The sequence below is a fragment of the Desulfamplus magnetovallimortis genome, assembly GCF_900170035.1.
In the GTDB taxonomy this organism is placed as follows: Bacteria; Desulfobacterota; Desulfobacteria; order Desulfobacterales; family Desulfobacteraceae; genus Desulfamplus; species Desulfamplus magnetovallimortis.
The window spans coordinates 111,898-169,568 of sequence record NZ_LT828548.1 but is presented as its reverse complement, the minus strand read 5'-3'; the positions used below and the strand labels follow the sequence as shown (position 1 = coordinate 169,568).

Annotated in this window: 43 protein-coding genes (1 of these 43 running past the window's edge); 13 read left to right on the top strand and 30 right to left on the bottom strand. The window is 40.6% G+C overall.

The genetic code is table 11. From position 1 onward, the window contains the following. On the bottom strand, positions 1-8 hold the 5' end (the start) of the coding sequence (locus MTBBW1_RS15700) for an ABC transporter ATP-binding protein (protein WP_080804711.1). Its footprint begins 1,096 nt before the window's first position; the window shows 8 of its 1,104 coding nt (coding positions 1-8); its start codon is at positions 6-8; the stop codon falls past the left edge of the window. A gap of 359 nt (positions 9-367) precedes the next feature. Here MTBBW1_RS15700 and ugpB point away from each other — a divergent pair, with 359 nt between their 5' ends. From ugpB to MTBBW1_RS15685, 3 genes are all read left to right on the top strand, one after another. After that, the gene (gene ugpB, locus MTBBW1_RS15695; RefSeq protein ID WP_080804710.1) at positions 368-1,696 is read left to right on the top strand and encodes a sn-glycerol-3-phosphate ABC transporter substrate-binding protein UgpB; all 1,329 of its coding nucleotides are present in this window, start codon (positions 368-370) and stop codon (positions 1,694-1,696) included. Between the two features lie 161 nt (positions 1,697-1,857). Then, a complete protein-coding gene (gene ugpA / locus MTBBW1_RS15690) occupies positions 1,858-2,748 on the top strand; it encodes a sn-glycerol-3-phosphate ABC transporter permease UgpA (protein ID WP_080804709.1) in 891 nt (296 codons plus the stop codon). A 77-nt stretch (positions 2,749-2,825) separates the two neighbouring features. Further along, positions 2,826-3,746, top strand: a complete 921-nt coding sequence (locus MTBBW1_RS15685; RefSeq protein WP_080804708.1) for an ABC transporter permease subunit — start codon at positions 2,826-2,828, stop codon at positions 3,744-3,746. A gap of 544 nt (positions 3,747-4,290) precedes the next feature. Here MTBBW1_RS15685 and MTBBW1_RS15670 read toward each other — a convergent pair. The 8 genes from MTBBW1_RS15670 to MTBBW1_RS15635 form a co-directional block, all read right to left on the bottom strand. After that, complete coding sequence (locus MTBBW1_RS15670; RefSeq protein ID WP_080804705.1) at positions 4,291-4,650, bottom strand: HigA family addiction module antitoxin; 360 nt, start codon at positions 4,648-4,650, stop codon at positions 4,291-4,293. Beyond that, positions 4,622-4,915: a type II toxin-antitoxin system RelE/ParE family toxin gene (locus MTBBW1_RS15665; protein ID WP_080804780.1), complete on the bottom strand. Its 294-nt coding sequence runs from the start codon at positions 4,913-4,915 to the stop codon at positions 4,622-4,624. The genes MTBBW1_RS15670 and MTBBW1_RS15665 overlap by 29 nt, the downstream gene beginning before the upstream one ends. A 420-nt stretch (positions 4,916-5,335) precedes the next feature. Continuing rightward, positions 5,336-7,285: an acetoacetate--CoA ligase gene (locus MTBBW1_RS15660; RefSeq protein WP_080804704.1), complete on the bottom strand. Its 1,950-nt coding sequence runs from the start codon at positions 7,283-7,285 to the stop codon at positions 5,336-5,338. Between the two features lie 124 nt (positions 7,286-7,409). Further along, positions 7,410-8,069 carry a helix-turn-helix domain-containing protein gene (locus tag MTBBW1_RS15655; RefSeq protein ID WP_080804703.1) on the bottom strand — a complete coding sequence of 220 codons (660 nt, stop codon included), beginning with the start codon at positions 8,067-8,069 and terminating at the stop codon, positions 7,410-7,412. 159 nt (positions 8,070-8,228) lie between these two features. Continuing rightward, on the bottom strand, positions 8,229-9,365 hold the full coding sequence (locus tag MTBBW1_RS15650; protein ID WP_245809422.1) for a beta/alpha barrel domain-containing protein: 1,137 nt from the start codon (positions 9,363-9,365) through the stop codon (positions 8,229-8,231). A gap of 66 nt (positions 9,366-9,431) precedes the next feature. Beyond that, positions 9,432-11,021, bottom strand: coding sequence for a carboxyl transferase domain-containing protein (locus MTBBW1_RS15645; protein WP_080804701.1), 1,590 nt, complete (start codon positions 11,019-11,021; stop codon positions 9,432-9,434). Position 11,022: 1 nt separating this feature from the next. Continuing rightward, positions 11,023-11,808, bottom strand: a complete 786-nt coding sequence (locus tag MTBBW1_RS15640; RefSeq protein ID WP_080804778.1) for an enoyl-CoA hydratase-related protein — start codon at positions 11,806-11,808, stop codon at positions 11,023-11,025. Positions 11,809-12,060: 252 nt separating this feature from the next. Further along, positions 12,061-13,209: an acyl-CoA dehydrogenase family protein gene (locus tag MTBBW1_RS15635; protein ID WP_080804776.1), complete on the bottom strand. Its 1,149-nt coding sequence runs from the start codon at positions 13,207-13,209 to the stop codon at positions 12,061-12,063. Positions 13,210-14,374: 1,165 nt separating this feature from the next. Here MTBBW1_RS15635 and MTBBW1_RS15630 point away from each other — a divergent pair. The 3 genes from MTBBW1_RS15630 (at position 14,375) to MTBBW1_RS28450 (ending at position 19,162) form a co-directional block, all read left to right on the top strand. Next, entirely contained in the window at positions 14,375-15,034 is a 660-nt protein-coding gene (locus MTBBW1_RS15630; RefSeq protein ID WP_080804700.1) for a TetR/AcrR family transcriptional regulator, read from the top strand. Positions 15,035-15,532: 498 nt separating this feature from the next. Further along, positions 15,533-18,868 (top strand): fused isobutyryl-CoA mutase/GTPase IcmF, encoded by a 3,336-nt coding sequence (gene icmF, locus MTBBW1_RS15625; protein WP_080804699.1) that lies wholly within the window; start codon positions 15,533-15,535, stop codon positions 18,866-18,868. A gap of 150 nt (positions 18,869-19,018) precedes the next feature. Beyond that, positions 19,019-19,162, top strand: coding sequence for a hypothetical protein (locus MTBBW1_RS28450; protein ID WP_186441361.1), 144 nt, complete (start codon positions 19,019-19,021; stop codon positions 19,160-19,162). Between the two features lie 194 nt (positions 19,163-19,356). Here the strand turns inward: MTBBW1_RS28450 and MTBBW1_RS15620 are convergent, their stop codons facing one another. Together MTBBW1_RS15620 and MTBBW1_RS15615 are read right to left on the bottom strand one after the other, a co-directional pair. After that, a complete protein-coding gene (locus MTBBW1_RS15620) occupies positions 19,357-20,070 on the bottom strand; it encodes a hypothetical protein (protein WP_080804698.1) in 714 nt (237 codons plus the stop codon). An 89-nt stretch (positions 20,071-20,159) separates the two neighbouring features. Next, positions 20,160-21,026 carry a class I SAM-dependent methyltransferase gene (locus MTBBW1_RS15615; RefSeq protein WP_080804697.1) on the bottom strand — a complete coding sequence of 289 codons (867 nt, stop codon included), beginning with the start codon at positions 21,024-21,026 and terminating at the stop codon, positions 20,160-20,162. 248 nt (positions 21,027-21,274) lie between these two features. On the opposite strand from MTBBW1_RS15615, the gene MTBBW1_RS15610 reads away from it, so the two are divergent. After that, positions 21,275-21,469: a hypothetical protein gene (locus MTBBW1_RS15610; protein WP_080804696.1), complete on the top strand. Its 195-nt coding sequence runs from the start codon at positions 21,275-21,277 to the stop codon at positions 21,467-21,469. 103 nt (positions 21,470-21,572) lie between these two features. On the opposite strand, the gene MTBBW1_RS15605 is transcribed toward MTBBW1_RS15610, so the two are convergent. The 6 genes from MTBBW1_RS15605 to MTBBW1_RS15585 form a co-directional block, all read right to left on the bottom strand. After that, positions 21,573-22,520 (bottom strand): BsuBI/PstI family type II restriction endonuclease, encoded by a 948-nt coding sequence (locus MTBBW1_RS15605; RefSeq protein ID WP_080804695.1) that lies wholly within the window; start codon positions 22,518-22,520, stop codon positions 21,573-21,575. Further along, positions 22,513-24,003 (bottom strand): Eco57I restriction-modification methylase domain-containing protein, encoded by a 1,491-nt coding sequence (locus tag MTBBW1_RS15600; RefSeq protein WP_222424073.1) that lies wholly within the window; start codon positions 24,001-24,003, stop codon positions 22,513-22,515. The genes MTBBW1_RS15605 and MTBBW1_RS15600 overlap by 8 nt, the downstream gene beginning before the upstream one ends. Before the next feature lie 346 nt (positions 24,004-24,349). Continuing rightward, on the bottom strand, positions 24,350-26,014 hold the full coding sequence (locus tag MTBBW1_RS15595; protein WP_080804694.1) for a TIGR04283 family arsenosugar biosynthesis glycosyltransferase: 1,665 nt from the start codon (positions 26,012-26,014) through the stop codon (positions 24,350-24,352). Positions 26,015-26,030: 16 nt separating this feature from the next. Then, the gene (locus MTBBW1_RS28445; protein ID WP_186441359.1) at positions 26,031-26,171 is read right to left on the bottom strand and encodes a hypothetical protein; all 141 of its coding nucleotides are present in this window, start codon (positions 26,169-26,171) and stop codon (positions 26,031-26,033) included. 326 nt (positions 26,172-26,497) lie between these two features. Continuing rightward, positions 26,498-27,955: a trimethylamine methyltransferase family protein gene (locus MTBBW1_RS15590; protein ID WP_080804693.1), complete on the bottom strand. Its 1,458-nt coding sequence runs from the start codon at positions 27,953-27,955 to the stop codon at positions 26,498-26,500. Between the two features lie 226 nt (positions 27,956-28,181). Continuing rightward, positions 28,182-29,336: a TraB/GumN family protein gene (locus MTBBW1_RS15585; protein WP_080804770.1), complete on the bottom strand. Its 1,155-nt coding sequence runs from the start codon at positions 29,334-29,336 to the stop codon at positions 28,182-28,184. A gap of 308 nt (positions 29,337-29,644) precedes the next feature. On the opposite strand from MTBBW1_RS15585, the gene MTBBW1_RS15580 reads away from it, so the two are divergent. After that, complete coding sequence (locus MTBBW1_RS15580; RefSeq protein WP_080804692.1) at positions 29,645-29,830, top strand: conjugal transfer protein TraB; 186 nt, start codon at positions 29,645-29,647, stop codon at positions 29,828-29,830. Between the two features lie 166 nt (positions 29,831-29,996). Here the strand turns inward: MTBBW1_RS15580 and polA are convergent, their stop codons facing one another. From polA to hisD, 6 genes are all read right to left on the bottom strand, one after another. Further along, positions 29,997-32,717 (bottom strand): DNA polymerase I, encoded by a 2,721-nt coding sequence (gene polA, locus MTBBW1_RS15575; protein WP_080804691.1) that lies wholly within the window; start codon positions 32,715-32,717, stop codon positions 29,997-29,999. An 89-nt stretch (positions 32,718-32,806) separates the two neighbouring features. Continuing rightward, on the bottom strand, positions 32,807-32,938 hold the full coding sequence (locus MTBBW1_RS29995; RefSeq protein ID WP_281255649.1) for a hypothetical protein: 132 nt from the start codon (positions 32,936-32,938) through the stop codon (positions 32,807-32,809). 136 nt (positions 32,939-33,074) lie between these two features. Then, positions 33,075-33,989, bottom strand: coding sequence for a DNA-methyltransferase (locus MTBBW1_RS15570; protein WP_080804690.1), 915 nt, complete (start codon positions 33,987-33,989; stop codon positions 33,075-33,077). A gap of 6 nt (positions 33,990-33,995) precedes the next feature. Continuing rightward, positions 33,996-34,862, bottom strand: coding sequence for a hypothetical protein (locus MTBBW1_RS15565; RefSeq protein ID WP_080804689.1), 867 nt, complete (start codon positions 34,860-34,862; stop codon positions 33,996-33,998). 238 nt (positions 34,863-35,100) lie between these two features. After that, the gene (locus MTBBW1_RS15560) at positions 35,101-35,325 is read right to left on the bottom strand and encodes a hypothetical protein (protein ID WP_080804688.1); all 225 of its coding nucleotides are present in this window, start codon (positions 35,323-35,325) and stop codon (positions 35,101-35,103) included. A 12-nt stretch (positions 35,326-35,337) separates the two neighbouring features. Next, positions 35,338-36,651: a histidinol dehydrogenase gene (gene hisD, locus MTBBW1_RS15555; protein ID WP_080804687.1), complete on the bottom strand. Its 1,314-nt coding sequence runs from the start codon at positions 36,649-36,651 to the stop codon at positions 35,338-35,340. Between the two features lie 141 nt (positions 36,652-36,792). Between hisD and MTBBW1_RS15550 the strand changes: the two genes are divergently transcribed. Further along, positions 36,793-37,644: a substrate-binding domain-containing protein gene (locus tag MTBBW1_RS15550; protein WP_080804686.1), complete on the top strand. Its 852-nt coding sequence runs from the start codon at positions 36,793-36,795 to the stop codon at positions 37,642-37,644. Positions 37,645-37,787: 143 nt separating this feature from the next. Beyond that, positions 37,788-41,795 (top strand): response regulator, encoded by a 4,008-nt coding sequence (locus MTBBW1_RS15545; RefSeq protein WP_080804685.1) that lies wholly within the window; start codon positions 37,788-37,790, stop codon positions 41,793-41,795. A gap of 114 nt (positions 41,796-41,909) precedes the next feature. On the opposite strand, the gene MTBBW1_RS15540 is transcribed toward MTBBW1_RS15545, so the two are convergent. From MTBBW1_RS15540 to MTBBW1_RS15510, 7 genes are all read right to left on the bottom strand, one after another. Next, on the bottom strand, positions 41,910-42,887 hold the full coding sequence (locus MTBBW1_RS15540) for a response regulator (RefSeq protein WP_080804684.1): 978 nt from the start codon (positions 42,885-42,887) through the stop codon (positions 41,910-41,912). Between the two features lie 351 nt (positions 42,888-43,238). After that, positions 43,239-46,469: a response regulator gene (locus MTBBW1_RS15535; protein ID WP_080804683.1), complete on the bottom strand. Its 3,231-nt coding sequence runs from the start codon at positions 46,467-46,469 to the stop codon at positions 43,239-43,241. A 156-nt stretch (positions 46,470-46,625) separates the two neighbouring features. Continuing rightward, the gene (locus MTBBW1_RS15530; protein WP_080804682.1) at positions 46,626-47,006 is read right to left on the bottom strand and encodes a response regulator; all 381 of its coding nucleotides are present in this window, start codon (positions 47,004-47,006) and stop codon (positions 46,626-46,628) included. After that, on the bottom strand, positions 47,006-47,539 hold the full coding sequence (locus MTBBW1_RS15525; protein WP_080804681.1) for a chemotaxis protein CheX: 534 nt from the start codon (positions 47,537-47,539) through the stop codon (positions 47,006-47,008). The genes MTBBW1_RS15530 and MTBBW1_RS15525 overlap by 1 nt, the downstream gene beginning before the upstream one ends. A gap of 115 nt (positions 47,540-47,654) precedes the next feature. Continuing rightward, positions 47,655-50,276 (bottom strand): transporter substrate-binding domain-containing protein, encoded by a 2,622-nt coding sequence (locus tag MTBBW1_RS15520; RefSeq protein WP_080804680.1) that lies wholly within the window; start codon positions 50,274-50,276, stop codon positions 47,655-47,657. Positions 50,277-50,699: 423 nt separating this feature from the next. Then, the gene (alr, locus tag MTBBW1_RS29630) at positions 50,700-52,031 is read right to left on the bottom strand and encodes an alanine racemase (RefSeq protein WP_080804679.1); all 1,332 of its coding nucleotides are present in this window, start codon (positions 52,029-52,031) and stop codon (positions 50,700-50,702) included. Next, positions 52,031-52,879: an aminotransferase class IV gene (locus MTBBW1_RS15510; RefSeq protein ID WP_080804678.1), complete on the bottom strand. Its 849-nt coding sequence runs from the start codon at positions 52,877-52,879 to the stop codon at positions 52,031-52,033. The genes alr and MTBBW1_RS15510 overlap by 1 nt, the downstream gene beginning before the upstream one ends. Before the next feature lie 727 nt (positions 52,880-53,606). Here MTBBW1_RS15510 and MTBBW1_RS15500 point away from each other — a divergent pair. The 3 genes from MTBBW1_RS15500 to MTBBW1_RS15490 all read left to right on the top strand — a co-directional run bounded on the left by MTBBW1_RS15500 (position 53,607) and on the right by MTBBW1_RS15490 (position 57,444). Then, positions 53,607-55,973, top strand: a complete 2,367-nt coding sequence (locus MTBBW1_RS15500) for a CHASE2 domain-containing protein (protein ID WP_080804676.1) — start codon at positions 53,607-53,609, stop codon at positions 55,971-55,973. Between the two features lie 277 nt (positions 55,974-56,250). Next, positions 56,251-56,790, top strand: coding sequence for a FecR family protein (locus tag MTBBW1_RS15495; RefSeq protein ID WP_080804675.1), 540 nt, complete (start codon positions 56,251-56,253; stop codon positions 56,788-56,790). Positions 56,791-56,805: 15 nt separating this feature from the next. Beyond that, positions 56,806-57,444, top strand: a complete 639-nt coding sequence (locus tag MTBBW1_RS15490) for an OmpA family protein (protein WP_080804674.1) — start codon at positions 56,806-56,808, stop codon at positions 57,442-57,444. The last annotated feature ends 227 nt before the right edge of the window (positions 57,445-57,671 follow it).

Below are 57,671 nucleotides of genomic sequence, written 5' to 3'. Positions count from 1 at the left end.
TCTGTCATTTTTTATCTTGTTCCTGAATTTTACAAATAATAATGGGAATATCTTCAGAATATCCCCTTGTTTTAAATTTGCAGCAGATAACATTAAGGAATGAGTCCGAAATAACTGTCCCATTTCCCCCCTCTCCAGTCATGGATAGGGGGTGAGGTAAGTGGGGAAGTTATTTAAATCCGATTCCTAAAAACACTTCACAAAACAATAAATCAGACAAATGTGCAACTGTTTTTTTGAGAATTGCATATTAATCTTGACTCTGTTTCTGTTTATTAATAAACCTTCATCAGAACTATACACTGCTTTTTAATGGAAGGTGTATGCAGATTTTTTTAATCTTTTATTATGATAGGGGGAATCTTAAATGAAATTGAAAAAGATGTTTTTCATAACTGTTATAGTGGTCGGTATGGCACTGCCGGCTTCAATATTTGCAAAACCTGTTACCATAAACTGGTGGCATGCCATGAGAAGTGCCAGGGGTAAAGTTGTTGACACAATGATTGAAAAGTTCAATGCATCCCAGTCAGATTATGTTGTTGTGGGAACAAACAAGGGCAATTATGATGAAACAATGAATGCGGGTGTTGCTGCTTTCAGGGCACACAAACAGCCACATATTCTTCAGGTGTTTGAAGTCGGTACCCAGACAATGATGCTCTCCGGTGCTGTTTATCCTGTATTCAAGCTGATGGAAGATGCGGGAATGAATATTGACTGGTCAAGTTATCTTCAGGCTGTACTTTCATACTACATGAACTCTGATGGTAAACTTATGTCAATGCCCTTTAACTCATCAACTCCCATCATGTTCTATAATGTGGATATGCTGGAAAAGGCGGGGATTGCCCCTCTGTCAAAAACAGAGCCTGTTACATGGGATAAACTTGGTGAAATCTGCAAAACCCTTGTTGATCAAGGGATCGCTCCTGCAGGAATGGTTACAGCCTGGCAGTCATGGACACAGATTGAAAATTACAGTGCCATCCATAATCTTGAGTTTGCAAGTAAAGCCAATGGCTATGAGGGACTTGACTGCGAACTTATGATCAACAATCCAAAGGTGGTTGCCCATATTACCCGCCTTAAAGATTGGATAGCTGATAAACGCTTTATGTATGGCGGACAGAAATATCAGGGACCAAAAGCAGAGTTTTTAGCACAGAATGCAGCTTTTTATATTGATTCCATAAGTGGTATTGCAAAACTTAAAGAGTCTGCCAAGGATTTTAAATGGGACGCAGCTCCACTTCCTGTTGAAGCATGGATGGAAAAACCCCAGAACAGCATCATAGGCGGCGCTTCTCTGTGGGTACTTCAAGGCCACACAAAGGAAGAGTACAAGGGCGTTGCAACATTTCTGAAATTTCTTGCCACAAACGAAATGCAAGAGTACTGGCACATGGAAACCGGATACTTCCCAATTACCCTCAATGCATATAATGACCTGAAATCCAAAGGCTACTACGATGAGAATCCACTTCAGGAGGTAGGTATAAGTCAGCTTAACCGTGCCATACCAACAACAATTTCAAGGGGCTTGAGACTTGGATATTTCGTACAGATCAGAAATATCATAAATGAAGAGCTGGAACTTGTGTGGAACGGCAGCAAAACTCCCCAGGAAGCCTTAGACAATGCCGCAAAACGTAGCAATGAACAGTTGAGAACCTTTGAAAAGACCTATAAATAAATTTAATACTCCTGTAAAAAGTCGGAAATTCCAAAATCGCTATTAACAATTTCAACAGATCATTGTTAGAAAGTCTTGAGAGCCAACTTTTTACAAGTTCTATCAATTTTCAAGGATAAAAGAACATCAGGTGCCAGCCACCTGATGTTTTTATTGATGACATGATTAAACGATCCTTTTTTAAATCCAGATATCTGCCTTATTTTCTTATCCTGCCGCAGGTGATAGTAACCCTCACCTTTTTTTACTGGCCGGCATTTCAGGGATTGATGCAGTCATTTCTTTTAAGCGACCCGTTTGGAAGACAGAGCAAATTTGTCTGGTTCTATAATTATATTGAGCTGTTTTCAGATCCGCTCTATCTTAAGTCAATACTTATTACCTTTGTGTTCAGCCTTTCTGTGGCCATTGTATCGTTGTCTCTTGGGCTTTTTATTGCAACCATGGCCAACCGTGCCCTCAGAGCAACAGCACTTGTAAGAACCCTTCTTATCTGGCCATATGCAGTTGCTCCTGCAATATCAGGTATTCTGTGGCTCTTTCTGCTTCATCCATCCTACGGTATTGTAGCCCTTGGAATAAAAAATGTATTTGGTATGAACTGGAACCCGGTTCTCAACGGCACAGATGCAATGGTAATGATAACAATGGCAAGTGCCTGGAAACAGATAAGCTATAACTTTGTTTTCTTTATGGCCGGAATGCAGGCCATTCCAAAATCCCTTATTGAGGCTGCTGCCATTGACGGAGCAAGCCCTTTGAGACGTTTCTGGAGCATAACATTTCCGCTCCTCTCTCCAACTTTCTTTTTTCTTTCGGTGATGAACATCATCTACTCTTTTTTTGAAACCTTTGGTGTTATCCACACAGTGACACAGGGCGGACCTGGGGGTTCCACAAATATTCTGGTGTACAAGGTTTATCAGGATGGCTTTGTAGGACTTAATATGGGCTCTTCATCAGCACAGTCTGTTATCCTCATGTCCCTGATCATTTTAATCACTGTAATCCAGTTCAGGTTTGTTGAGAAAAAAGTACAATATACGGGGTAAATTAAAAAGAGAACTGTCTCCGACTATGTATCGTGAGAAGAACAAAGTACAATATACGGGATAAATGGTTAAACGTTATGGTTGAAAAAACACCGATATTAGATTTTTTTACATATATATTTTTGATTACAGGTATCCTGATTGTAGGATTCCCCATTATATACAGTCTTATAGCAGCAACCCAGACACTTGAGGATGTTTCAAGGGTTCCCATGCCTCTTGTTCCTGGTGACCAGTTTTTTGTCAACATGAAACAGGCATGGTCAAGGGGGGATCTTGGCACCCAGATCATGAACTCCTTTTTAATGGCAACAGGCATAACAGTGGGCAAAATTGCTGTTTCCATTCTTGGAGCATTTTCAATTGTATATTTTGACTATCGTTTTCGGGCAGTGGCATTTGCCTCTGTATTTTGTACCCTTATGCTGCCTGTGGAAGTTAGAATAATGCCAACCTATGAGGTTGCAGCTAATGTACTTGGGCCTGTGCAGTCAATATGGGAATTTTGTCATCTAAACGATATAGTATCGTGGTTCACGGGGAATGATTTTGAAATAAGCCTTAACTGGAGTCTTCTTGACAGCTACACAGGTTTGATATTACCGCTTGTTGCCTCTGCCACATGTACATTTTTGTTCCGCCAGTTTTTTCTTACAGTACCTGAAGAGCTTTGCGAGGCAGCCAAGATGGACGGTGCATCTCCTATGACATTTTTCAGGAAAATTCTGCTGCCCCTTTCAAGGACAAATATTGCTGCCCTTGTGGTTATTGAGTTTGTCTATGGCTATAACCAGTATCTGTGGCCTCTTCTGATTACAACAAACCCCAAGATGACAACGGCTGTAATAGGGCTTCAGAACCTCATTCCCCAGGCAGATGATCTTCCCGAGTGGAACCTTGCCCTTGGGGCTGCGGTTCTTGTAATGCTTCCGCCTGTGCTTGTGGTGCTTTTTATGCAGAGATGGTTTGTGAAGGGATTGATTGAAAGGGAAAAATAGATAATCTTTGACCAGACGCCATACGATTCGGATTTATGCTCAAATTCGACACCTATGATCTTCAGAGCCTTATTAAAACTGTCTGAATCATGATTACCAAGATTAACAGGATAAGGCAGGATTTTCTATCCTGAACATCCTTTTTATCCTGGTTATCCTGATTCAGACAAATTCCGCAATTGCAAAAAAGCAATAAGATGTCGATTTTGAGTTTATATATAGTATTCCAGATAATTAAATTGATAATGGAAAAGTCGGCATCCTTCATGACCACTTTACACTTTCTGAGGCCAAGCTCCGTTTTTCAGGGGCTTTCTCCAAAAAGTGTAAACTACTTTTGTGGAGATATGAAAGATGCCGAAAAGTCTATAGATTTCCAGAAAAATATTTTGGCATTCTCAATTCTGAAGGGCAACCACAAGGGATTGCCCCTACACTGCTTGCCAATTTAATTATCTGGAACAGTATAACTCTCTGTTATCTGGATTAATTTTTTACTGGTTTTTTTTATGAAGCCCTATGGCCTGATATAATGAACGAAATGTTATGCTAAATTTTCTGTGTCTATTAATATTGGTTGTAACTTTTTAATCTCGATAAATTTTGAGCTATTAATTGCATGCCACAAGTCCCAGTCTTGTTGTAACCCAAGCCAAAAGTCTGCCGACATTCCTACAACTTGAGATAACCTTAGTGCAGTGTCTGGTGTTACTGATCTATAACCTTTGATGATTTGGTTAAGACGAGGATAGGAGACACCTAACTTTTGAGCAAGTTCTGTCTGGGTAATTTTGAGTGGTTTCACAAACTCCTCCAAAAGCATTTCTCCTGGATGAGTTGGAGGACGATGTTTAGGGAGCTTCCTCGAGATATTATCAGTGGTAATCTGTGATTTCAACTTCATATGCCTGGCCTTCCTCCCAAATAAAGCAAACACGATATTGTTGATTTATTCGGATACTGAATTGATTATCTCTGTCACCTTTTAATTGTTCAAGTCTGTTTCCTGGGGGAATCATAAGCTCAGTGATATCTTGTACGCGGTTAATTTGGTCCAATTTGCGTTGAGCAACAGACCAAATAGATTTAGGACAGCACTTTCTGGCTGACTTTGAGACTGTTCCATCAAAAATATCCTTCGTTCCGCTATTTTTAAACGACTTTATCATGGATAGCATTATAATGGATGCCATTACAGTCGTCAATATACGACATCCTTCATTATGTCCTAAAAGTACTTTTCATAAAAAAGTCCGGCATGCTTCATTTCCCAGTTTACACTTTCCGGAGAGAAAACTCTGTGTGGCGGGAATCTCTCACAAAAAAGTGTAACCCGATAAATGAAACATGCCAAAAGTCCCCGTATTTTAATGTTTTTAAGGACTTTCATACTTCTTTATGACAGATGAGTCTGCCTGGACAGTTTATATGAAAGTCTCCGCAAGTGGCTGTTTTTATAAAGACTTTCAACCTTTCGATTGTGGCGGTAATCCGCCATGTACGTTTATAAGAAAGTCCCCGTGATTCAAGGCTTCTCAGGACTTTCATGCTTCGTTGTGGCGGTTAGCCGCCATGGCCGTTATATAAAATCACTCCTTCAATTCTTTGATATTGCTGAAAAAATCCAACGCTTCCGGATTTTTGAGAGCATCTTTATTTTTAACCTCTTGGCCGTGAATCATCTTTTTGACAGCAAGCTCAACCTTCTTCATATTCAATGTGTAGGGGATGTCAGGCACTTCTATGATTTTTGCTGGAACATGTCTTGGGGATGCATGGGTGCGAATATCATTTCTTATCTTTTCTCTTATCCCGTCTGTCAGTTTGACCCCTTCAGGCATGGTTACAAATAGAATTATCCTGACATCGTTATTCCAGTTCTGACCCACAACTACGCTGTCTGCTATCTCTTCCATCTGTTCAATACGGCGGTAGATTTCTGCCGTGCCGATTCTGACACCTCCGGGATTCAATGTAGCATCTGATCTGCCGTACATTATAACTCCACCGCGCTCAGTAACCTCAATGAAATCCCCATGTGCCCAGACACCAGGATAGTGGTCAAAATAGGCAGAGTGGTAGCGAGATCCATCTTCATCGTTCCAGAAATATATGGGCATGGAAGGAAATGGTGCTGTACAGACAAGTTCGCCCTGCTCTCCGACAACAGGTTTTCCATCTTCATCATAAGCAAACACCTTCATTGCAAGCCCTCTGCACTGAAGTTCACCGGAATAGACAGACCCCATGGGGTTACCAAGGGCAAAGCATCCGTTAAGATCTGAACCACCTGAAATTGATGCAAGCTGAAGGTCAGATTTGACCTCGTCATATATGAACTTAAAATCTTCCTTTGACAAAGGAGATCCAGTTGATAAAAGTGCCTTCAAGGGTGAAAGATCAAATTGCTGGGCTGGTTTTACACCGGCGTTTTTAAGAGCCGCAATATATCCGGCACTGGTTCCAAATACAGTTATTTTTTCATCCTGAGCCATCTGCCACAGAGCATCCGGGCCCGGATGAAATGGATTGCCGTCATAGAGTACAAGGGTTGCACCAACAGAAAGAGATGTCACAAGCCAGTTCCACATCATCCATCCGCATGTTGTGAAATAAAAAATTGTATCATTTTCCTTGAGATCAGTGTGGAGCATAAGCTCCTTTATCTGGTGCATCAAAACACCACCTGCACTTTGTACCATACATTTGGGAAGCCCTGTGGTACCTGATGAGTACATGATATATAGGGGATGATCAAATGGAAGCTGTTCAAATTCGATCTCTCCGGCCCTTGAGTTTTTGAACCTGTCCCATAAAATAGCACTGGGAAGGGTTTTTACAGGGGGATCTTCATCTGCATAGGGAATAACCACAATTTTTTCAATTGAGGGAAGCTCTTCAATAATGCCCTTAATTTTTTGCAGGCTGTCAATGGGTTTACCCTTAAAAAAATATCCATCTGCTGTAAAAAGAACTTTTGGACGTGTCTGCCCAAATCTGTCCAAAACCCCTTTTATACCGAAATCAGGGGAGCATGATGACCATACAGCACCAATGCTTGTGGCAGCAAGCATGGCAATAATGGACTCCGGCATGTTGGGTACAAAGCCCACAACCCTGTCTCCAGGCTTTATACCCAAGGATTTCAGTCCCTTTGCAACCCTTGAAGTCTCATCGTAAAGATCCTTGTATGTGAGGGTTCGTCTCACTTGATCTTCTCCCCTGAAAACAAGGGCAATCTTATCGTTTCTCAGGCGGAGAAGGTTTTCGGCAAAGTTTAGCTGTGCTCCCTGAAACCATTTTGCTCCTGGCATTTTGCATGGGTCATCAAGCACCTTGTCATAGGATCTGGAAAAACGGATCTCTGCAAAATCCCACATGAATGCCCAAAATTCCGAAAGATTTTCAATGGACCACTCATAAAGGGCGTCATAGTCTGTAAAATTTTTTCCATATTTTGCATTTACAGCCTGCATGAAGCGATACATATTGGTTTGCTTCACACGCTCATCTGTTGGTGTCCATAATGGTTTTGTCATATGTGTCTCCAGCTCCTTATTTAGATACTGTTCTTTCAAGGTTTGACTGGCGGGTGGAAAAAGCCTTGAGTCTTTGAGTTGTCTAAAAAAATACCCGACAGTTTAAACTTAAAGAAGCGCTACATTATTCATAAAGTACAGCCAGGATTGTTGCTCTCTCCTCTTTTGCCTTTATAAGATGGGGTGTTGTGGAGAGGTAGTAGGCACTGTCCCCAGGATTGAGCTCATGGGTCTCACCGTCAATTTCAAGTGAGGCAACACCTTCAAGTACATATATAAACTCCTCACCGTCATGTATTGATACATCTTTGGCAGGGTTCTCCTCAAGTTGCACAATAAGGGCCTCCATGTGGCGACCCTTAACTTCCGGAGCAAGGCTCATGTATGTGTATAATTTCTTCTCCCCTTCCGGTGAAGTTGAACGGGATATATATTTTCTTTCTGATTTTCTCGTAATTGAGTAGAGCTGTGAACCCACATCTGAAACAAGGCGACTCAGTGCGCTGTCAAGAGATCTTGAAAGTTTCATAACAGTACCAAGCTGGGGTTTCACCACTCCTTTTTCAATTTTTTCCAGTCTCTCCTTTTCAAATCCTGTAAGATTGGAAAGCTCTTCAATGGTGATCCCTTTTTTCTCTCTCAGTTTCCTGATCTTTGTACCGATATCTTCAGTTTCCCTCTTTTTTCCACTGAGATTGTCGATCTTCTCTCCGTCTTCAATATTGCCAGTTAGATCCTCAAAGTAGTCCACATTGATATGAGGTGTAATATCATCATTCTGCATATCTTTTTCCTTGGATTGGACGGCATTTTGCCGTCCCGTTGTTGGCATTAGGGACTCAAAAAAATCAATACCCACTCACATCATCTAAAACACTTCTGCATGAATAGCAAGAAGAGAATGGGACAATGATTTTTTACAAAGCCCCTTATCCCGAATCTGTTATTCCCAGCCTTCCGGCAGAAGCTGATCAGGTTTTTCACCCAGCTTTTCTTTAAGCTTCTTAAGGCCCGGACGTGCATAATGCATATGCCCCTCCTTAAGGGTTCTGCCGTTTATCATGGCTTCACTTCTGAGGCGTTTTCCCATGGTTCTTTCCATCTGTTTTCCCAGCCAGAGAACCCTGTCAACATCCCAGCCATGTTCAATGCCCATCTCATCAACCTGGACAAGGGTATCTTCAAGGCATATTAGACCTACATATCGGGGATCGTCGTAATAGTACTCTCCTGTACCCTTAATGGGTCTATCATCCATGAAGTTTGCAGGCTGCCCTCCAAGTCCGCCAAGGGTTGCCTCAAAATTTCTGATTCCTGCCTGAAGTGATGCCAGAACAGATGCAGAAGCCACACGTTTGGTCTCATGAAAATGCGCTATATGGAGATTTACATCCGGAAGCTCATCAAGCACCATTGAAAAGTAACGGTAAACATCAGCCGCCGATGCGCTGCCGTCGTGGTCTGCATGTTCAACATCATTAGCGCCTATATCTAACCATCTTTTTGTAAACTTAACAGCATCCTTCATATCAGTGGCACCACCTATGGGACTGCCCCATATTGTGCTTACTGTCCCGCACATTTTAATGCCTGCATCCGTACATTTTTTTATGCACCTTTCTGCCTCTTTCCAGTAGTTGGGAAGGGTTGTGCCGGAATTTGCAAAATGGTGCTCTTCTTCTGTGGACACCATCATAAGTACCCTGTCAGGACCTATCCCTTTCTGCTTTAATTCAATAGCTCTGTCAACAGAAGGTTCACGTATTGTTATGGCTGTAAAGCAGATATCATCAACATCAATACCTCTTTTTGCACATTTTTTCCTGAAAAGATCACCGCGCAGATAGGTGAAAAGCTCTTCAGCATCGCTGAACTGGGGCATACTGTAGGGATTTCCAAGATTTGTCACCTCAATATGACGGCAACCGGCAAAAATCAGCTCCTCAAGGTAAAACTTTTTGGCCTCAGTGGAAATGAATTTTTCAGCATGCTGGAATCCATCACGTACGGTTATATCACCTATTATTACTTTTTTGGGCATTCTTGGGAAAATTTTCCACATATCATATTCAGTCATCATACACCTCCAAATGGCTGTTTTAACGCTTTTTTTAATAACGTACATGGTGGTTAACCACGTCAGTTTCTAAAACCTGAAATTTCCAAAAGATGGTTCTTCAATTTTTTTGAGAAGACTAACCTCAAAGGCCATTCCAAGCCACTGCCTTATTTCCGAAAATTTAAGTACCCTGTCATTAAGAAGCCTTGCTCCACAGTAAAACGGATGGGCTTCGCCATCATAGCTTTCAATCATTTTCTGCTGGAATGCATCTTTTTCTTCCTGTGACATGGGCTTGCCGCTTTTTTTGCGCTTTGCCTCTTCAATGGAGAGCATAACGCCGCCGGCGCTTTTGCCGCTCATGACAGATGTTCTTGCTCTCATGGTGGAGAATAAAAAGTGTGGACGATATGCCCTGCCGCACATGCCGTAGTTTGCAGCACCATTGTCAGGTCCTATCACAAGCTGAATTTTTGGTACCTGGGCACATGATACAGCACGTACAAGATCAGCACCATATTTTCCGATACCGGCATGCTCTGATTCAGAACCCACCATAAAGCCAGGGGAATTCTGAATAAAAAGCAGCGGAATCTTTTCCTGGGAGCATCTAACAATCCATTCAGTTGCCTTTTTGGCAGCTTCATGAAATATGATTCCCACCCTGTTGGATGCAATGACACCTACGGGAAATCCCTTGATGCGCATTTTCCCCACCACAATGTTATCACCCCTTCCCCGGGCATAATTTTGCTTTGATTCATCAAAAACGCTTCCATCAGCAATGCATTCAATGATGGATCTTACATCAATGCCCTGGTGAACCGACATGGGAATCCTGTCATATATGGTATCAGCAGGTATTGCAGGCTCCTGTTCCTGATAACGGTGCAGGTGGATTGACTGGGGTCTGTCAAGTGATAAAATCGCTCTTACCCTTGCCACAGCATCTGCCTGATCCTCGCATAAATGGTCGGCTCCACCAGATGTCGCAGTATGAACTTCTGCTCCTCCCAAGTTTTCAGCGGAAATGGTCTCTCCTGTTGCCATCTTCACAAGGGGGGGGCCGCCCAGAAATGAAAATGACTGCTGGTCAATCATGATGGATTGACATGCCATGAATACTATATAAGCACCACCTGCGGTATTGCCACCGGTACTCATTGTAATCTGTTTCAAGCCTTTGGCAGACATTCTTGCCATATTATAAAAGATAGTTCCAAAATGCTGGTCATCCGGAAAAACTTCTGCCTGCATGGGAAGAAACACCCCACCTGAATCGGCAATATAGACAGAGTTGATTCCGCATTGGTCAGCAATGGCCTGAGCCCTCATATGTTTTTTTAGTGTAATGGGAAAATAGGTACCAGCCTTGACCCTTGAGTCATGACCTACAATCATTGTCCAGTTACCATGGATTTTCCCAAGACCTGTGACAATACCCCCGCAAGGGACATCATCAACACCCGGGTAACCCATGCCAAAACCAGCAAGCAGTGAAAGTTCAAAAAAATATGTCCCGGGATCTATCATATCCTGTATAAGTTCCCGCACAGGCCTTTTGTTTTTTGCAGCAAGGCGATCAACAGCCTTTTGGCCCCCTGGCCAGATTGCCATCTGCTGACGCTCTTCAAGCAGTGACTCTTCGTGTTCCCAGAAAGATCTGTTTTCAGTCATGTTATTTTCCTTTATACACAGGTTTTCGTTTTTCCCTGAAAGCGGTGAGACCTTCAATCCTGTCTTCGGTGGGAATGGTAACACGATAGGCATTGGATTCAATGGCAAGACCGGTCGTAAGATTGGTATCAATTCCCTGGTTAATGGCATATTTTGCCATTTCAACTGCAATGGGGCCTGTCTCATTTATCATATCTGCAATTGCCATGCATTCACTCATAAGAGCTTCAGGGGCACATATCCTGTTTACAAGCCCAATGGAAAGGGCTTCATCTGCATCAACCCTGCGCCCTGTAAAGATAAGCTCCTTGGCTTTTGCAACCCCAATTATCCTGGGAAGGCGCTGGGTACCTCCGGCTCCTGGTATGATGGCAAGGCGCGTCTCTGTAAGCCCCATGACAGCCCTGTATGATGCCACCCTGATATCAGATGCCAGCGCAAGTTCTGTTCCCCCGCCAAGTGCAATTCCGTTAACCGCGGCAATGACAGGTTTGTTAAGATTCTGAATTGATGTCATAAGATTTCTGATTGTAAATATAAATTTTTTGACATCTTCCTCTTTAAGTGTTGCCCGCTCCTTGAGATCCGCTCCGGCGCAGAATGCTTTTTCTCCGGCTCCTGTTATAATTACGCTTCTGATATCTGTTCGATACTGAAGATTCTCTATCTCATCTTTTATTGCATGGAGCATTTCAAAATTAAGGGAGTTCATGGCTTTAGGGCGGTTAAGGGTCAAAACAGCAGTTGTGCCTTCTTCTTTTTTTATCAGAACTGGTTCATCAGCCATTGTGGTTCTCCATTTTGATATTTCTGTTTTTAAAAAATAGTGAGGGAGATTTTGGCACCCTTCATATCGCATCAAAAAAATTATTTTACACTTTTTTTGGGGAAAGACCCTTTCACGGTAAACAGGCATGATTGATTGCGTATCAATCATCCCTAAATATAAAAATGATAGTCATTTTCACAGTAAACGGTCATGGCTACCATCCAGCCACCCCCGAATATGAAAAATTGTATCCATTTCCACGGTCAAAGTCTAACAACCAATATATCTCGAAATGACGATCCTTTGCACCTCAGATGTGCCTTCTCCAATATCAAGAAGTTTCTGATCTCGGTAGAATCGCTCAACATTGTACTCCTTCATCAGGCCATAACCACCATGAATCTGAACCGCATGATTGGCAACACGCCCCATTAGTTCAGAGCAGTAGAGTTTTGCCATGGCAGCTTCCTTTTCAAATGGACGCTTTTCATTTCTGAGCCAGCATGCTTTATAGAGAAGATTTCTGGCACATTCTATTTCCATTGCACAATCCGCAAGTTTGAATGCAACAGCCTGAAATTTTGAGATGGGTTGGCCAAACTGCTTGCGCTCCTTTGCATATTTTAGTGCAAGATCATAAGCACCCTGGGCACCGCCAAGGCCCATGGAGCCTATGGAGAGCCTTCCGCCGTCAAGTGTTTTAAGCATCTGGTGAAATCCGTCACCCTGTTTTCCAAGGATATTCTCCTTTGGAACCCGTACATTGTCAAAATATAGCTCGGCTGTATTGGATGCCCGCCACATCATCTTTTTATGCATGGGAACAGCTTTAAATCCAGGGGTTCCCTTTTCAACAATAAAACAGGTATATTCAGGTTTTCCATTTGCACGGGTTCCTGTAATTGCCTGAACTGTTACTCCAAGTGTCATTTCGCATGCTGCATTTGTGATGAAAATCTTGGAGCCATTAATTATCCAATCATCTCCGTCAGGAACTGCTGTTGTCTTGCTTCCACCTGCATCTGAACCTGCTGTCGGTTCTGTAAGTCCAAATCCCCACAAGGCCTCCCCACGACAAAGTGGAGGCAGATATTTTTTCTTCTGCTCTTCAGAGCCAAAATAGTACAAAGGCCCAATGCCAAGTGAGTTTCCTGCGGCGATTGTTGCAGCCTGGGAACCGTCAATCCGCGCTATTTCTTCAACCGCGATAATATAGGAAAGGTAATCCATGGCCTGACCATCATACTTTTCAGAGACAAACATGCCAAAAAGACCAATATCACCCATTTTACGGGTTAAATCAGACGAAAATTGTTCATTTTCGTCCAATTCTCCTGCAATGGGTTCAATCTCTTTCAAGGCAAACTTTCTTACCTCCCTGCGGATCATCTCCTGCTCTTTTGTAAGGTCGAAATTCACCCTTTTCCTCCTCTGCTTATAGTGTGACAGGTTGCGGGGGGATATCCGTAAAATCACAACTATTCTTTCAAAGTTGATACCCCCATAATGGTTCTTCAAGTTTAAGCTGTCGTATGATCTTTTGAGCTTTGTCAATACTGTCTGAATCAGGATATCCAAGATTAAACGGTCATGGCCGGCATTCAGCCACCCCCGAATATGGAAAATTGTATCCATTTCCACGGTAAAAAGATAAGGAATTGATGGCATCCTTCATTTGCCGGCTTACACGTTTTAAATGCCAAAATAACCCAACCGTAGAGAGGCAATGCATTGCGTCTCTACTCCAGACAATAAGTGTAAACTACTTTACCGTGAAAATGACTATCATTTTGATAGTTGGGGATGATTGATACACAATCATGCCCGTTTAATCTGATATGAAGGATGGCGAATTGATTTTTAATAAGTTGCCCATTCATCTCACCCCCAGCCATCTCTTACAGGGTTGCGATGGGGAGCTTGGGTAAGTTAATTAAACCCAATTACTAAGGCAGGACTGTATATCCTGAACATCTTTATCCATCCTGGTTATCCTGATTCAGACAAATGCAATATCTGCTGAAAAAGCAATAAGATGTCGATTTTGAATTTTTTTATGAAATATGAACTTTTTGGGGAAATACAGGTATCCTTCATGCACTTCAGAAAAAACTTTACACTTTTCTCATGAAGATTTTTCCACTATTTGCTGATTGTATTTTGATTGTAATTTTTAAAAGCATAAAGAGAAAAATAAAGGGTGCCTGCAATACAAACCATTTTCCGAACGAGCGCTCAGTCTATTATTTTGGATACTATATTCTATAAAACTATTTTGTCAAATGTTTTTTTGTTTTCTATAAAAAAAGGGCATCATTCATTTCCCAAGAAACTACTTACCAGCTCCCTTTTTCTTAAATATGAGGAAGCCGATTTCGTAATCGGGGTAAGCTGAGGTCGTAATCGGGGGAAGCTGAAGTATCATCAGGGCATGTCAGTTTACTCATAATGCCTTGACAAAGGAATTATATTAGGTGTAAATGTCTATTTGACTGAGCGCTCGTTCAACATTGATAACCATATGAATGAATTTAAATTTCAGTTATGGCGACTGGAATAAAAGTGCACTGGAAACGAGGAGCCTGTGAAAAAAAAGACTGCTGAGTTAAAAAGTGAATTCAATTCTGAAGGAGTTCCCACCCAGATAAAGAATCCTGATCTTGTGAGGGAGAGACGCAGACAGATCGTGGATGCCACTGTTCATCTGTTTGTGGAGCATGGATATCATAAAACAACAACACGTATGATCGCTAAAGCTTCCGGATTCTCAATAGGTTCTCTTTATGAGTATGTCGGTTCCAAGGAAGATGTGCTCTATCTTGTCTGCGAAGCTATCCATTCCGAGGTGGAGAGTGCCGTGGAAGATGCCCTTGACGCATCTGAAAATGGCAAGGCCACCATTGCAGGCATAATACGCGAGTATTTTCATGTCTGTGATAAAATGAATGATCACGTTCTTCTCATGTATCAGGTTACCCAGTTTTTGCCGCTTCAGTGGAAAAGCAAAGTTCTTGAAAACGAGCTTCGCATTACCGATATATTTATACAGACCCTTTTGAAACTTTCCGGCAGGGGGGAATTTCCTGAATTTGATAAGAGAACCGCTTCTCTTGTGGGCCATAACATCTCTGTTCTTGGTCAGATGTGGGCATTCAGACGCTGGTACCTTGCAAGTCAATTTACCATTGATGAATATATTGAATATCAGACCCGTTTCATACTGGGACTTGTTTTTGAAAGTTGAATTTTGAAGACACTTCTCAACAAATCAATGTGATTTTTTTTATAACGGACATGGCGGATTACCGCCACAATCGAAGGGATGAAAGTCATTTTTAAAACAGTCTGTTAAGGAGACTTTCATATAAAACGGCCATGGCAGATCCATCTGTCACAACGAAGCATGAAAGTCCTATAGCTCCTTAAAAGACGGGGACTTTCTTATAAAAGATCATAGCGCTTCTTCAAGTTTAAACTGTCGGGTGACTTTTCAGGAATTTCAAAGGCTCAAGGCATTTTCCACCCGACAATCAAACCTTAAAAAAATAATAGTATAGGATTTTCCATTTTATCTTCTGCAAAAGCAGAGGGTTATGGGGAAACCCGCCCCAAGGGCGCTAAGTTCTTAATAAATATGGGTAAAATTTGAAAAATTTTTAGGTAAAGGCTTGTTTTTAAAAGACTTTCGCCTCTATGTGGATTATGGCGGTGATCCGCCATGTTATAATAAGGAGATATTTTCATGACGATGCCTGTACAGATTTACAAACCTCAAAACCGTATAAGGGTGGTTACTGCCACCTCTCTTTTTGACGGCCATGATGCATCCATTAATATTATGCGCAGAATCCTTCAGGATACCGGCGCTGAAGTGATTCACATAGGCCATAACCGTTCTGCCGGTGAAATTGTGGATGCAGCCATTGAAGAGGATGCCCAGGGAATTGCCGTATCAAGCTACCAGGGCGGTCATATGGAGTTCTTTAAATATATTGTGGATCTGCTCAGGGAGAAAAATGCTCCTGAAATAAGGGTTTTTGGCGGTGGTGGTGGGGTTATTATCCCTACTGAAATAAAAGAGCTTCATGAGTATGGCGTTGCCCGCATCTACTCCCCTGAAGATGGCGCCTCCATGGGGCTTCAGGGTATGATAAACGATATGATGGAGAGAATGGATTTTTCCACTGTGGAAAAGAGAGGCGCTGATTTTTCCAACTTAAGTATTGAGGATAAATACATAACAGCAAACTGCATCACAGCAGTACTTGAGGCAAAGGAGAGAAATGATTCATCACTGTCATCCATTATGGATATGCTTTCCGGCAAAAAAGGAGATCGGAAAATTCCGGTTATCGGCCTTACAGGAACAGGAGGAGCTGGTAAATCATCATTGACAGATGAACTTATCCTGAGATTTTTAAGGGATTTTCCCGATATTCACATTGCAATCATAAGCTGTGACCCTTCCCGCCGAAAGACAGGAGGAGCTCTTCTTGGTGACCGCATCAGGATGAACTCCATTGAGACTGGCCGTGTTTACATGCGCTCCCTTGCCACAAGGGAATCTCAATCAGAGCTTCCTGCATCTCTGCCAGAAGCCATTGATGTTGTCAAGGCTGCCGGTTATGATCTTGTAATTGCAGAGACAGCAGGTATTGGCCAGGGTGATTCCCGTATCATTGATCTTGTGGATCTTTCAATATATGTTATGACAGCAGAATTTGGTGCTCCATCCCAGCTTGAAAAGATTGATATGCTTGATTATGCCGATATTGTGGTGCTAAACAAGTTTGAAAAACGAGGCAGTGAAGATGCTTTAAGGGATGTCAGAAAACAGGTGCAGCGTAACCGCAAAGCATGGGATACCCCACCTGACAAAATGCCGGTTTATGGAACAATTGCATCAAAATTCAATGATGACGGTGTAACAGCTTTTTATCACGGCCTAATAGATATGCTCAACAGCAATGCAGGGTGCGCTTTTGAAACCGCCATTCCAAGATCTGACATAAGAGCATCAAGTTCAAAGACCATAATCATTCCACCGGAGCGAGTCCGTTATCTTGCAGAAATTGCTGATACTGTACGCAATTATCACCAGACCACCCAGGCACAAGCCGAGGCATTAAGACAACTTTGGCACCTTGAGGTCTCAAGGGATATTATTGAACACTCATCAGGCGATAGAGATAGCCAATCCTGCGAAACTGCATCCACATCAGCATCATCCTCCTCTGCTTCTGTTTCATCCCACAATATCCTTGACCGGCTCAAAGATGCCATTGCAGAAGCACAGAAGAGTATTGACAAAGAGACAAGGGAGACAATTGATCAGTGGGAAAATCTGAAATCCTCGTATTCCGGTGACGAACTTGTCTATAATGTAAGGGACAAAGAGATTCGGGTGCCTCTTCACACTAAATCCTTAAGCCATTCAAAGATTCCCAAAGTTTGTATTCCAGGATACAGTGATCCCGGAGAACTCTACAAATGGATGAGAAAAGAGAATGTTCCAGGGCGTTTCCCATACACTGCAGGAGTTTTTCCACTTAAACGAACCGATGAGGATCCCACAAGAATGTTTGCCGGAGAAGGCGGTCCTGCTGATACCAACAAGCGTTTTAAAATGCTCTCTGGTTCATATCCGGCCAAGCGCCTTTCAACTGCATTTGACTCTGTGACACTTTATGGATGCGATCCTGATATCCGGCCTGACATCTATGGAAAAATCGGCAATTCAGGAGTCAGCATCTGTACCCTTGATGACGTAAAGGTTCTTTACGGCGGCTTTGATCTTTGTGCTTCCAACACATCGGTATCCATGACCATAAACGGGCCTGCACCCATAATGCTTGCCATGTTCATGAATACAGCAATATCCCAGCAGGTGGAGCGTTTCAAAGATGAACATGGAAAAGAGCCACGGGAAGATGAACTTGCCACCATAAGGCAAAAGGCACTGTCAAGTGTCAGGGGTACTGTACAGGCAGATATTTTAAAAGAGGATCAGGGTCAGAACACCTGTATCTTCTCCATAGAGTTTGCCCTGAAAATGATGGGAGACATTCAGCAGTTTTTCATCAATAACGCCATCCGCAATTTTTATTCAGTATCTATTTCTGGCTATCATATTGCCGAGGCCGGTGCAAATCCAATAACCCAGCTTGCGTTGACACTGGCCAATGGTTTTACCTATGTGGAGTATTATCTTTCACGGGGAATGGATATTGACAGCTTTGCTCCTTCTCTCTCCTTTTTCTTCTCAAACGGAATGGATCCGGAATACACCGTAATAGGAAGGGTTGCCAGAAGAATATGGGCTGTGGCCATGAAGTACCTCTACAAGGGAAATGGACAATCCCAGAGACTTAAATATCATATACAAACTTCGGGCAGATCCCTTCACAGCAGGGAGATACAGTTCAATGATATCCGCACAACCCTCCAGGCTCTCTGTGCTGTGTATGACAATTGCAACAGTCTTCATACAAATGCATTTGATGAAGCCATCACAACTCCATCTGAAGAGTCTGTAAGACGAGCCCTTGCAATTCAGCTTATTATCAATAGAGAGTGGGGCCTTGCCAAAAATGAAAATACCCTTCAGGGAAGTTTCATTGTGGATGAACTAACAGACCTTGTTGAGGAGGCAGTGCTTGTGGAGTTTGAAAGAATCACCGAAAGGGGCGGTGTTCTGGGCGCCATGGAGTCAGGATACCAGAGAAGCAGAATACAAGAAGAGTCAATGTATTATGAACACCTGAAGCACTCCGGCCAATATCCCATAATAGGAGTCAACACCTTTGAGGATCCAAATGCAGACTATGAGGAGATGATGTCCTGCCTTGAGCTTTCCCGCTCAACCGAGGAGCAGAAAAACGAGCAGCTCAGAAGGCTTTCAAATTTTAATGAAAAACATGAAACCGTTTCAGAAAAGGCATTGAGAAAGCTTCAGGAGACAGCGTTACAAGGTGGCAACATGTTTGAAGAGCTTATGAGTACAGTTCAACACTGCTCCCTTGGAAGCATTACCCAGGCTCTTTATGATGTGGGTGGGCGTTATCGAAGGAATATGTGATGGAGACAATGCTGCTTGAGAGTTGAGTTATTTTTTTTGTGTATTGCCATTGACAAAAGTTTGATGTGCCTTACTTTGTTTTCAAATGGCCAGTAGTTAAAGGCAAAATAAATAATAACACTTTTTAGTGAAAAACATATGAGGTGAACTATGAGCGAGAACAGAATTGAAAATCACATTGAGTCAGAGCTTGAGAGAGAAGAAGGTCATGTAGATACCAGACACCACAATTTTGAATGTGAAAACCCGGATAAAAATCTTGGATGCGATCTTGGTATTGATGTTGCAGGATAAAACAAGTTAAACGCACATGGCAGACACAGTGCTTCTTCAAGTTTAAACTGTCGGGAGACTTTTAAGGCTTTTCAAAGGTTAAAGGCATTTTCTACCCCACAATCAAACCTTGAAAGAACACTCAGATACCATAACAAAAAAGTAATTTTAATACCATAAGGGGAGAAGCATGATTTACTGCTTCTCCCCTGTTTTTATTTTTTAAGACCTGTCAATACCCCATGACACCGGCATGCAGTAGTAATAACAAGTTTCCCCTTAACGTTCTGAACCTTTTTCAAAAGTTCAAAAAGGGTTTTAGGACGAAAACCTCCGATCCCCGGGCCAAGTTGCCTGCTTTGAATTACAAAATTATGGAACCCTTCAATTTTTGTCTCTGCAATTAGGTTATGCATATCCTGTTTTCGTGGTTTTCCTGTTACGGTACAAAATTTATCAGGCTCATTACAACTGGAAGGACAATAAAAATCGGCATGACTGACATACATATCCCCATTTGCACCCCGCATGGTGTTTGGCAGCATGCAGTCCACTTCCGAAGGCAGCTCACAGGAAGATATGGTATTTGGTTCAATCATAGCCTGACACCATCTTGCAGCAAGATGGACAGGCAGAGCAGGTATAATCCAGTCAGGGGCATAATCTTCATAAACTTTACGACCATTGATAGTATCATCAGAATCTATCCTGGCAGGGGGTTGACCATCAGGTTTAAGATACTCCTTTAAAAAAGTGACCCCATCCATACGGATAAACTCAACTTTTTTTTCTATACCTTCTGCATGAAGAAAAGAGCCTGGTTCAACCATATCGACCATAACAAGCTTTTTAACAGCCGAATTACCTGAAAGTCCCTGTAAAGCGTGCTTTCCAAATTTTCCTGCACCAATTATCCATATGATTTCCATGATTTGAGCCAACCTTTACCGTAAAAATCCCTTATCATTTTCATGATCAGGTGTTGCCGGAGTCTGTCCATGAAGGTTTAACTCAATAATCAAGCCACCTGCCACAACATCACCCCCTGGCATATGGTCTGCTTCTGCCTGAACATGCCATCAACTGAATGGCTCTGAACATAATCAGCCAAATTTTCACGCGCCTCCGTAGTTATCTCTGTTGCACCTTCCACAAAAAAAAGAATATTCTGGATTGCATCCTCTATGGACTCTTCCCTGTCATGTGACCAGACATTAAATGCCACCCGTGGGCGATATCCAAGTGAATAGACATATGTAAAAGGATAGATAAAATCCCATGAAGATGATTCAAGCTCTTCCCCTGTTATCTCTTTCCACATATCATTGTAACAGCTTCGCCATCCTCCACCGGAAAAGGTACTCAGATAACAAAACCCCCTTGAAGCTTTCATAGCCTTATCCAGGGTTTCAGGATCTCTCACCCCGGGACTCATGGAGGCAAACACAAGATCAAAGTGCCCAATCATATCCTCTTTTTCCACATTAACATCCTGCCAGGCTCTCTGGTCGATCTTGATCTGAACCGGTGAAATATTCTTTGCAGCCATCTTTTTTTTCAACACATCAACCATACCGGCAGAAGGCTCAAGTGCTGTGACATAAGCACCTGCTTCCACCATTGGAATTGCCCAGTTACCAGGCCCTGCACCAATATCAAGAACCCTGCTTCCGGATTTCAAGGCACCTGCACTGAAAAGCATAGAAAAGATATCTTCCTTACGACGGATGGCCTCTGGAGATGATGTACGTTTCGCAAAACTGTCAGCACGTTTGTCCCAGCGTTTTACATTTTCTGTGCAGCTCTTTTCTTCAGAGGCATTGTCAATTGCATTGTGCCACAAGTCTTTCCAAAATTTCTGGTTTTTCAATGGAAACAATTTCATACTTTCTCCTGATATATTTAAATCCGACACCTATTACATTTGATTTGGTTGTTTTTTTTATACTCAAAGCCGACACCTATGATCTTTTGAGCCTTGTCAAAATTGTCTGAATCAGGATGTCCAAGATTAACAAGATAAGGCAGGATTATTTATCCTGAGCATCCTTTTCATCCTGGTTATCCTGATTCAGACAAATTCAATAATTGATCAAAAAGCAATAAGGTGTCGATTTTGAGTTTATAACGTACATGGCGAATTCTCGCCACAATCTAAATGATGAAAGTCTTTATAACGGCCATGGCGGCATTACCGCCACAATCGAATGGATGAAAATCCCCAAACTACGGGGACTTTCATATAAAATGTACATGGCGGATACCTGCCACAATCTAAGGAGTGAAAGTCGTTTTTTAAAACAGGCTGTTACAGAGACTTTCATATAACGTACATGGCGGATAGCCGCCACAATCGAAGAGATGAAAGTCGTTTTAAAAACAGCCACTTACTGAGACTTTCATATAAAAAAACAAGCGATTGTGGAGATTTTCACATAAAAGGTCCGAGAAATCGTTCTCCATCAAAGTGAATTAAATGAGATGGTGCATCAGCAACCCACACTTCAGTTTCCCATGCAATATCTGTAAGGTAGCGAGCCATTACCCTACGGTTAGGAAAAGCCGTTACATAAACGAGCCCAATTTTTGCACCCGAAAACAGTTGTGTCAGCTCTGAATGCCTTTTCCCGTCAACCGGCCCATGACTTGTTACAGATTCGATTAAGAGCAGCCAGTTTTTTTTAGTGTAGTGTAATACAACATCTGGCATTTTACCATGGGAATCAATATCTACACCTAACCCAGAAAGTAGCGCAGCATCAAAATAAGCCCATTTATCTCCTGTGTCACCTACATAAAGCAATAGACACCCAGGTGCAAAACGCGGTGAGAATTCTTCTATAATGGCTCGTATCAGTTCACTATGTTCACCAGGGCTAAGAGTAATTTTTTCTCCATGTCTGATTTGAACAGGAACACGGTTTTTTTCTCGCTCCTTAGCATAGCGAGAAGCAATCGTTTCGCGTTGGGATAAATAATTCGTCAAATTATCATGCCATTCATTTGTATAAAAACTACGTAATAATGTTAATGCAGCAGGTTCAATTTGATAGACTGCCTTGGGACTGTTAACTGATCGATCAGGTTGATCTGGATTGTATAGAACAATTCCTGCATCCATAAATTGGTGCATTGTTTGGCGCCGTATTGTCTCCCGTGTGTTAGGTGCATAATCTTTTTGATAATGTTGACGTATCCAATCCATGATTGGGGTGATGCCAATTAAGTGATTATCAGCCTCTGCCCATGTTTTGTCTGGTGTAAGATTAAGCAAAGCCAACAAAGACAAAGCGGAACGCTCATTCTGCTGTGCCCGAGGGAGTCCAAGCGAAATGATAATTTTAAGTGCTGATTTTACGTGATCATTTATTTCACTCATTAAATAATATCTCCAATTTATCATCAATCATCTTTTGAGTGAGTTCGCCCTTAGCTATTGCCCACTCTCCAAAATTGATTAAAGTAGCACGATCAGGATATTTCATTCGCTTAAGATCTGTCGCATTAACTTGAGTATGCCCGTTAAATGTTCGGAAATAGTCATCAACAGCGGTTGTGTTTAAAAACAAAGCTATTCCAAAGGCTAACTCTTTTGGTAAGCTTTTTTTGCCGGCATGAAAAACATTGAGGTGATTCTCGAATCCCAGTGCAGATGCATCAGGAAATTTAGAAGGGTCAACAACTTTTGCGACAACACGACGTTTTTCTTCTTTTGATGAAAAACGGCGCACAACACAGTAAAAACCATTTGGATATAGCCATTTTTCTGTATCTTGATTGCGTTTAATAGCATTTGGTTTTTTGATATCCTGTTTAGGCCATTCACAACCATTATTTATGAAATGAATTGGATATAGTAGAGGAACACTACTTGATTCAGGCATCTTACATAGATGCTCTTTGACTCGAAAATCTACCACCGGACCAGTGGAAACATTGATTTTTATATCCGATAATGTATTGCTGATTGAAGGAGATAGATCAAGAGCATTTATTTCGGACGATGTTGGAACATGGATATATTGTTCTTTATCTTCTGGAAATACTATACGCTCAAATGGATATTCCTGGATGCTCAAATCCTTAAAACTATCATCTGTTGATGTTGAAATAATAACTGTTCCCTGCTTACCAGCACGTTCAAGGCGAATTATAATATTTTCCTGTAGCACGTCATCATCCTTGAATGCTTTATTCCGTGACTTAAACAAATGTATGTGTTTAATGGCAGCATGCCTCATCATGAATTTACGAAATGGACGGTAATATAATCCATTACAAAAGCTTCTCGGTATAATTCCAACAAGTTGCCCTTGATCATCAAGTAATGACAATGACAAAGCAACAAAAGCAGAATACAAATTTACTGTTTCAATACCGACTTCCCTTAATGCAGCACGATGTACAGATTTGCTTTGTATTTTCTTATAAGGAGGATTTAAAATGGCATGGGTATATTTTGGTATTTTATCAGCAAAAAGACCTCCAGAAAGATAATCTGAGGCAACTTGAATAAAATCAGTACTTCGGATAATCAGATCAAAACCAGGGCATTCATTATACCTACTTAACGTTTGAGCCAAATGAGATTTCAAAGAGGTATCTATTTCATAAGCATCAAGTTTTACACATTGAAAATTTAAACCACCAGATACCCATCGCTCAAGAAAAGCATCCGAAAGCGAGCCAATACCTGCACCAGCATCTAACAGATGACAAATACTTTTTTCATTATTAGCAAACATCTCTGCCATGAATTTAGATATTGATGCTGATGTAAAAAATTGACCAAGCTGCGACTTTTTTTTAGCACCTATATTTCTTGATACAGCCAATCTTATTTGTTCAATTTCTGATGCCAAATATATAGTCCTCCTCTACTATTGTTTCTTCAAGTTTAAATCATCGGGTGATTATTTAAGACATTTCAAATCTTCAAAGCTTTTTATACCCGTCAATCAAACCTTGCAAAAACACTATGTCCTAATAGTGTTTGAGTGTAACCAAAATCAAGCGGCTATCTTTTACTCTTTTACCGTGAAAATGGCTATTATTTTTATATTTGGGGGTGATTGATACGCAATCAATCATGCCTGTTTACTATGTATTCAGTGTAGGGTAATCATCAGCAGACAAAATATTTAATCAAATACTTATTTTATCTGTAATTACAAAACATTTTTAAAATGATCGAAAAGTAGATATTACTTACCGTGTGTACAGTTTAGCAAAACGATCAGGGGAGAAACCCATTAATATTCCTGCAACTATCACAAGGTTAACAACTGTTGTACGCAAAATACCAATCCGGTTCCATCGCCTTGCTGAGGTAGTGACAGACTCTCTGAGAATAGCAAATCTTCCTCTCTTTTTAATCTTTTGAACCATAATTAAATCCTCGGCAATGGGAGTTAGAGGAAAACCATCTTCTTTTCTGAAACAAGAGCTTCTGAAAAAAAGAGCCTGATCACCATAGGGAAGCTTAAATAAACGGCTTCGCAGATTAACACCAAATTCAACAATGTTCATAACTTTATGGCTGGAGCTTGTCTTAAAAGAAAAAGCCCCTGCCACACATTTTTTATCAAGAAATGCAGCAAAAAGAGGCACAACATAGTCGGAGGGAAGCTGTGTGTCCGCGTGTAGAAAAACAAGAATTTTTCCACGTGCAACATCAGCTCCCCTATTTTGCTGGTTTGCCCTTCCCCCTGAAGCTGTTAAAACCTTGGCGCCACATTTTTTTGCAACTTCCACAGTGTCATCAAAGCTTCCGCCATCAACTACTATGATCTCGGTGTTGATATTTTTTGCAGACTCAATGGCAGAGGCAATTCGGGATTCTTCGTTAAGAGCAGGAATAATAACTGAAATCAATGGTTTTTGCCAGTTTTGATTACATTTTAAACCCATGGTAATAATATTATCTTTTTTAAAAGCGTATTTTTTATCCCAACTTTTTTGTTGAAAGAGTTCTTGTTGCGAGACATCATGCTGCAAAACATCCTGCTGCAAAACATCCTGCTGTAAGACATCCTGCTGTGAAACATCCTGCTGTGAAACATCCTGCTGTAAGACATCCTGCTGTGAAACATCCTGCTGAAAGCCTTCCTTTTGTAAAGTCTCCTGTTGCAAGCCTTCAGGCTCCTTCTTTAAGTCTTCAACTTCTTTATTAGCAGTTAAAAAAAGATCACAAGGGCGATCAATATCCCTAAGAGTCTCAAGAAAAAATAGATTGAGGTTCAATTTGTAGGCAACCTCAAGGGTTCTGGAAAAAACGGTATCTTCTCCCCATGGGATATTGCTGAATAGATTATATGGCCGGGACATACCCACAAGCCAGTAGCCGCCATCTTGGGCAGGCCCAAGAACAATATCATACTGCTTAAGTGCATCAAAAGCTTCACAAAGGTGGTGAACCGATAGATCCGGCAAATCAGTTCCTATAAGGACAACTCTTTGAGCTCCGAGTTTGAAAGCTTCGGAAAAAGCACTGAACATTTTAGCCCCAAGATCTCCGAAAGCCTGTTGGTGAAAGTCAATCCCCTCACCAAGCCATTGTCTGTATTGCAAAGAAGTTCCACCAAAATGGTAAAACTTAATGCCTAAAGATTGACGTTGGCCATCAAATTGCGTTTGACGATTGTACTTATTCTCAAACATGCGAACAGTAGCAACTGTTTTTTCTGTAAGGATTCGGTGGCACTCTGCTGCGCCTGTACTTCCCAGGGCAGGAATCAGGCGGGTTTTGGTTTTTCCAGGAATGGGATAACGACCAAAAATAACAAGATAGTCCTGACGACGAGGTTCACAATGAAAAATCTTTCGGATATTCCAGCAAAAATTTTTGTTTTTATGAATTTTTTGAAAGAGCATCAATCTTCGTACATTTCTATATCAGGATAAAGTTTTTTTGCACAATCAGGACAAATGCCATGTTTCCGCTTTCTTTCTCATCTTCAAGGGTAATATAAAGCGATGAAGCAAGAGTTATAAGCCATATCAAAGCGGTAATTCGTGCTATTTTTGACATCCTTCATATCATCCCAAAAGTAGTTTACACTTTTTTGATGGAAATTCCCGATAAATGGACATGTATCCCAGAAAGTGTAAACCTGTAAATGAAGCATGCCCTATTTTTTTTATTTTCATTGGTTCCTTGCCAATTTCTGAAAAATTTGAACCATGATTAAAGGATTTAACAGACATGATTGACTACGTATCAATCATCCCCAAATACAAAAATGATAGTCATTTTCAAGGTAAAGGATTAACATGTTGAAAAATCAGGATAATCCCTTAATCATGAAAATCATGGTTCAAAAAATGTAATTGATAAATGAAATATGGCAAGAAATCTTATTTATCCTTCATGAGGGCTTTTTCTCCCTCTGATCTTATTCTTTCAATCTCTGATATTTCATGATCTCCAAGGGGAACCGGTTTATGGTTTGCCATAAGGTGATTAATTTTTTCCCTGACCCTGTGGTTGATGTCTGGTTTTCCCTTGCTTACCCAGTTATGAAGATGACTTCGATCCATTATAGTGGGAAACCATGTCTCTTTACGGAAATGCCTGAAAGTATGAACTTCCGGAATAAAGTTACCACCAGGGCCTACTTTGTCTATTACTTCTGTGGCAAGTGTTTCAGCGTTAATTGTTATACCTTTGAGAAAATGACGAGTCATTCCGCAAATTTCGTCACCCATCACAAGCATTTCCGGAGAGCACACCATGCCGGCACCAAGATATCCAACATCATGAATGAGATTGAGTCCTGCAAGTCCCTGGGCAAGTATGCCAAATGCACTTTCAGCACCGGCCTGTCCATCAACTATCATGGAATCCGAAGCTCCTGCAAGTCCCCAGGTTGGAAGTCCAAGCCTTTGCCCCATCTGAGCCTGTGCTGCAAGGCACATGCTGACCTCCGGAGATGCCACTGCACTTACCGATGTTTTCATATCAAATGTTCCAAAATTACCACTCAGGAATGTGGGGGAACCAGGTTTATAAAGCTGGAGCACAACAAGACTCATCAATGCTTCGGAAAGCCACAGCACCACACCTCCTGCAAGGGTAACAGGACTTGTTGCCCCCATGAGCTGGGATGTACCTGGGCACTGTGGAAGCCCCCAGTCTGCTGCCAAAAGAGATCGGCTCACAACTTCATCAGGATAGAAAAGTGGGGTTATGGGTTCCGGGTATGCCATCAAAAAAGGCTTTTCTCTCAAAGCATCCTTTCCGCCCACACATGCTGCTGCCATGGACTGGATATAAAATGAATCCTTAACACTTTCGCTTAAAAACATAACAGGCATTGTTGTATTTTTAACACATGCTTCAAAATCATACAGAAAAGATGCATCCTGGGGGGTGTCCTGTGTTGTACCAAATGGCATTACCCAGTCAATGTTTGGAAGGGCATCTGAAAGGTGAGCACCGATTTCAAGATCTCTGTATGTAGTTGGTCTTATCTCACCGGTTTCATAATCTCTGGTGTGGGGAGAGCCTGTGGAACATCCATAATAGCTGTTCCGGCCACTCAGATCAAGGGCAGGATTACCAAGACGGTCATAAACTGTAAAACCTTTGGGTGCTGTTTCTATACACTGTTCAATTACTTCACGGGGGACACGAATCCGGTCTCCTTCGATTTTGCAACCGGATTTTTGGCATAGTGCAACAGCATCTTTATGTGTCATCTTGAAACCTGTTTTTTCAAGCACTGTAATTGCTGCCTCATAAACCTGATCCAGTTCATTTTCATTCAGAATTTTCAAGCAGACAGAGGGGTTGATAAGTTCCGGTCTTTCCATATTTTTTTCCTTTACCGTGAAAATGACTCCTGTTTTTTATATTTGTGGGGGTGAGTGATACGTAATCAATCATGCCCGTTTAGCATAAAAATTAATTTTGTTTTTACCGTGGGAATGGATACAAATTTCCATATTCGGGGGTGGCTGGATGGCAGCCATGACCGTTTACCGTGGAAATGGATACAATTTCCATGGTCGGGGGTGGCTGATCATCAGCCATGATCGTTTACTGCATAACCTTGAGCATCAAGGGAATAGCTGTCATTGTACCTATTGTGCTTCCAAGATTGGTAAATACCACAACCAGCAAAATTCTTGTTACATTATTACGCCAAAAGCCTCTGACAGAGAGAATATCCACTGGAATGGCCTCAAGATCTCTAACTTTTGGTTTTCTGAATATGGCCTCCACAAGCCCTGATACCCAGCCTGCTGCAATCATAGGATTCAGGGAGGTCAAAGGCGCTGCCACAATGGATGATATTATTGTATAGGGATGTGCCAAGGCAATCAAGGCTCCAAGGCCTGCAAAAAAGCCATTGGCCCCTATCCACAGCCAGATCATGTCAGCTCCGGCATCCTTTCCCTTCATGAAAAAACCTGCAACAAAAAGCACAAGAATCAATGTGGGTATTGCCCATTTCAGCATCTTTCCAAGATTCCCTCCTGGCGGAAGAGCATCAAGTTCCGAAGTAGATATCTCTTTTTCAGATGCCATGTATCTCTTTATTCCTGCAAGATGTCCTGCCCCAACAACTGCAACAATGGTATTGCCCGGGGCATTTCTTATCTTAGCGGAAAGATATTGATCCCGTTCATCTATAAGTACCTTCTCCATTATGGGATGGGATTTTTTCACATCTGCAAGAAGGGTCTGGAGTATATCCTCCTTCTTCATCTCCTCTATGTCCTCTTCTGTAATCTCTTCGGAACTTCCAACAGACATGAGCAACTGAAACATCAGTTTAAGCTTCTCCCAAAGCCCCATACTGCGCCAGACCCTTGCAAGTGTTGTCTGGATTTCACGATCTGCCGGCACAACTGCTGCCCCCTCCTCCTCGGCAGCCTCAATGGCATTGATCATCTCCTGGCCAGGCTTTATGTCAAACTTTTCTGCAATTTTTTTCTGAAAAGCAGCAAGCATGAGATTGATCAGAAGCAGCATTGCCTTTTTCTCTTTAATGATCTTTACAATATCCATATTACGCCAACTGTCGGTGTCTTTAATGGATTTCATGCGGGATGCGCAAAGCTCGACACATACGGTATCGGGCTTCTGGTGATGGATTATATCCTTGACAAGACGGGCACTGTCCTTTGAGACATGTGCAGTTCCGACAAGAGTGATATTTTTGCCGTCAACAACAAGTGTCTCCACCATTTTATCTCCATTCCAATTCTCAATTATATCATTGGAAAGAGATAATTTTGCATGATTGGGGCGAGAAGAATCTGGAGTATCGTCAAAAGTGGGAATTTGGTCATGTGAAATATTTTTCAACCTGGTTTCATCTTCCATGGGAGGCTATTTTCCTTAAATTATAGCTGTTTAAAAAACACAAAAAAGCAAAAAGAGAAAAACATCGGAGCAATTATAAGCATTTTCCACTGCATGGCAACAAGAATAAATATTGGGGAGCTTAACATATTGTTGACCTTGATAAAATTCTTTGGTATCAGGAGTGCATTATGAAATCAATTGACGAACAAATACTCAGAGTCACAAAAGAGATTGTGGTGAAATTCATTGAGATGGGACGACTTTCTCCATCTTCTATCCATGAATCTTTCAGGGATATCTACGCCACTGTCAGCGAGACTGTGAAGAGCAATGAATCCGCATCATCTCAAATGACACAGGAAGAACCAAAATAGATTGAGAATTCAAGGTATAATCTGAAAAGATTAATTTTCCATTAATGACTCTGTTGATTAAGTATTTACATATTTGATTTCGTCACAATATAATGATTTTGAAGCAATCAAGAAACACATCATATTGTGGTGATTTTTTCAAGAATCGACTAAATCAACGGGCTCATTAATGAGCCTCTGCCCAGTTATCTCCGCAGTCGATATTGACCTTGAGGGGAACCTTGAGATCAAACACCCCTTCCATCTCCTTTTTTGCAAGTGCTGTCAAAGCGTCAATTTCGTTTTCAGGTACCTCAAACAGAATCTCGTCATGCACCGACAGCAACATCCGGCTCTTCATACTCTCTTCTCTTAAAGCTTTATCCATATTAATCATGGCAAGTTTTATAAAATCAGCAGCACTACCCTGTATGGGAGTATTGATGGCCATTCTCTCTGCAAAGCCACGGACATTGGCGTTGGATGCATTGATATCATCAAGCCTTCTTCTTCTGCCAAGCAGGGTTTGAACCTCCCCTTTTTCACGGGCCTGGGCAATTGTGTCATCAATATAACTTCTAACACCTGAGTACCTTGCAAAATAGTTATCTATATATGTCTGTGCCATCTTACGGCTTATGGAAAGCTCCTTTGCAAGTTTAAATGCACCCATGCCATATACAATACCAAAATTTATGGCCTTGGCCTGGCGCCGAAGCTCATCTGTAATAAACCCCGGCAGGGCATGGAACACCTCTGCGGCAGTTCTTGTGTGAATATCCTCATCATTTGTGAATGCTTCAATAAGAATTTTGTCTTCGGCACAATGGGCAAGTATCCGCAGCTCAATCTGTGAATAATCTGCTGCAAGAAGTTTCCATCCTTTTTCGGGTATGAATGTCTCTCTTATACTCTTTCCCTCTTCATTTCTGATGGGTATATTCTGAAGATTGGGGTCTGAACTGCTCAAGCGGCCAGTGGCTGTAATTGTCTGGTTAAAGGATGTGTGAATCCGGAAGGTAGATGGATGGACAAGCTGCTGAAGAGCATCTGTATATGTTGATTTTAGCTTGCCAAGGGATCTGAATCTTAAAATAAGTGCGGGAAGTTCATGCTGTTCAGCAAGTTTTGTGAGTACATCAATATCCGTTGAGTATCCTGTCTTTTTTTTGGTCTTTTTCTGTACCGGCAGTTTGAGTTTTTCAAACAGAATGTTCCCCAGTTGCTGGGAGGAATTTATGTTAAACGTCTCACCTGCAACTGCAAAAATCTCTTTTTCAATTTTATCCATCTCCTGCTGGAAGGATTTGGAAAGATCATGAAGTTTTGCAACATCAACTTTGATTCCCTGCATCTCCATCTTTGCAAGAACCGGAACAAGGGGCATTTCAATTGTCTCCATGAGATTTAAAAGCCCCTCTTTTTCAATACGCTTCTTCAAAATCCCATGGGCCTGCAAGGTAATATCCGCATCTTCGCAGGCATAGGGTACAGCAGTTTCAATATCCACCTGACTGAATAGAATCTGTTTTTTGCCTTTGCCTGTAACATCTTCATATTTTATGGTTTTATGACCAAGAAGATCCATGGCGATCTGATCAAGTCCATGGCCGCGAAGGGATGGATTGAGAAGATATGATGCAATCATTGTATCAAAAACCATTCCCTGCATCTCAATGCCATACTTTGCAAGCACAATATAGTCATACTTGATATTCTGCCCGACTTTTGGAATTAAAGGATCCTCAAGAATTGGTTTTAACATTGCAAGAACTTCCCCGATATCGGGCTGGCTTTCAAGAAGATCAGATGAGACATCTGAAGAGTTGAGTAAAAGTTCATCCAAATCTGGGCGAACATGGGCAAGTGGAATATAAAATGCCCTGTGGGGCTGACAGGAAAAAGATATACCAACAAGTTCGGCAAGCATTGGATGCTGTGAGGTTGTTTCCGTGTCAATTGCAAAGGGGATTTTCAGTTCATCCAACACCTTTTTAATATCATCAATTTTTGTAAGGCACCTGTAATCCTTCTCCGGAACAGGCAAAGCCTCAAAATACTCCTGCTGCAACTTTCTAAATTCAAGGTTCTTAAATAGCTCTGCAAGTGCTTCATTGTCAGGTTTTTCCATCTTGAACTCCCCAAGATCGTGGCTGACCTCTACAGATCTCTCAATGGTTACAAGACGGCGACTTAAAAAGGCCTGTTCCCTATTATCCAGCAACTTTTTGTGCATTGCTTTCTTTGACTTCAAATTATCAAGATTATCATAGATCTCCTGAATATTTCCATATTCACTGATAAGCTTCAAGGCTGTCTTGGGTCCAACACCCGGAACCCCGGGAATATTATCTGATGTATCCCCTGCAAGTCCCAGCATATCAATAACCTGAATAGGCTCAATTCCAAGATCATTGCGGATAGAATCCACATCCATTGTCTTGTCTTTCATGGGATCCCATATTACGCAATCCCTATCCACAAGCTGCATGAAATCCTTGTCTCCGGTTACCATAACCGAGAAAAAACCCTGGGCCTTTGCAATTCTGGTATAGGTTCCAATCAGATCATCTGCTTCATAGCCCTGTTTTTCCACAACCGGAATATTCATTGCAGCCACAATCTTCTTGATCCAGGGTATCTGAACTGCCATCTCCTCCGGCATGGGTGGACGATTAGCCTTGTATTGATCATATATTTCATGGCGAAATGTGGGGCCTTTCATGTCAAAAAACATGGCTGCATAGTCAGGCTCCTTATCCCTGATCAACTTAAGCAGCATCATTGTAAAGCCATATGTGGCGTTTGTGGGAAGCCCCTTTGAGTTTGAAAGATTTCGGATTGCATGGAAAGCCCGATAAAGATAGGCTGTGCCGTCGATAAGATAAAGTGTTCTGGATTTCGTCATTAAAGTGAATCTCCAAGCTCAAAAGATCATATGTGTAACATTTAAGGGTTGAATTTAGACTGAGCAATTCCTTAGTCAAAAGAGCCATATTATTGCTTTTTTGCAGTTGCTGAATTTGTCTGAATCAAGATAACCAGGATATCTACCAGAAATTGAGATTCAAAGGCTTTGCCATCGTTGCGTAAATTATTTACTGACACAGTAACGTGAATTAAAGCCATAACATCCTCCATTGTTAGTGAGCCAAATGTATAATCTCATTATCACCACTGCTAATAAGAAGAGTAAGCTTCTGATTCTAATTCAGAACATTTAACAGACTCAAAGCCTGGTCTGTGTCGATTATCAAGGAAAGCATTAATAAAAAAGATCCATCTGACTTACAAAACCAAATATTCGTTTTTCCGCCAATTCTATATATTGCTCATTAATATCATAGCCAATATAGTTACGTTTATTTTTTACAGCAGATAAACATGTAGTGCCACTTCCTGCAAATGGATCTAAAACAATATCACCCGCAAAAGAATATAATTGGATAAGTCTGTGTGGAAGCTCTTCAGAAAAAGGCGCAGGGTGTCCTATTTTTTTTGCAGACACCGCCGAAAATGTCCAGACGCTTTTTGTCCATTCAAGGAAATCCTCCTTTTTTATTGTACTTTCCTTGTTCTTTCTGTTTCTTGAATAAATATCTTTTGAAAAAACCAGAATGTATTCGTGGATATCCCTTAAGACAGGATTTGAAGCTGACATCCAACTGCCCCATGCACAGGATGGACTTGCACTTGATGCTTTGTTCCAGATAATTTCGCCTCTCATAAGAAATCCGATCTTTTGCATACTTTCAATAATATAACTATGGAGAGGTATATATGGTTTTCGTCCCAAATTGGCAATATTAATACAAACTCTACCACCAGGAACCATCACCCGATATGTTTCCTGCCAAACACGATTCAGAAGCTCAATATACTCTTTCAGGCTTAAATCATTATCATATTCTTTTGAGACATTATATGGAGGCGACGTGATCATCAAATGAATACTATTATCTGGCAGCTCATCCATTTTTTCGCTGGACTTACAAAACATTCGATTTAAATATTGCGTATGTATATTGTTTTCTGTGTAAACAATTTTTTTATTTTTTTTAAAATCTCTATAAAGTTTACTGTTATAGAATTTTGTTGAATCATGATTTATTCGACCAGAAGTCCCGAAAGAACTTGTTTTTGTTCCCACCCGATTATAATTTTGTTCATTTTTAAGCATATTTTTCTATACCTTTATTAATTCAAGAAACTTTTCTGCTTTTGATTCCAAACTTCTTTCCTGACTTGCTATCTCAATAATTTTCCCCAGTTGATTTTTTGTTTTCATGGCAGAAAAAAAGTTCTGTTTTTCAATCAACAACTTATCAAGCATATCAAGAAATTCGCAGTAAGAATCAATGCGAACAAAACCTTTTTTATCAGTTTGTTTTAAAGTCTCAATGTTATCATCCAAAGGTTTTGTATTAAGTGACCAAAAACCCTGTATTATTCCTGCTATCAATAAATGATCTACTTTTTCCGTATAGTACTCAGTTATTGGAGTGTTGCCCAATATTACAATAGGAATATGTGAAGCACCATAACCTGAAACTCGAATATTTATACTTTTTCCAATTGCTTTTAACATTGAATCTGAGCGCAACAATCCTGGATTGCCTTGATGTGTCTTAAAATCTCCTAAACATTTCAACCCATTAGTTGTATATTCCCAATTCCAGACAATTGACATTTTAACTTCAAAGATAGCTATAATATCTTCTATTCTCTGTTCTGTTTTATTTTCCCTGCAAAGAACAACATCCGCCGGTGATTTGGAAGTTAATCCAATTTGATCACATATTGCGCCCTGAATAGCGTAAAGATTTCTGGATTTTGCAAAATCCTGCAATAAATCAACTACAAACTTTTCAGTAAAATTTCCAATTAACGCATTTCTACTCTGCAATGTAGATTTGCCGCCTTTATAGCTTTTAGGCCAATACGCGTAATAACGAAAATCTTCTCCATAATAAAACAACTGTTGAATGGTTACAAGATTTGATGAAATTTCAAAAAATTCAAATTCTTTATCTTTTGTCCACAACTCAGGCATACAACACAACCCCCTGTTTGACCTTTTAAGGTATGAGGCCGAAATAAAATTAACCTAACTTCCCCTCGCAAGTCTGCGAATGGGGATGTAAGTGGCCATGTTATTTCAGATATGCACCTTATTTTTTTGTCATATTTCATATCATCCAAAAATACTTTACAATTTTTTTGACAATGTTTAATTAATGGGAATATTATTCACTAAAGTTTTAACTGAGAAATGAAAGATTACACTTCCTCTACTGGTTACAGTAGGAATTCTGCTCACTGCAATCGGGACACTCCCAGGTGATACCGTTACAGGTCATACCCCACTGATTTTCATACATGCACTCCTGGCAGATGGCAAATCCGCATCGGCAGCTCCAGCAGAAGGAAAACTCTCCCTTGCAGCAGTGACAGAGCGTAGCTCTCTTTCTGCGACGTTTATCCCTGCGACTAATGGTTGTTTTCTGATCTGTCATTCATGGCTCCATCTATTTACTGTAACTTTTTTCCATTCTAACCTTTATAGAATTGGCATGGGCACCAAGCCCTTCAATTTCTGCAAGGGTTATTATATCATTGGCCTCCTTTTCAAAGGCAGCCTTAGAGTAGTTGATAAGGCTTGTTTTTTTCGTGAAAACATCAACAGAAAGAGCAGATGAAAAACGTGCTGTTCCGGCAGTGGGCAGAACATGGTTGGGGCCGGCTATATAATCCCCCACAGGTTCCGGCGTATAGGGGCCAATGAACAAGGCTCCGGCATTTCTGATCTTACCTGTATATTGGAAGGGCTCTTCCACCACAAGTTCAAGATGCTCCGGAGCAAGCCTGTTGGAGAGATCAATGGCAGTATCAATATCAGGTACAACCATTATTGCGCCAAAATCACGGATGGATTGAGCGGCAATCTCTTTTCTCGGAAGGGATTCAAGCTGCCGGCCAACAGCATCGGAAACCTTTTTTGCAAGTTCCTGTGAATCTGTGACAAGAATAGAAGATGCAATTGGATCATGCTCGGCCTGGGAGAGCAGATCTGCTGCCAGAAAGTCAGGATTTGCACCCTTGTCTGCAATCACAAGAATTTCGCTTGGACCTGCAATCATGTCAATTCCCACTGTTCCGGATACAATCTTTTTGGCAAGGGTCACATAGATGTTGCCAGGTCCTACAATGACATCCACCTTTTTAATCTGCTCGGTACCATAGGCCATTGCTGCAATTGCCCAGGCACTTCCGGCCTTGAAAACAGCATCAATACCAACCCGCCTTGCAGCAACAAGCATATAGGGATTAATTGTGCCATCTTCCATGGGCGGTGTCATGAGCGTAATGGAGTCAACACCTGCCACCCTTGCAGGAACCGCGCCCATCAAGACAGATGATACAAGAGGTGTTTTTCCACCCTTTGCACCAGGGGCATAGATGCCGGCAGCAGATACAGCTCTTACAAGCTGTCCCACCATAACCCCATCCCTTGGGTTATCTATCCATGAGTTCTGTTTCTGACGAATATGAAAAGCTTCAAGCTGATCAACAGCACGGTCAAGCGCCTTTAAAAAACCTGCATCAACAAGTTTTTCTGCACTTTCAAACTCAAGGGTAGAAACCCTGAAGTTTTCATATGTTACTTTGGCTGAATCAAACCTGCGGGTGTAATCAATTACAGCCTCATCACCTCTTTTTCGCACATCCTGAATGTAGGAATCCACATTTTTGTAATCTGATTCTGAAAAACCAAGTCCTCTTTCAATGGTCTGGATAACCCTTTTATCTCCCTCATCTGAAGGATATCTAAATATCTGCATTGTCTTTTGTCCTTAATTTTAAACTTGTCTATATAAAGGAATAGGGGCTATAATAAACCTGAGGATAAAAAAAAGCAATCTTTTATCGGCACCATTCATTCACAGATTTATACCTTCCTGAAATGACAAGGCCAAAATAAAATGTCTTTTAATAAATCAATATATGACCTTACCGTAAGATCATCAATATCACGCCATATACTTATTGCCGTGATTCTGATTTCCTCTCTACTTGTTACCGGATGTGAAAAGGAACATACAGCAGACCTGCCCGAAAAAAAAGAGCTGTTGATTTTCTGTGGTATCACAATGATAAAGCCCATGCTTGAAATTGCAAAAATCATTGAAAAAGAAGAAAACGTAAACATCACCATTACCAAAGGTGGTTCAGGAAATCTTCTGAAATCAATAATTTATACAAAAACCGGAGATCTTTATCTCCCAGGCTCGGACCAATATTACAAGACAATTAGCAGTGACTATCCCTGTACCATCCTTGAAACTGTACATGTCGGGCACAACAGAGCATCCATTATGGTTCAAAAAGGCAATCCCCTTGGAATAACAAACGATCTTGCAAATCTTGCGAAAAAGGAATATGCCGTTGTAATCGGCAATGCCAAAAGCGGCAGCATAGGCAAAGAGACCCAGAAGATCCTTGAAAAACGAGGAATCTATGACCTGGTGCTTCAGAATGCAATGCTTTTGACAACTGACTCAAAGGATCTTGCAAGGGTTATTGTCAACAAAGAGGCTGATCTTGTTATAAACTGGCATGCAGTATCAACATGGGAGGAGAACAGAGACTACATGGATGTCCTTGATATTGACCCTCAATTTTCAGAAGTAAACAATCTTGTGCTTGGCCTTTTAAAATTTTCACGAAACATGGACACTGCTCGTAAATTCATGGCTTTTGCAGCATCTGAAGAAGGACATAAAATTTTCAAAAAATATGGTTTGTTCTTCCAGGAGATGAACTCCAATCCCTGAAATAAGGGACACAACATAGTCTGATTTACCCAAATAGCGTTTTAAAATACCTTTTGATAGACCTCATCAAAGCGATATCCGGTATATTAAAAACAGATGACTCCCTAAGGTACTCTACACATTTTTAAGGCACACATCCTTTTATGGAATATAGACCATCAAAAAAGAGAAACCGAAGCAGACATTTTTTTTCCGAACTGATAATCCGTTTTCTTGCTTTTTTCATGATAATCCTGATCACCTACTCAACAACCCAAATTATTGTTGAACATATTCTCATCAAGAGAATCAGGCAGCAAAACACCATTGTTGCCAATCAGCGGGCAAAAAGGGAGATCGGGATACTTATCAAGGAAAAAATAATTCTCCTTGAGCTATATTTCCAGAAAACTATTGCTTCTCCTAACAGGCATGCAAGGGAACTTCTGTTCCGACAGGCAAATGATGAGATGGAGTCCTTGAAAAAACTGCTTCCCATTCTCAACAAGGGAGGAAGTTTCACCCACAAGATTATTGTAAACCTTAATACTGAAGATGAGATATCAGAAGAGATAAGATATATAAAAAACACTCCCATTAATGAGGATATCAATACTGAAGATATAAAGCAATTTAAAGAGGATGGCATTGCTTATCTGAAAAACTCTTACAACATGGAATATGATTCCATTATTGAGATAATTTCCATTCTCCCCAAAATAGATGAACTGCAAAGCCTTCTTTCAACCATTCGTGCAACCCGTTACATTATGGAGAAAGCCCATGAGAATAATGAATGGAGCCAGGCACGAACAAAATCCTTTGAAAATACCCTCCAGCAATATCTTCTTGAATCAGACACACTGCTTTTAAGATGCAGGGAAAACAGCAACAAGATCTTTTTTGACACCACATCTGAACTGGAAAAACTACTTGCCAGCAGAAAGTCACTGCTCAATCAATTTGACACAATCCGCAAATATTTCTATCTGGCATTCCAGGTTATGATCACAATAATGTTTTTGCTGATCTTTATCAGAATAACCCGCATCCTTAAATCTGTCACTGCGGCTGAAGAGGAGAACAGAAAACTTCTCTCTGCAATTAAACAGAGCCCTTTAAGCGTTGTGATTACAGACAGGGATAACAATATTGAGTATGTCAATCCTGCATTTGAAACCATAACCGGCTATTCCCACAGTGAAGTAATGGGTAAGAAAAGCTCAATTTTAAACTCTGGATACCACGATGCCGCATTTTATGAAAATATGTGGAATACCCTGATCTCAAAAGAGGTCTGGCACAATGAAGTTCAAAACCGCAAGAAAAACGGAGAGCTTTTCTGGGAAAGTGCCACCATAATACCTGTAACAGATTCAAATAGCGAAATAACAGGATATGTTGCCATAAAAGAGGATATGACAGAAAAAATCAACCTTCTAAAATCCTATGAAGAGTCAAATGCCATATTTCAGGAGATATTTACCAATCTGCCTGTGGGTGTTGTACTTATCTCTTCGGAAAAACGCATCATACAGCTAAATACCGAGGCTGAAAAGATACTTGGATACGAAAAAGATGAAGGGACAACCCTTCTTAAAAATAAAATTTGTCATAACAACTTCTGCACCCTTGATCTCAACGACTGCCCAATATATGACCATCACAAAAATAAGATAGTGTTAAAAGAGCGCAACGCACTTAAAAAAGATGGCTCCATTGCCCATATACTTAAAAGTGTTATTCCCATTAAATTAAAGGGTGAAAAGGTTCTGCTGGAGGCTTTTATGGATCTTTCTGCCCTCAAAAAAGCGGAAATGGCCATTCTTGAGGGTAAAAATGCAGCCGAATCAGCCAACAGGGCAAAATCTGAATTTCTTGCAAACATGAGCCATGAGATAAGAACCCCGATGAACGCAATAATCGGCTTTTCTGATATACTGCTTTCAGGTGAAACCCGCCCCGTACAAAAAGAGCATCTGAGAATGATATCCCAGTCTGCCCATGTACTCATGAATCTTATCAATGAAATCCTTGATTTCTCCAAAATTGAAGCCGGCAAAATTGAAATCAGAAATGCTCCTTTCTCCATGAAAAACCTTCTGAACCACCTCTCATCCATGTTTCTTGTATCTGCACGTGAAAAAAGCCTTACCATTGATGTAATAATTGAAGAAGGCACTCCTGAATATGCAGTAGGAGATGAGCTGAGGGTAAGACAGATTCTTGTAAACCTCACCGCCAATGCAATCAAATTCACAAAAGAGGGTGGCATTACAATAAAATGTCATTACAGTGAACCAGAATTTTTAATTGAGGTACATGATACAGGCTCAGGCATCCCAAAAGATCGTATTCAAAGCATATTTAAAGCATTTGAACAGGCTGATAACTCCACTGAAAGAAACTATGGAGGAACAGGGCTTGGGCTTTCCATATCGCTATCTCTTGTTCGTCTTATGGGGGGTGATATCCAGGTTGAAAGCACCCTGAACAAAGGCTCTGTTTTTATGGTAAAACTGCCCATGGCAATAACAGACACCATTCCTGATGATGCTCAAAACGGAGAATTTGCTACCAAAGGAGACTCTTTTTCTAAATCTTTAATCTGCCGCAACTCCAAGCCAATTAAATGCCTTGTTGTGGAGGATAACCCTGTCAATATTGTACTTGCAAAAACCCGCCTTAAAAGCATGAATATCGCAAGTGACTCTGCTGAAAACGGCAAAATTGCATTAGAGAAGATGAAAAGCAATAAGTACGATATAGTCCTTCTTGACATGCATATGCCGGTTATGAATGGCCTTGAGACTATCGAAGCAATAAGAAAGGATACCAGGTTGCGAACAATACCTGTCATCGCGCTTACTGCCGATGCAATAAAGGGGCACAAGGACAAATACCACCAGGCCGGATGCGATGCATACATTGCAAAACCTTTTACAAAGGAGGCTTTGGAGTCAACAATACATAAGCTAATTCCTGATGCATTTAGAGAGACTACCTTTGAAGATCCAGATACACAATCTGATAAATATGAGCAGAACCTCAATACAGATGAGATTAATAAATCTGACATTCCAGCATTTATTAACAATACAAATCTTCCTGAAAATCTATCAATCCTGATAGTGGATGACATTGAAGAGAATAGAAAACTACTTGCAACATTGATACAATCCACATTACATTGTCACATAATCCTTGCAAAAAGCGGACAAGAGGCAATTGAGATAATTTCAGACACAACAATTGATATGCCATCCATTATACTTCTTGATATAATGATGCCTTTGATGAACGGCTATGAGACTGCCGAAAAGATCAAAAATGTTCCGGAAGCAGTGGACATCCCGATACTCTTTATCACAGCCATGAACTCCGCCGGAGATAAAATAAGGGCTTTTAGCTCCGGAGGAGTTGATTTTATTACAAAACCTTTTAATCAGCATGAACTTCTGGCAAGGATTAATGTCCATCTGTCATTAAAGGTGATCACAGAAAAGCTCAAGGAGCAAAATCGCCTTCTTGAGGACAGGAAAGCACATCTTCAGATTCTTGTGGATGAGAAAACCCGAAAAATTGAACACATGACCCTCTGCATGGTCAGCGCACTTGAAAATGCAAACCTTTATAATGACAATGATACAGGACTTCATATCCGCAGAGTTGCCCTCTACTCTGCACTTCTTGCAGAAAAAGCAGGGCTTGACAGCGAAATGGCAGGAAAAATAAAACTTTACTCTCCACTGCATGATGTTGGCAAAGTGGGTATTCCTGATAACATCCTTAAAAAACCAGGAAGATATACTACTGAAGAGTTTGAATTAATGAAGCAGCATGTTGCCATAGGGGGAAAGATGCTCAGTGGTGATGGTTTTGACAAGGTTGCAAAAAATATTGCTCTTTATCACCATGAAAGATGGGACGGAAATGGATACCTCATGGGGCTTAAAGGTGAAAACATACCAATTGAAGCAAGAATTGTGGCTGTGGCAGATGTCTATGACGCCCTGACAACCCCCAGAAGCTACAAACCTGCATTTTCCATGGAAAAAACAGCAGATATCCTCAATGCCGAGTCAGGAACTCATTTTGATCCAGAGCTTATTCGTCTATTTTTTAAGAATATCGAGGAGTTCACCAAAATCGGGAAAACTCTGAAAAGTTGAATGCAAAAAAAATCAATTAGAGCAAGGGTTTTAAGCCTGTTTAAATATTATTGGCTCATAGTCCGGACTACCTTTGCGGCACTCCATTGCCTTTGCGACATTCTATTGCTTTTGCTACACTCCATTACCTTTACGGCGTTCCATCACAAATACACTGCCTTCAATTGCCTTTGCTCTCTTTTTACCTTCGGAACAAGCATCATTTACCTGTATATACTTTTCATATTTCGGTGCTGTTATATCCACACCTGCCATGCTTATGGTTATCAGTGGAAATTGCTGTTTCTCTCCACATCTGTTGCATGAGACAATGGCCTTATTTGCAAGATCTTCGGAGTTATAGAAATTTGTAATTCCCTCATCAAAACTACATATAATGGTATCCATAACATCATTTACTTTGTCAACAGGCAGTGTAATTACAAAATCGTCTCCGCCGATATGCCCTATAAAACAGTCATCAAGACCATTGGATTTTAATCCACTCTGTAGAATATAGCTGTTAAAGAGAATCACCTCATCTCCCTTTGCAAATCCATACTTGTCATTATATGCCTTGAAATTATCAAGATCGGTATAGACCACACATATTTTCTCATTCTTTGCAAGGGCAGACTCAATACGCTTTGCAATGCTGTTGTTGCCAGGAAGGCCGGTAAGGGGGCTTGCATCAAGTGCCATGCTGTACAGAAGCTTAAGCTCCTTCATGGCATTGCTCAACTTAAGATGGTTTCTTATTCTTGCCTTTAATATGGGAGGACTAACAGGTTTTGTAATATAATCCACTGCTCCAAGATCAAGTCCCCTTGTCTCATCCCCAACCTGATTTTTTGCAGAAATAAATATAACCGGAATATCGGAAAGGGATTTTTCACTTTTCAATCTCTCACAAACCTCATAACCATCCATCTCTGGCATGACAATATCCAGAAGAATAATATCCGGCCTTATTGAACGTGCCAGTTCAATGGCCTTTTTGCCGCTTTTTGCAAAAAAAGTGGTATAATCATGATGTAGAAGGTCAATCAGGATTTTTATGTTATCCAGTGCATCATCCACAATCAATACTTTATAGCGACTATCTTGATCCATACTATTCTCATTTTTTTTATAATAAAGTCCTCATTTTATAAGGCTATTAACTCAAAATCGACATCTTATTGATTTTTCAGAAGTTATTGCAGTTGTCTGAACCAGGATAACCAGGATTGATAGGATGCTCAGGATATATAATCCTGCCTTATCTTGTTAATCTTGGGAATCCTGATTCAGACAGTGTTGACAAGGCTTACAAGACCATAGATTTCGACTTTGAGTATTAAGGACTTTCATGCTTCGTTGTGCCCGCCAGGGAACGGGTGTTTATTGAAAAATCTCAGTAAGTGGCTGTTTTTAAAATAATTTTCACCTTTTCAATTGTGATAAATTAATCTACCATGGTAGTTATAAAACAATTGAGAGGTCTGATGCAACACGCCGGACAAGATCTATTGCTGCCTCAAAATCAAGAGAGTTAATATTCATTTCAATCTGACGGGCGTGCTCCATTTCACCAAAAATATCTGATGACATCACAACTTTAACCTGATCCAATGCCTTGGAATTATTCTCCTTTAACATAAAAAGGAGATTCCTCAATTCTGTTTCAAGATCAAAGGACTTTTTTACATCTTCTTTCACAGCATCACTACTTTCATTTTCAAGCCATTTTTCAATGACCTGAACACCTGTACAGGTTTCTGACTCCAAGGAGAGATAAAGTTCCCATAACCCGCACAGATATTCACCTTCTCCCTTGCAGATCTTTTCACCTGAACTGTAACAAAGAAGAGCTGTTTCAAGAATGCCCGAGTAATAAAAAACCCTGTCCAGTGAAATATTGCCACTGACACCCTTAATATAATGAGCAATTTTTGAAGCATGTTCAAAACCGCCTGACTCCATTGTATGTTTCAGTTCCGTAAGCTTTGAGACATTCTCATTAAGATATTGAGCCAAAAGCTCCCGATATAGCGCTTTATTGCCTGCCAACCGGTTGATACCTGAAGCCGTGTCAAGAACTTTAACATCATCCGAAACTTTTTTGAATATTTTAGAAGTTAAAGGAGATTCAGTTTTTGTAAAATCGGAATAAGAGCCATTTTCCCTGAAACCAGATGAAGAGAAATCAACTGCCTTAGTAGCAGATGAAGAGTCAAGTGCCTTGGAACCAGATGAAGAGCCAACTGCTTTGGAACCAGAAGAGGAGCCAATTGCTTTGGAACCAGAAGAGGAGTCAACTGAGTTTGCCCCAGAGACAGAATCATCTGCGATGGCATCAGAAGCTACATCACTTATCTCCACATTATCGTCGTCAATGATTTCATCAAATTCCGACGAAACAGATCTTGCAACTGCCGAAGAATCACAGGTACCATGTGATTTAAAGTATTCCAATAAAGGATCGGGTCCACTCAAAGGATCTGATTCAATTAAATGTTCTGACCCATTTGATGGCTCAGATTCTATTAAGTGTTCCGGCTCATTTGATGGTTCAGATTCAATTAAAATCTCTGGTTCATTTAATTGATCAGATTCAATATCATGATGGCTCTTACCCAATTGCCCAGATTCAATATCATGATGGCTCTTACCCAATTGCCCAGATTCAATGTCAGGATAGCTCTTACCCAATGTGTTTTCAGGAGAGATCCATTTCAACAGAACATGATATAACACATTGGAATCAATGGGCTTACTGATAAAATCATCCATTCCGGAATTAACAGCCTTGCTACGCTCCTGGGATGTGGAATGAGCTGTCATCGCTATAATAGGACTTTTTACAAAATGGCTACGCATCTTTTTTGTTGCTTCATGACCATCCAAGTCAGGCATGTTCACGTCCATCAGTATAATATCATAAGGGCAGCTCAATGCCCTTGCAACAGCATTAGCTGCATTTTGTTCAGTATCAACAACCACCCCCACACGTTCCAGAAGTTCCCTTGCAATCTGAAGGTTGATGGAGTTATCATCAACAACAAGAATATGTCTGTTTTGAAGATTCTCTTTTACTGTTATTTCGTCAGATGTAATTTCTGTTTTTGCCACCCTGGTAATATTTCCTGATTTATCAACATTTCGGATAACATCCATAATTGTTTCAAAAAGAATACTGTGATTTACAGGTTTGGCAATAAACGCATCAATGCCTGCATTGCCAGACAGACCCATCAGAAGCCCATCCTTATCAAAGGCTGAAATAAGAATAATTGGAAGCTTAGCCAAACGCAAATCCTTTTTCAGAATTGCAGCAAGCTCAATACCGTTAATCTGTTTCATATGCCAGTCAGTGATCAAAAGATCAAAAAAAGGTTTATCATCCGGAAAGTTACGCAATAGTTCAAGTGCACTTTCTCCGGAATCAACCGGTGTTATGCTGCAACCAAAACTTTCCAGAATCTTTACCATTACCCCCAGTGAGACAGGGTTATCATCAGCCAGCAGGACATTTATGCCATCAATTTGTGAGCTTCTGAAAGATTTGCGTTTTAACTCCCGCTCCTGAAGCTTCAACTTTACTTCAAATGTAAATGTTGCACCTTCTCCCCTGACACTTTCAACCCAGATGGTACCATTCATAAGCTCCACCATCTTCTTGCAGATGGTCAATCCAAGTCCTGTACCTCCATATCTTCTTGTTGTTGAAGCATCTGCCTGGGTAAATGATTTAAAAAGTAAAGGGATAACATCTTCCGGAATACCGATACCAGTATCTGAAACAGCAAATCTTATTGTGACTTCATCATCTCTTTTATCAATAAGATTGACTTTGATGAGAATCTGACCAGAATCTGTAAATTTAACTGCATTACTTATAAGATTGGAAAGAATCTGCCCCAATCTGAAGGGATCACCAATAACAAACCAGGGTACCTTGCTATCAAGTGATAAAAGAAGTTCTATGAATTTTTTTGATGCTGCGTGATAAAACATTCCGGAAACTTCATCAAGCATCTGTGGCAGATCAAACGGCAGATGCTCAAGATCTATACGTCCGGCCTCAATTTTTGAAAAATCAAGAATATCGTTAAGAATACGCAGAAGAGAAGTGGATGACCTGTTGATCTTTTTAATATAATCCCGCTGTTTTAGAGTTAACTCGGTTTTTATTGCAAGATCGCTTAAGCCAATGATTGCATTTAGGGGAGTTCTTATTTCATGGCTTATATTTGCCAGAAATTCACTTTTATGGCGAGTGGCATCCTCAAGTTCCCTGTTTTTAAGGGCAAGCTGTGCATGGGCTTCAGCAAGGTGATTCTGCATATCTTTTAGTTCAGAAATGTCAACGGCAATAGAACATTTAACAACCCTTCCGTCAGGCCAGGTAATAGCCTTGTCCTGAATCTGATACCAGCAATCATCCATATCATCAAAATGGTCATGGGTCACGCTTACGCCGTTGGGTTTGCGGTTTTGCCCGAGAATCTCGTTCATTTTGCAGAAAATACATGGGGACTCTGCTTCATAAAGAGCTTCGTAGCATATACGGCCTGTAAAATTACCTCCTCTGCGACCAATCATTGCCCTATTCATATGAATGATCTCCATGGTATTGACATCCACCACATACACAGAAAAAGGCATGACATCAAACATGGTTTCGATGAGATTGTTTTCATTCAACTGCATGGCTATACCTGACTGTTTTAGTTTTTAAGTTCCGTATTTGTTGTTTTTGGGGCAAAAGCTTCATGGCCGAATGCAAAAGTCACCCTCAATCATAAAAATGATAGTCATGTTAACGGTAAAGAAGCTTAAAACGCTTTTGACTCTGGCGTATCAAGGTCAGGATTTCCAGAATTTATCCAGAATCCGGTCAATAGACTCCTGGAGTTTCTCTTTTTTTACAGGTTTGATAACATACCCCAATGCCCCTGCCTCAATGGCATCAATGACCATCTGTTCCTGACCATGGGAAGTAACCATTATTATCAGTGCATCATGAAACTCCTTTCTGATAAGTTTGGTAGCTTCAATACCATCCATATCCGGCATTGTTATATCCATTGTAACCAAATCGGGATTCACACTTCCATACATAGCTGCGGCATCCCTGCCTGTTCTTGCAACAGCAACCACAGTATGTCCAAGTTCTTCTAAAATTTTAGTCAATTTTTTTATGGTGATAGCAGAATCATCAACTACCATTATATTAAGAGATGTCATTAATTTTCCTCCAGATTCTTATCTTCACACTCCGGCAAAACAAAACCTTCTGTAACATTTTTTGGACCTACGCAAAATATAGTCATGGTTCCATATGAGGTGTGCAGATGATTCACAAAAAACTCAGATGTTTTGCTTTTGGCAATGCTTTTTGCCTCAGAAATCATGATTGGCGGAGAGAGAGTAAGAGATGACGAGGACTCAAAATCTGCGGTTGAATTTCCCACAATAATATTGATAATATCTCCGGCTGTCTCCTCTATGTACTCAAGGCGCTCTTCCGGTAATATCTCCACATCCTCTGTATAAATCTCAAAAATCTTTTCTATCAATCTCTTTTCATAGCTGAAAATAACATTAATATTAATACTTCCACTGATATTAATTACAGTTGTAAGATATCGCAATCCCAGCCGATGCATGGGGATTATGCCCTTTTCCCTGTCATCAACAATTATATCAAGTTCATCCTTAAAAAAACCTTCTAAACGTTCTGAAATAATATTTATTAATTCGTTCATGCTGATAGCCATTAATTTCTCAGCTCCTTTCTGGTAACATCAACAATCCATTAAAAAAAACCTTCATAGCATGCTGATATATAAAGGCTTTCAGGCATTGTTGTGGTAGATGGCTCTGCCGTGGCCGTTATAACGGGATGTGAAACAGAAATTCTGTTCCCTCTCCATTTCTGCTTTTTATTTCAACTTTTCCATCAATTTTTTCAAGTTCCTCCCTTACAGCACTGAGCCCCATGCCCCTTCCTGACATGGCTGTCACATTACTGCATGTAGTGAACCCGCTTTCAAAAACAAGATTGAGAATCTCATCATCAGAAGCATCTTCAATCTGGCTCTGTGATGAAATAAAACCATTTTCAAAAGCTTTTTTCTTTACAGCATCAATATCAATACCCCTTCCATCATCAGAAATAGAGAGTTCAAATGAATTATCCGCGCCATTCAGTTTTCTGACAGAACAGGAAAGTTTTGCAAGTTCCGGCTTACCAAGCTCAACACGCTCTTCAGGAGTTTCAATGCCATGATCCACACAATTTCGGAATATATTTACAAGGGAACGTATAAAGTGAGCAAAAACATCTGGATCAATTTTGATTTCATCCCCTTCAACCTCAAATGGAGCAATCTGTTTTCCAAGACGCCGTGACAGTCTCATTGCACCATCCACATGGAATTCAAGCAAAGATTTTATATCCACATAACGAATCTCTGTTGCCTGTTTCAGCATATCGGCAAACTCCAGAGAAAGAGACCTTATTTCCTTCAGCATGACCATCAACTGCTCTTTTTTTCCTGACTCTTCCTCATATATGCCCTGAATACTTTTACCGGAATTTTTTGCAGTTCTGCCATGGCTGTCAGAATAGACAAAGCCTTCAAGCAATTTTCGGGATATTCTCTCAATACCCAATGCAAGTTCCGGCGAAATAAGAACACTGCCTTTACGCTCCATAAAGGATTCTCCAAGGACATCCTTTATAATATCAAGATCCTTTTCAAGGGCATTTTCAGCACCAAAATCAGTGACAAATTGTTCAATCAGTCCAGGGTTAAGTGTTTCAACTGAGAGTATCTCCGCTATTCGGCTCTCCATTCCATGCAGCCACCCGGGAAAAGTTATAAATTCCTGCTGTGCAAAAACACCCTTGAATGTGTGTACGCTCCTGTAAATTTGAGATAGAATTTCTCTTTTAGAAGAGTTTAAATCTGATGGCTTCTCCTTATCAGGAGTAATCTCCTTGAAAGGTGAAGCAAGCTCCGGCAGGGTTTTAAATTTGAATTGATTAAAATCATCAATAATATCAAAGAAATCCTTATTTTCCCTTACAGCAGTTATAACAAATTTCAAGCGACATCTCTCATTTTTTACATCCTGCTCAAGCAGCCTCTCTCTTGTAACATCCGTTAAAATCAACATTATCTTGTTATCGCTGATAAGCTTATAGTCAGCATTAATAAAGTGCCCCTTAACAGTGTAAGATTTCTTCAGAAGAGATAGGTAGATATCCTGTTTTAAATCAAGAGTTTCATTAAGAAGCAGAGTGATTGCCCTCTGAAAGGTCTCTTTTGCACAAGTTTCTTTATCTGAAAAAAGAAGCTCTCTTATGTCTTTGCCCCCAACAGGTTGCCCAAAAACAACCTCACACTCGCGACTGTATTCAAGATCAACCAGAAAGTCCTCGCCAAACGAGAGAAATGCCTGACCGGAATTGTCAAGGAATTCACTCTTTGCACGATATGCATCCCGTGCAATTTTCCAGGCATGTTCAAGCTCTTTGTAGGCGCTTTGTATTTTTTCATCAGCCTCTCTTAGCTGACGATTTTTCTTCATCACAATAAAAAGAAAAAATGATACACCAAGAGTAACAGCTAAAATTCCTGCCAGAAAAGGAAGAATACGCTTTAAAACATAGACACTGTCAAAACTGTGCTCAAAATGTACAGGAATCCATTTATTATTTACTGATGTGCGTGTGGATTCAGGAATGACGGCTATTGTCTTTTCAAGAATTGAGACAAGCTGTGGCCAGTCTTTTCTGACACCCATTGTAAGTTCAACCTCAGGCCAGCCTGTTTCTCCGGCAATCTGAAGATTGTTCCAGCCATTTTGAACAATAGTGTAACCTGCCACAGCAGAACTTGTAAGTGCAACATCTGCCTCATTGAGATAAACAGCCCTCATGGCATTTACGTTGCCCTCGACAAATACATATTCAATATTAAGATAGGAATGCTCATTTGAAAGTTTACTGTAAGCAACAAGCCTTTTGTCAACAGCGACCCGTCTGTTGGCAAGATCATCAATCTCCCTTACGCCTTCAACATCCTTTCTTGTAACAATCACAAGGGGAAATGAAAGATAGGAGCCACTTAAAAATTCAAGATATTCCTCCCTTTCTGATGACCTGGCAATGCATGGAAAAAGATCCATCTCCCCCTGCCTGGCAAGCTCAAGTCCCTGTTTCCAGGGGACATCAACCAACTCAAACCGAACACCAAGAAACTCTTCAATGATACCAAGGTACTCTTTTACAATGCCTTGTACAGCTCCATCTTCGATAAAGGATACCGGTGCAAATTTTGGTGGTACCAGATAATGTATGGGCTTATCTGACATACTTTCAAGCCACTTTACCTCATCATCTGTTAATGTGTCAGGATATTCAACGCACAACCCACTACCGGAACAAATGAAGACAATGCATATAATACAAACAGAAAGTATAAGATTTAACACTTTGAATTTCATGTAAAACTCCCATCTTTGCAGGTGAGGGATATTATCAATTTCAAATCAGGGATTCACAATAGCAATTTTGAAAATTAAACTCAAAGTATTTATTGGACTGGGTTCTAATTTCAGCCGCATCTATCTTGACAAAGGGAGCTGTTACGCTGTTGTCTGAATCTGATTACCCGAGATTAACAAAGAGAAGGCTGGATTATTATATCCTGAGCATCCTATTCACTCAAAATCGACATCTTATTGCTTTTTTTCCATTTACTGAATTTGTCTGAATCAGGATAACCAGGATAAACAAGATGTTCAGGATAGATAATCCTGCCTTATCCTGTTAATCTTGGGAATCCTGATTCAGACAGTATTGACAAGGCTCAAGATGTTATAGATGTCGATTTTGAGTATTCATCCTGGGCATCCTATCCATCCTGGTTATTCTGGTTCAGACAAATTGCCAACCATAGAGTCACCCCTCAAATATTTGACAGGCATCCTGCCGGTCAGAGATGCCACAACTTCATAGTTTATGGTGCCTGTATGGGAAGCAATCTCGTCTGCTGAAATCTCCTCTTTATCCTGTTTTCCCATGATTACAACTTCATCTCCACTTGCAACATCAGGAATATGGCCAACATCTATCATTGTAAAATCCATGCATACACGTCCTGCAACAAAAGCTCTTTTTCCCCTTACCAGCATATGCCCCCTTGAAGAGAGCAGCCTGCTGTAACCGTCTGCATATCCTATGGGTACGGTTGCTATCTTTGTGGGTATGGATGTCACATAGGTTGAACCATAACTTACTTCAAAGCCAGCGGGAACAGACTTAAGATGAATTATTTTTGACACAATGGACATGGCAGGCTCAAGATAAAAAGATTTGGGATCAAAAGCAGCAGCCCCTCCTTCCACATCAACAGCATCAAAGTCAAGAGCAGTAGCGTTACGTCCCATATCAGCAGCATCAAGATTAAGAACAGTATCCTTACGATCAAGAAAAACTTTGTTGAGTTTCATATCATGGGATGGCCACAATCCATAGATAGATATTCCCGGGCGAACCATATTAAAATGAGAATCAGGATGCCCGATTGTGGCAGCGCTGTTTGCCGCATGAGATATTGCAGGCTTTTTTCCCCGAGATTCAAGCTCATCAAGTATGGCATTAAAACGACCAATCTGCACACCTGCATGAGTGATCTCTTTTGAATCAGCATTTGCAAAATGTGTATAGATACCTTCAACAAAAATGGCATCAAGTTCCATAATTTTCATTATCTCATCAATAGTTTGATCTAACCTTGATGAAATTGACATGAAACCAAACCGTCCCATTCCGGTATCTACTTTTACATGAACCTTTATTTTTTTGCCCATTCCAGAGGCTGTGTGTGCAATCAGGCGGGCGTTTTCAAGGGAGGTCACTGTGACCCTGACGTCATGGGCTGAAAGCCAGGGGATCTGGGAGGGATGCGCATCACCAAAAAGCAGCATGGGAGCATCAATGGATGCCTCTCTTAATACAACAGCCTCGGAAATACGTGCCACCCCAAGAAAAGATGCACCGTTTTCAAGTGCAGTACGTGCAATAGCCACAGAGCCATGTCCATAACCATTGGCTTTAACCACAGCCATCATGGCTGTACCAGGGGCACAAAGAGCTTTAAGGGCAGAAACATTGTGGGCAATTGCATTAAGATCCACATAAACTTTTGTCAAAGGCACAAGAGAATCATAACTGTTTTTATAAACTTCCGCCCCCATCAGGCAACTTCCCCCCTTCCCCAGGCTTGGGTGTAGTCCCTGAAAAGCTGCATGATTTTCTTTGTACCTGCGCCTGGTTCCCCTGAACCAATAGTCATATCATTAACCCTTACAACAGGAAGAATCTCCTTGTTTGAAGATGACAAAAATATCTCATCCATACCCATAAGTTCAGAAAAATCAATATCCCGCATCTCAAGATCAAAATTACCTGCTATCTTATTAAGGACAACTTTTCGGGTAATTCCATCAAGAATATCATCAGAGGGAGTTATGAGTGTAGAGCCTTTGAAACAGAAAATATTTGAGGTTGTGCCTTCAAGCACCCTGTTGCTGCGATCAACATAAACTGCCTCAACAGCCCCTACTTTACGTGCCTGCTGCTGGGCAAAAACAGCAGAAAGATAATTTGTACTTTTGGCAACAGGCAGACACCTTTCCATTTCAACGGTAATTATTGATGCCCCTTTTTGGTACCACCATGCAGGTGGACACTTTTTGGGAGTTACCATAACCATTAATATACCGTTTCCCTCGGGAGTAACACCATCTAAGCTGACTCCCCCGCTATGGACAATCCTTACAGAGGATTCATCATGGTGGGGATTTTTCTCAATGGTTCTTTTGACAATCTCACAAATTTCCTGCCCACTGTAATTTAACTTCAGACCAATGGCCATTGCCGAGTTTTCAAAGCGTCTCACATGATCATTAAGATAAAAAGGTCGCTTATTATAGGTGATCATAAAATCAAAAATCCCAAAACCTCTCAATACAATAATATCTTTTACAGATATCATGGCCTTTTCATCATCAACATAATCACCATCAACATAGTAGGTATCCATATTTTATATCTCCTCAAAATTAATTTTGTAAAAATCAGACATTACATTTAAACATGGGAATTATTCAAGTGTTTTTAATGACAGTCATGGTAAACGCATCTGCCACAACGAAGAATAACTCATCTGCCACAACGAAGAATAAAACTCCGGGTAGGCTTAAAAGAGAGCGACTTTCATTTAAAACGCCCATGGCAAACCACAGTAATATTCTCAAAATAGACATCTTATTGCTTTTTCAGAAGTTATTGCAGTTATCTGAACCAGGATAACCAGGATGGATAGGATGCTCAGGATAGATAATCCTGCCTTATCTTTGTTAATCTTGGGAATCCTGATTCAGACAGTGTTGACATTGCTTACAAAATCATATGTATCGACTTTGAGAATATTGATAGTAAGCAGCCAAATATTCTTTTAATCCACCATCTGTATGTGTTAATTAGGATAAATAATTGTACCCTAAAATGACATGCTTCATTTCCCAGTTCACACTTTCCGGAGAGAAAACTCTGTGTGGCGGGAATCTCTCACAAAAAAGTGTAAAGTATTTTTGGGTTCAAATGAAGGATGCCCAAAAATTACTGATTTTGCCCAAAGCCCAAATAACGGTTTCACTACTCTGTAAAATGTGGCTCGGGGGCAAGGTGAATGGAGAAGTTATTAAAAATCAATTCCTTATTTTATAGACTCATTAAAACTTTAGGAACACTTTATAGGAACACTTTAATTGATAAATCAATTCAAAAAAAGCACAAAAACTTCATCAGGAGCCATTGGATATACAGGTTTTTTTTTAACAATCGTGACCCTCTTCATATGGTTTATAAACCCATCATGGCTTTCATCTTTAAACAACCGCTGCTACGACTATTTTTTAAAAAAATATCACAATACCCCACAAAGTTTACTGCCTGTTATTGTGGATATAGATGAAAGAAGCCTTGAAGTTTATGGACAATGGCCCTGGCCAAGATACAGGCTTGCATCACTTATTAAAAACATTTCCATGTCTGAACCTGCTGCCATCGGTCTTGATATTCTTTTTAGCGAACCAGACAGGACATCGCCTGTCAGGCTTCAGGAAGCACTGAAAAAGGAAATAGGTATTGATATTCAATTTACTGGCCTGCCGGAAAGGTTCAATGATAATGATAAAATGATGGCTGATGTACTTGAAAAAACCATCTCTGTTCTTGGATTTTATTGCAGATTTGATCCTTTGTATTCATCACCGAGGGATATCGGCTATCTACAAAAAATTCCCTTTAAGATTTTCAACCCCACAAAAATATCTTCTGAATCATTTGCTTTTGCCAATCCAACTTATCAAAAGACAAAAGAAGATGGCACACCACATCCTCATTCTACCAAAAACAATAAACATTTAATAAACACCATAAACGAATCTTCACTTGACATAAGTAAGACAAAAATTTTTAATGCAACAGGCCTTATTGCTCCAATTGATGTACTGGCAAAATCGGCAAAAAACTGCGGATTCATAAATACATTGTCTGATCCAGATGGGATACTACGCCGCACCCCCTTGATTATCCAGCACAAAGGCGATCTCTATCCATCTTTTTCCCTTGCCCTGCTCCAGCTTATCCATAAACAGTACAATTTAGCATTTAAGGGAACCCCTGAAGGCCAAAGCCTTGTTTTTTCAAACATTTCCAAGAAGCCTTTTCTCTGTTCACAAAAAATTGAAATCCCACTTGACGAGTTTGGCAACATAATGATTCATTTCAGAGGCCCTAACAGAACATATCCATACTATTCTGCTGCCGATATTCTTGATAACAGGTATGATGCTGATAATTTTAAAGGGAAAATTGTTCTTGTCGGTTCATCTGCCAGTGCCATAAAAGATATTCACAATACATCCTTTGATCCGGAATATATAGGAGTTGAGGTTCATGCAACTGTCATTGACACACTTATCAGCAGAGATTTTATAACTATTCCTCCCTGGGGACGGACAATTGAGGGACTTGTGATTCTGGGAACAGCCATTATAACCGCCATTATCATGATACGCTGCAAAATGGGCACAGCAATCGTAATAATATCTTTTATTGCAGGAGGGATCTTCAGCGGAGCTGATTTCTGCTTTTTCCGCTGGAAAACATTTATCTCACCTGTTCCTTCCCTTGCGGTAATAAGCTTGTCATTTTTTGCACTTACATTAATAAAGTTTGTTAATACAGAAAGGGATAAAGCTTTTTTAAAGGATGCCTTTTCCAGATTTGTCTCCAAGCCCATTGTTGACAAGGTGATCTCATCGCCCCAAAGCCTTAAGCTCCAGGGAGAGGATAAAGAGGTAAGTATCCTCTTTGCAGATATCAGAAATTTTACAACCCTTTCCGAGAATCTTGCTCCGGAACAGGTAACCCAGCTTCTTCAGGAATACTTTACCCCCATGACCCGTGTTATTACACGAAACAACGGCACCCTGGACAAATTTATCGGGGATGGTATCATGGCCTTCTGGAATGCACCCATGGATGTTGAAAATCACATGATGTGGACATTTCAGTCCGGTGTTGATATGCTCTCTGCATTAGGAGAGTTAAATGGTGAATTTGTCAGAAAATACGGTTTTGAAATAAATATTGGAATCGGGCTACATGCAGGGGTTGTAAGAGTTGGAAATATGGGGACAGAGGATCTTTTTAACTATACAATTATAGGGGATGATGTCAATGTGGCATCACGACTTGAAAACCTGAGCAAGTTTTACGGAGTAAGAATTGTTATAAGCGAAGTAATGAAACCCCATGTGCCCTCTACCCACCAGGTTCAGGAGTTGGATCTTGTAAGGGTAAGGGGAAGACAAAAACCACTTAGAATTTTTGGCCTTTATAGCGGAATGTTTCTCAATAACCCTGAAAAACATCTTGATGAATACCACGAAGCACTGACACTCTACCGCAATAAAAACTTCAAGGCTGCCCATCACATTTTTCTTAAATTCAACAATAAAAAATATGACAGGCCTCTATATGATATTTACAGAAAACGATGTGAATTTTTTATTAAAACCCCGCCACCGGATGACTGGGACGGTGTATTTATCCATGAAAGCAATTAAGGAAAAAGCACTAAATAAGATGTCCAATTAGAGTTCTCAAGCATACGGCCTACAATGGCGGATGTTTTGAAATGGGCAAGTTGTTTAAGACTCTTTCCTAAACCTGAGTCTCTCTTAATATTTCATTATTATAATTATGATTCAATCCCTCATTAAGGAATTGATTTTTAATAACTTACCCATTCTCCTTGCCCCCAGCCACATTTTACAGACTTGGGAGGGGGAGTTTGGGTAAGTTAATTAAACCCAATTACTAAGCTATAAAGGAGGCAACAAAATGACAAAAACAACCAAAATACTCAAGCTTATCTTTTTTACAACTGCAATCTTCTGGACAATAGCTCCATGGAGCTATCTCATGGCATCTGATTCAATTGGAGGAGTTGCAACAATCAAAAATGTCAGCGGAGATGTCCTGATTGAGCGTGGAAATGAATTGATAACAGCATTTCAAGGCTTTTTGATACAGGAAAAAGATATTCTCATTACCGGAAAAGATAGTTCAACTGGGCTTATTTTCAAAGACAACAGCGTTCTTTCAATGGGACCTGAAAGTCGCCTTGAAATCCAGAATTTCGCCTTTGAACCAGCACTGGAAAAACTCTCATTTGTTGCAAATATGATGCAGGGCACACTTACCTATCTTTCCGGTCTTATCACAAAGCTTAAACCCGAATCTGTGGAGTTCAGAACTCCTTCTGCAACCATAGGCATCAGGGGTACCCACATTGCCATCGCGGTTGAGGGTGAATACTCCCAGGATCAGCAAATGGGCTATATGGAACCCTGCCAAGAGTGCCTGAAAAAAGATAGTTAAAAAAGGAAAAATCAAATGGATATCAGCAAAAGTCTATATCGCATCATTATTAATGTAGGATTATTCATTACAATTGCCATTACAGGCTGCATCATGACAGGATGTGCCACTAAAATAGATACAACAGTTGTCCTTCTGCCTGAACCTGACGGCAGCGTGGGTGAAATCACTGTAAGTACCCAAGCGAACAAAGAGATACTTAACAAATCCTATGAAAGTGCCAGAGTAGAAAAGGCTGGAAAATCAGTGGAAAAAGGAGGCGTACTAAATCTTGATGAAGTACAGGAAAAATTCGGGGTAGCCCTTGCAGCCCAGCCACTGCCACCTGTTGTATTTATACTCTACTTTCAAAGCGGAGGGACAGAACTTACTGATGAATCAAAAGCTTTGATACCTGATATTATGGAGAGCATAAACAACCGGCAATCAACAGATATAAGCGTTGTAGGACATACAGATCGTGTTGGAACAACCGAGAAAAACTGGCAGTTATCCATGGAACGAGCAGGCTTTGTGGTTGAAATGCTAATTTCAAGAGGTGTTAAAGAATCCATCATAGAACAGTCTTCACACGGAGAAAGCAACCCTATTATTGAAACCGAAGATGAAGTTGCTGAACCGAGAAACAGAAGGGTGGAAGTTATGGTAAGGTGATTAGGTGGTGTTTTACGAACCATCATTCATGCAGAGTTAATCAAAATGGACATCTTATTGCTTTTTCAGAAATTATTGCTTTTTAAGAAGTTATTGCTTTTTAAGAAGTTATTGCTTTTTAAGAAGTTATTGCATTTGTCTGAATCAGGATAACCAGGATGGATAGGATGCTCAGGATAGATAATCCTGCCTTATTTTTGTTAATCTTGGGAATCCTGATTTAGACA

Excerpts from the sequence above, each read along its gene's own strand:
- ugpB (WP_080804710.1), top strand. The coding sequence starts at position 368 with ATGAAATTGAAAAAGATGTTTTTCATAACTGTTATAGTGGTCGGTATG.
- ugpA (WP_080804709.1), top strand. The coding sequence starts at position 1,858 with ATGATTAAACGATCCTTTTTTAAATCCAGATATCTGCCTTATTTTCTT.
- MTBBW1_RS15685 (WP_080804708.1), top strand. The coding sequence starts at position 2,826 with ATGGTTGAAAAAACACCGATATTAGATTTTTTTACATATATATTTTTG.
- MTBBW1_RS15670 (WP_080804705.1), bottom strand. The coding sequence starts at position 4,650 with ATGAAGTTGAAATCACAGATTACCACTGATAATATCTCGAGGAAGCTC.
- MTBBW1_RS15665 (WP_080804780.1), bottom strand. The coding sequence starts at position 4,915 with ATGATAAAGTCGTTTAAAAATAGCGGAACGAAGGATATTTTTGATGGA.
- MTBBW1_RS15660 (WP_080804704.1), bottom strand. The coding sequence starts at position 7,285 with ATGACAAAACCATTATGGACACCAACAGATGAGCGTGTGAAGCAAACC.
- MTBBW1_RS15655 (WP_080804703.1), bottom strand. The coding sequence starts at position 8,069 with ATGCAGAATGATGATATTACACCTCATATCAATGTGGACTACTTTGAG.
- MTBBW1_RS15650 (WP_245809422.1), bottom strand. The coding sequence starts at position 9,365 with ATGATGACTGAATATGATATGTGGAAAATTTTCCCAAGAATGCCCAAA.
- MTBBW1_RS15645 (WP_080804701.1), bottom strand. The coding sequence starts at position 11,021 with ATGACTGAAAACAGATCTTTCTGGGAACACGAAGAGTCACTGCTTGAA.
- MTBBW1_RS15640 (WP_080804778.1), bottom strand. The coding sequence starts at position 11,808 with ATGGCTGATGAACCAGTTCTGATAAAAAAAGAAGAAGGCACAACTGCT.
- icmF (WP_080804699.1), top strand. The coding sequence starts at position 15,533 with ATGACGATGCCTGTACAGATTTACAAACCTCAAAACCGTATAAGGGTG.
- MTBBW1_RS28450 (WP_186441361.1), top strand. The coding sequence starts at position 19,019 with ATGAGCGAGAACAGAATTGAAAATCACATTGAGTCAGAGCTTGAGAGA.
- MTBBW1_RS15620 (WP_080804698.1), bottom strand. The coding sequence starts at position 20,070 with ATGGAAATCATATGGATAATTGGTGCAGGAAAATTTGGAAAGCACGCT.
- MTBBW1_RS15615 (WP_080804697.1), bottom strand. The coding sequence starts at position 21,026 with ATGAAATTGTTTCCATTGAAAAACCAGAAATTTTGGAAAGACTTGTGG.
- MTBBW1_RS15610 (WP_080804696.1), top strand. The coding sequence starts at position 21,275 with ATGGCGAATTCTCGCCACAATCTAAATGATGAAAGTCTTTATAACGGC.
- MTBBW1_RS15605 (WP_080804695.1), bottom strand. The coding sequence starts at position 22,520 with ATGAGTGAAATAAATGATCACGTAAAATCAGCACTTAAAATTATCATT.
- MTBBW1_RS15595 (WP_080804694.1), bottom strand. The coding sequence starts at position 26,014 with ATGCTCTTTCAAAAAATTCATAAAAACAAAAATTTTTGCTGGAATATC.
- MTBBW1_RS28445 (WP_186441359.1), bottom strand. The coding sequence starts at position 26,171 with ATGTCAAAAATAGCACGAATTACCGCTTTGATATGGCTTATAACTCTT.
- MTBBW1_RS15590 (WP_080804693.1), bottom strand. The coding sequence starts at position 27,955 with ATGGAAAGACCGGAACTTATCAACCCCTCTGTCTGCTTGAAAATTCTG.
- MTBBW1_RS15585 (WP_080804770.1), bottom strand. The coding sequence starts at position 29,336 with ATGGTGGAGACACTTGTTGTTGACGGCAAAAATATCACTCTTGTCGGA.
- MTBBW1_RS15580 (WP_080804692.1), top strand. The coding sequence starts at position 29,645 with ATGAAATCAATTGACGAACAAATACTCAGAGTCACAAAAGAGATTGTG.
- polA (WP_080804691.1), bottom strand. The coding sequence starts at position 32,717 with ATGACGAAATCCAGAACACTTTATCTTATCGACGGCACAGCCTATCTT.
- MTBBW1_RS29995 (WP_281255649.1), bottom strand. The coding sequence starts at position 32,938 with ATGGCTTTAATTCACGTTACTGTGTCAGTAAATAATTTACGCAACGAT.
- MTBBW1_RS15570 (WP_080804690.1), bottom strand. The coding sequence starts at position 33,989 with ATGCTTAAAAATGAACAAAATTATAATCGGGTGGGAACAAAAACAAGT.
- MTBBW1_RS15565 (WP_080804689.1), bottom strand. The coding sequence starts at position 34,862 with ATGCCTGAGTTGTGGACAAAAGATAAAGAATTTGAATTTTTTGAAATT.
- MTBBW1_RS15560 (WP_080804688.1), bottom strand. The coding sequence starts at position 35,325 with ATGACAGATCAGAAAACAACCATTAGTCGCAGGGATAAACGTCGCAGA.
- hisD (WP_080804687.1), bottom strand. The coding sequence starts at position 36,651 with ATGCAGATATTTAGATATCCTTCAGATGAGGGAGATAAAAGGGTTATC.
- MTBBW1_RS15550 (WP_080804686.1), top strand. The coding sequence starts at position 36,793 with ATGTCTTTTAATAAATCAATATATGACCTTACCGTAAGATCATCAATA.
- MTBBW1_RS15545 (WP_080804685.1), top strand. The coding sequence starts at position 37,788 with ATGGAATATAGACCATCAAAAAAGAGAAACCGAAGCAGACATTTTTTT.
- MTBBW1_RS15540 (WP_080804684.1), bottom strand. The coding sequence starts at position 42,887 with ATGGATCAAGATAGTCGCTATAAAGTATTGATTGTGGATGATGCACTG.
- MTBBW1_RS15535 (WP_080804683.1), bottom strand. The coding sequence starts at position 46,469 with ATGCAGTTGAATGAAAACAATCTCATCGAAACCATGTTTGATGTCATG.
- MTBBW1_RS15530 (WP_080804682.1), bottom strand. The coding sequence starts at position 47,006 with ATGACATCTCTTAATATAATGGTAGTTGATGATTCTGCTATCACCATA.
- MTBBW1_RS15525 (WP_080804681.1), bottom strand. The coding sequence starts at position 47,539 with ATGGCTATCAGCATGAACGAATTAATAAATATTATTTCAGAACGTTTA.
- MTBBW1_RS15520 (WP_080804680.1), bottom strand. The coding sequence starts at position 50,276 with ATGAAATTCAAAGTGTTAAATCTTATACTTTCTGTTTGTATTATATGC.
- alr (WP_080804679.1), bottom strand. The coding sequence starts at position 52,031 with ATGGGGGCGGAAGTTTATAAAAACAGTTATGATTCTCTTGTGCCTTTG.
- MTBBW1_RS15510 (WP_080804678.1), bottom strand. The coding sequence starts at position 52,879 with ATGGATACCTACTATGTTGATGGTGATTATGTTGATGATGAAAAGGCC.
- MTBBW1_RS15495 (WP_080804675.1), top strand. The coding sequence starts at position 56,251 with ATGACAAAAACAACCAAAATACTCAAGCTTATCTTTTTTACAACTGCA.
- MTBBW1_RS15490 (WP_080804674.1), top strand. The coding sequence starts at position 56,806 with ATGGATATCAGCAAAAGTCTATATCGCATCATTATTAATGTAGGATTA.